General features: G+C 35.5%; 41 protein-coding genes, 1 tRNA gene and 1 other annotated feature (1 of these 43 only partly in view). Of the genes, 36 read left to right on the top strand and 6 right to left on the bottom strand.

Translation table 11 applies throughout. The features are described 5' to 3' along the window. Window positions 1-301: 301 nt before the first annotated feature. A complete protein-coding gene (yaaA, locus tag WKS98_RS04570; protein WP_498917289.1) occupies window positions 302-1,018 on the bottom strand; it encodes a peroxide stress protein YaaA in 717 nt (238 codons plus the stop codon). A 151-nt stretch (window positions 1,019-1,169) separates the two neighbouring features. On the opposite strand from yaaA, the gene WKS98_RS04565 reads away from it, so the two are divergent. From WKS98_RS04565 to WKS98_RS04550, 4 genes are read left to right on the top strand one after another with little or no spacing between them, the layout of a single operon-like run. Next, the gene (locus WKS98_RS04565) at window positions 1,170-1,394 is read left to right on the top strand and encodes a FeoA family protein (protein ID WP_498917287.1); all 225 of its coding nucleotides are present in this window, start codon (window positions 1,170-1,172) and stop codon (window positions 1,392-1,394) included. 9 nt (window positions 1,395-1,403) lie between these two features. Then, on the top strand, window positions 1,404-1,640 hold the full coding sequence (locus tag WKS98_RS04560; protein ID WP_498917286.1) for a FeoA family protein: 237 nt from the start codon (window positions 1,404-1,406) through the stop codon (window positions 1,638-1,640). Window positions 1,641-1,653: 13 nt separating this feature from the next. Next, complete coding sequence (gene feoB / locus WKS98_RS04555) at window positions 1,654-3,798, top strand: ferrous iron transport protein B (RefSeq protein WP_498917284.1); 2,145 nt, start codon at window positions 1,654-1,656, stop codon at window positions 3,796-3,798. Further along, window positions 3,788-3,958 (top strand): FeoB-associated Cys-rich membrane protein, encoded by a 171-nt coding sequence (locus WKS98_RS04550; RefSeq protein ID WP_498917282.1) that lies wholly within the window; start codon window positions 3,788-3,790, stop codon window positions 3,956-3,958. Before feoB ends, WKS98_RS04550 begins: the two co-directional genes overlap by 11 nt. A gap of 87 nt (window positions 3,959-4,045) precedes the next feature. On the opposite strand, the gene WKS98_RS04545 is transcribed toward WKS98_RS04550, so the two are convergent. After that, on the bottom strand, window positions 4,046-4,393 hold the full coding sequence (locus WKS98_RS04545; RefSeq protein WP_498917280.1) for a phage holin family protein: 348 nt from the start codon (window positions 4,391-4,393) through the stop codon (window positions 4,046-4,048). A gap of 141 nt (window positions 4,394-4,534) precedes the next feature. Here WKS98_RS04545 and WKS98_RS04540 point away from each other — a divergent pair, with 141 nt between their 5' ends. The 11 genes from WKS98_RS04540 (at window position 4,535) to WKS98_RS04490 (ending at window position 15,946) form a co-directional block, all read left to right on the top strand. Further along, window positions 4,535-5,209, top strand: coding sequence for a hypothetical protein (locus WKS98_RS04540; protein WP_498917278.1), 675 nt, complete (start codon window positions 4,535-4,537; stop codon window positions 5,207-5,209). Between the two features lie 368 nt (window positions 5,210-5,577). After that, window positions 5,578-6,144, top strand: a complete 567-nt coding sequence (locus WKS98_RS04535; protein ID WP_498917276.1) for a hypothetical protein — start codon at window positions 5,578-5,580, stop codon at window positions 6,142-6,144. Window positions 6,145-6,216: 72 nt separating this feature from the next. After that, window positions 6,217-7,446: a BaiN/RdsA family NAD(P)/FAD-dependent oxidoreductase gene (locus tag WKS98_RS04530; protein WP_498917274.1), complete on the top strand. Its 1,230-nt coding sequence runs from the start codon at window positions 6,217-6,219 to the stop codon at window positions 7,444-7,446. Further along, entirely contained in the window at window positions 7,439-8,731 is a 1,293-nt protein-coding gene (locus WKS98_RS04525; protein WP_498917272.1) for an NAD(P)H-dependent oxidoreductase, read from the top strand. The genes WKS98_RS04530 and WKS98_RS04525 overlap by 8 nt, the downstream gene beginning before the upstream one ends. A gap of 9 nt (window positions 8,732-8,740) precedes the next feature. Then, the gene (locus tag WKS98_RS04520; RefSeq protein ID WP_498917270.1) at window positions 8,741-9,205 is read left to right on the top strand and encodes a GAF domain-containing protein; all 465 of its coding nucleotides are present in this window, start codon (window positions 8,741-8,743) and stop codon (window positions 9,203-9,205) included. Window positions 9,206-9,234: 29 nt separating this feature from the next. Next, window positions 9,235-9,439 (top strand) — a binding site (T-box leader). Window positions 9,440-9,504: 65 nt separating this feature from the next. Beyond that, window positions 9,505-12,603, top strand: coding sequence for an isoleucine--tRNA ligase (gene ileS / locus WKS98_RS04515; protein ID WP_498917268.1), 3,099 nt, complete (start codon window positions 9,505-9,507; stop codon window positions 12,601-12,603). Window positions 12,604-12,917: 314 nt separating this feature from the next. Then, window positions 12,918-13,328 carry a DUF4418 family protein gene (locus tag WKS98_RS04510; RefSeq protein WP_498917267.1) on the top strand — a complete coding sequence of 137 codons (411 nt, stop codon included), beginning with the start codon at window positions 12,918-12,920 and terminating at the stop codon, window positions 13,326-13,328. Beyond that, entirely contained in the window at window positions 13,328-14,518 is a 1,191-nt protein-coding gene (locus tag WKS98_RS04505; RefSeq protein ID WP_498917266.1) for an ABC transporter permease, read from the top strand. The genes WKS98_RS04510 and WKS98_RS04505 overlap by 1 nt, the downstream gene beginning before the upstream one ends. Then, entirely contained in the window at window positions 14,518-15,174 is a 657-nt protein-coding gene (locus WKS98_RS04500; protein ID WP_498917264.1) for an ABC transporter ATP-binding protein, read from the top strand. The genes WKS98_RS04505 and WKS98_RS04500 overlap by 1 nt, the downstream gene beginning before the upstream one ends. A gap of 120 nt (window positions 15,175-15,294) precedes the next feature. Further along, on the top strand, window positions 15,295-15,474 hold the full coding sequence (locus tag WKS98_RS04495; RefSeq protein WP_498917263.1) for a type II toxin-antitoxin system HicA family toxin: 180 nt from the start codon (window positions 15,295-15,297) through the stop codon (window positions 15,472-15,474). Between the two features lie 31 nt (window positions 15,475-15,505). Then, window positions 15,506-15,946 carry a type II toxin-antitoxin system HicB family antitoxin gene (locus WKS98_RS04490; RefSeq protein ID WP_498917261.1) on the top strand — a complete coding sequence of 147 codons (441 nt, stop codon included), beginning with the start codon at window positions 15,506-15,508 and terminating at the stop codon, window positions 15,944-15,946. A 103-nt stretch (window positions 15,947-16,049) separates the two neighbouring features. Here WKS98_RS04490 and WKS98_RS04485 read toward each other — a convergent pair. Beyond that, window positions 16,050-16,136, bottom strand: a tRNA-Leu gene (locus WKS98_RS04485). A gap of 94 nt (window positions 16,137-16,230) precedes the next feature. On the opposite strand from WKS98_RS04485, the gene WKS98_RS04480 reads away from it, so the two are divergent. The 18 genes from WKS98_RS04480 to WKS98_RS04395 all read left to right on the top strand — a co-directional run bounded on the left by WKS98_RS04480 (window position 16,231) and on the right by WKS98_RS04395 (window position 41,861). Next, window positions 16,231-17,166 carry a cation diffusion facilitator family transporter gene (locus WKS98_RS04480; protein WP_498917259.1) on the top strand — a complete coding sequence of 312 codons (936 nt, stop codon included), beginning with the start codon at window positions 16,231-16,233 and terminating at the stop codon, window positions 17,164-17,166. Beyond that, window positions 17,147-18,175 (top strand): L-threonylcarbamoyladenylate synthase, encoded by a 1,029-nt coding sequence (locus WKS98_RS04475; RefSeq protein ID WP_498917257.1) that lies wholly within the window; start codon window positions 17,147-17,149, stop codon window positions 18,173-18,175. The genes WKS98_RS04480 and WKS98_RS04475 overlap by 20 nt, the downstream gene beginning before the upstream one ends. A 57-nt stretch (window positions 18,176-18,232) precedes the next feature. Continuing rightward, on the top strand, window positions 18,233-18,862 hold the full coding sequence (gene upp / locus WKS98_RS04470) for a uracil phosphoribosyltransferase (protein WP_498917256.1): 630 nt from the start codon (window positions 18,233-18,235) through the stop codon (window positions 18,860-18,862). Between the two features lie 163 nt (window positions 18,863-19,025). Next, the gene (locus WKS98_RS04465) at window positions 19,026-19,352 is read left to right on the top strand and encodes a hypothetical protein (protein ID WP_498917254.1); all 327 of its coding nucleotides are present in this window, start codon (window positions 19,026-19,028) and stop codon (window positions 19,350-19,352) included. A 1-nt stretch (window position 19,353) separates the two neighbouring features. Further along, window positions 19,354-21,318, top strand: a complete 1,965-nt coding sequence (locus tag WKS98_RS04460; RefSeq protein ID WP_498917252.1) for a V-type ATP synthase subunit I — start codon at window positions 19,354-19,356, stop codon at window positions 21,316-21,318. Window positions 21,319-21,328: 10 nt separating this feature from the next. After that, window positions 21,329-21,796: a V-type ATP synthase subunit K gene (locus WKS98_RS04455; RefSeq protein WP_498917250.1), complete on the top strand. Its 468-nt coding sequence runs from the start codon at window positions 21,329-21,331 to the stop codon at window positions 21,794-21,796. A gap of 25 nt (window positions 21,797-21,821) precedes the next feature. Then, on the top strand, window positions 21,822-22,376 hold the full coding sequence (locus tag WKS98_RS04450; RefSeq protein ID WP_498917248.1) for a V-type ATP synthase subunit E: 555 nt from the start codon (window positions 21,822-21,824) through the stop codon (window positions 22,374-22,376). A gap of 8 nt (window positions 22,377-22,384) precedes the next feature. After that, window positions 22,385-23,386, top strand: coding sequence for a V-type ATP synthase subunit C (locus WKS98_RS04445; protein WP_498917246.1), 1,002 nt, complete (start codon window positions 22,385-22,387; stop codon window positions 23,384-23,386). Further along, the gene (locus WKS98_RS04440; protein WP_498917244.1) at window positions 23,379-23,687 is read left to right on the top strand and encodes a V-type ATP synthase subunit F; all 309 of its coding nucleotides are present in this window, start codon (window positions 23,379-23,381) and stop codon (window positions 23,685-23,687) included. Before WKS98_RS04445 ends, WKS98_RS04440 begins: the two co-directional genes overlap by 8 nt. A 13-nt stretch (window positions 23,688-23,700) precedes the next feature. Continuing rightward, the gene (locus WKS98_RS04435) at window positions 23,701-25,473 is read left to right on the top strand and encodes a V-type ATP synthase subunit A (protein WP_498917242.1); all 1,773 of its coding nucleotides are present in this window, start codon (window positions 23,701-23,703) and stop codon (window positions 25,471-25,473) included. Further along, a complete protein-coding gene (locus tag WKS98_RS04430) occupies window positions 25,466-26,848 on the top strand; it encodes a V-type ATP synthase subunit B (protein WP_498917240.1) in 1,383 nt (460 codons plus the stop codon). The genes WKS98_RS04435 and WKS98_RS04430 overlap by 8 nt, the downstream gene beginning before the upstream one ends. After that, on the top strand, window positions 26,849-27,487 hold the full coding sequence (locus tag WKS98_RS04425; RefSeq protein WP_498917238.1) for a V-type ATP synthase subunit D: 639 nt from the start codon (window positions 26,849-26,851) through the stop codon (window positions 27,485-27,487). A gap of 63 nt (window positions 27,488-27,550) precedes the next feature. Beyond that, window positions 27,551-28,237, top strand: coding sequence for a 2,3-diphosphoglycerate-dependent phosphoglycerate mutase (gene gpmA / locus WKS98_RS04420; RefSeq protein ID WP_498917236.1), 687 nt, complete (start codon window positions 27,551-27,553; stop codon window positions 28,235-28,237). Between the two features lie 167 nt (window positions 28,238-28,404). Further along, a complete protein-coding gene (locus WKS98_RS04415; RefSeq protein WP_498917235.1) occupies window positions 28,405-28,755 on the top strand; it encodes a DUF6110 family protein in 351 nt (116 codons plus the stop codon). Between the two features lies 1 nt (window position 28,756). After that, window positions 28,757-30,829: a heavy metal translocating P-type ATPase gene (locus WKS98_RS04410; RefSeq protein WP_498917233.1), complete on the top strand. Its 2,073-nt coding sequence runs from the start codon at window positions 28,757-28,759 to the stop codon at window positions 30,827-30,829. Between the two features lie 108 nt (window positions 30,830-30,937). Further along, window positions 30,938-31,828 (top strand): Ppx/GppA phosphatase family protein, encoded by an 891-nt coding sequence (locus tag WKS98_RS04405; RefSeq protein ID WP_498917231.1) that lies wholly within the window; start codon window positions 30,938-30,940, stop codon window positions 31,826-31,828. Window positions 31,829-31,840: 12 nt separating this feature from the next. Further along, the gene (gene ppk1, locus WKS98_RS04400; RefSeq protein WP_498917229.1) at window positions 31,841-33,994 is read left to right on the top strand and encodes a polyphosphate kinase 1; all 2,154 of its coding nucleotides are present in this window, start codon (window positions 31,841-31,843) and stop codon (window positions 33,992-33,994) included. Window positions 33,995-34,289: 295 nt separating this feature from the next. After that, complete coding sequence (locus tag WKS98_RS04395) at window positions 34,290-41,861, top strand: cell wall-binding repeat-containing protein (protein WP_498917227.1); 7,572 nt, start codon at window positions 34,290-34,292, stop codon at window positions 41,859-41,861. 751 nt (window positions 41,862-42,612) lie between these two features. Here the strand turns inward: WKS98_RS04395 and ychF are convergent. The 3 genes from ychF to WKS98_RS04380 form a co-directional block, all read right to left on the bottom strand. Beyond that, the gene (ychF, locus tag WKS98_RS04390; protein WP_498917225.1) at window positions 42,613-43,704 is read right to left on the bottom strand and encodes a redox-regulated ATPase YchF; all 1,092 of its coding nucleotides are present in this window, start codon (window positions 43,702-43,704) and stop codon (window positions 42,613-42,615) included. A gap of 123 nt (window positions 43,705-43,827) precedes the next feature. After that, window positions 43,828-44,268, bottom strand: a complete 441-nt coding sequence (locus tag WKS98_RS04385; RefSeq protein WP_498917223.1) for a Fur family transcriptional regulator — start codon at window positions 44,266-44,268, stop codon at window positions 43,828-43,830. A gap of 123 nt (window positions 44,269-44,391) precedes the next feature. Then, a complete protein-coding gene (locus WKS98_RS04380; protein WP_498917221.1) occupies window positions 44,392-45,570 on the bottom strand; it encodes a DUF819 family protein in 1,179 nt (392 codons plus the stop codon). A gap of 154 nt (window positions 45,571-45,724) precedes the next feature. Between WKS98_RS04380 and uraA the strand changes: the two genes are divergently transcribed. The 3 genes from uraA to WKS98_RS04365 form a co-directional block, all read left to right on the top strand. Beyond that, entirely contained in the window at window positions 45,725-46,984 is a 1,260-nt protein-coding gene (gene uraA, locus WKS98_RS04375) for a uracil permease (protein WP_498917219.1), read from the top strand. Between the two features lie 90 nt (window positions 46,985-47,074). Next, window positions 47,075-47,209 (top strand): hypothetical protein, encoded by a 135-nt coding sequence (locus tag WKS98_RS04370; protein ID WP_498917218.1) that lies wholly within the window; start codon window positions 47,075-47,077, stop codon window positions 47,207-47,209. A gap of 48 nt (window positions 47,210-47,257) precedes the next feature. Next, window positions 47,258-48,986: the start of a phosphoribosylformylglycinamidine synthase gene (locus tag WKS98_RS04365; RefSeq protein WP_498917216.1), read on the top strand. The gene runs 3,179 nt beyond the window's last position; the window shows 1,729 of its 4,908 coding nt (coding positions 1-1,729); it begins with the start codon at window positions 47,258-47,260; its stop codon lies off the right edge, out of view.

Genomic DNA, 48,986 nt, shown 5'->3' with positions numbered 1-48,986 from the left:
TTTCGTACGGTTCCTTTCCCCCTTGAACCCCCTTTACCTCCCAACGACTTGGGGCAAGCCCCAAGACCCCGTTGTAAAGAGGAAGAAAATCTTGTTGGATTTTCTTCTGGTTTTGTATTTTGTTTTGGAGACTTTCTTTTTCTTTAATGATTTATTTCTAAGGTCTTACTTCTTTTTCAGAGATTCTTCGACTCCAATTTTTACTTCGTAAAAATTTTCGCTCAGAATGACATTCGGGAGACATATTCGCTATATTACAATGAAAACTTAATATAGTTGTCATCCTGATAGGAAAAAATCTCTAACTTCTAATAAACACAAACTTCCCTTTATCCGACAAGTCTTTATCGTACTTATATCCATCTACATTGAATAATTTTATTTCTTCCAATTCTGTTATTTTATTTTTGCAAATGTAATTTAGCATTAGCCCTCTTGCTTTTTTTGATGTGGTTGAGTGGGATTTTAATTTATCTTCTTTTCTTTCGAAAAATTCGAAGTCGTAAATTTTAAATTTATTTCTATCTAGCAGGCTTGAAAACTCGTTTGACGCCAGGTTTAAAATCACTTCGTCTTTATCAAAGGCCTTATTGTATTCCTCTTTCCAAAAGTTTTTTAGACTTTCGCCATTTATTTTTAATTTTGTATTAAAGTCTAGGCGATATGGTCGAACTAACTTTTCAGGGCATAGAGGACCGTAAAATGTAGACAAAATTTTTAAATGGTCATCCATATATTTTCTTTCGTCTTCATTTAAGCTTTCAACATCAAATGAACGAAAGGCAATGCCGTGATACATCTCTATTGCTCTAAAGCTTTCGCTCTTTTCAAAGTCTTCTATATACATCAAAACTTCTTTTAAAACTTTATCTGAAATTTTGAAGATCTCTTTTATGTCTTCAGGTTTTAGATTTTTTAATTCTTTAATTATTATTTTTTTCTTCCCATTGAATTTAGTTTTTTCTTCAATTGGTCTATTAAAAGTCATCTCTTTGCTTGGTGAAAAAATTATTTTCATGGTCCACCTCCGTACCCATTATAACAAAATTGAAAAATTTTTTTAAAAAATAAGGCAAAAGCATAGAAAAGTGAATTAGTTTGTGTTATGGTACTAATAGTCATTAAGGTTATCAATATCATAACGTTAAATTACAAGTTGAGGTGAGAGAATGAACTTATTAATGGCACCTTTGGAAAAGGAGCTAGAAATAATAAAGGTAAGAGATAAGTTTGCTGAACGCGAAGACAATGATAGACACTTAAGTAATCTTGGTTTTGTAGAAGGTGCAAAAATCATGGTGGTATCTGAACAAGGTGGCAATTTAATTGTGAAGGTAAAGGGCTCAAGAGTTGCCATCGGTAAAGATATAGCAAAAAAAATTATAGTTGGTTAGGAGGTACATATGACTTTAAGAGAGGCAAAGGTTGGTTCTTATTATGTGGTCAAAAAAATTGAAGGTAAGGGGCCGCTAAAGAGAAGAATCATGGACATGGGTATTACAAAGGGAACGAAACTTTATGTTAGAAAGGTTGCGCCTTTGGGAGATCCTGTTCAAATAAACATAAGAAATTATGAGCTTAGCATCAGACGTGAAGATGCAAATATGATTATTGTTGAAGAAACTGTGGATAATGATTAAGGAGAATTGAGAAATGGACATAACAATAGCATTAGCCGGTAACCCAAATAGTGGTAAGTCAACACTATTTAATGCCCTAACTGGTTCTCATCAATATGTGGGTAACTGGCCAGGGGTAACTGTAGAAAAGAAAACCGGTATCTACAAAAAGGATAAGGAAGTAAGTATAACTGACCTTCCAGGAATTTATTCTTTATCACCATACACTTTGGAAGAGGTTGTATCTAGAAATTACTTAATGAACGAAAAGGTAGATGTTATTATAGACGTAATTGATGCAACTAATATTGAACGTAACCTATACCTTGCAACACAACTTTCTGAACTAGGAATTCCTCTTGTTATAGCTTTGAACATGATGGACGTAGTTAGAAAAAATGGTGAAGTAATAGATTCAAAGGAAATCGAAAAGAAATTAAATTGTAAAGTTGTTGAGATATCAGCTTTAAAGGAAGAAAATATAGATAACCTGATTTCTACTGCAAAGTCTTATGCAGGAACAAAGCACTCTGAAATCAAGACATTTGATGAAGGTGTAGAAAAGTACTTAACTGAAATTGAAGAGATTGTAGCTTCAATTAAGGATCATCCTTCTAAGAGATGGATAGCTATAAAGCTATTTGAAGAAGATGGAAAAATTACTGAAGAAATTGCAATAACTCTTGATGAAAAAACAAAAGTTGATGAAGTTATTAAGAGAGCTAGCGAAGAGTTTGAAGACGATGGTGAAGGTATTATCACCGACGCAAGATATGAATATGTATCTGGCGTTACAAAGGACACTGTAAAGAAGAAAAAGAAAGGTCTTTCAAGAACTGACAAGATTGACAAAATTGTTACTAATAGATTTTTAGCAATACCAATTTTCATAGTTATCATGACAATTATATATTATATAGCAGTTGAACTTGTAGGTGGTCCTGTAAACGACTGGTGGGCCGATGAACTTCTTGGAGAAAAGATTCCAGATGCAGTTAATGGCTTTTTAGAAAATCAAGGTGCATCACCAATGATTTCATCCCTTGTAGGTAATGGTATAATCGGTGGTGTTGGTGCAGTACTAGGTTTCTTACCAGTAATCGCAACAATATTCTTCCTTGTATCTATCTTGGAAGATGTGGGATATATGGCGAGAATTGCATTTATCCTAGACAGAGTATTTAGAAAGTTTGGACTTTCAGGAAAATCATTTATTCCAATCCTTATAGGAACTGGATGCTCAATTCCAGGAATCATGGGAACTAGGACAATTGAAAATGATAACGATAGAAGAATGACCATAACAGTTGCTTCATTTATGCCATGTGGAGCGAAGACTGAAATCATAGCAATGTTTGGTGCGGTTTTAGGTGGAGTTTGGTGGTATGCACCTCTATGGTACTTTGCAGGAATACTTGCGGTAATCATTTCTGGTGTTATCTTAAAGAAGACAAGCAGATTCCAAGGTGACCCTGCACCATTTGTAATGGAACTTCCAGAGTACCATATGCCAAGTATGAAAAATGTATTTAAAGCAACAGGACATAGATGTAAGGCGTTTATTGTTAAGGCGGGAACACTTATCCTACTATCTGCACTTATAATTTGGTTATTCACCAACATTTCAGTTCATGGAGAGTTTATAAGCTTTGATGATAATGGAGCAGAATCAATTCTTGCGCTTATAGGTAGAAAGCTTTCATTTATGTTTGCACCACTTGGATTTGGAGACTGGATGGCAACAGTTGCAACATTCTTCGGTCTTGCTGCTAAGGAAGTTGTTGTAAGTACCTATGGAGTAGTTTCAGGAATAGGAGCTGAAGCTGGTGGAGATGCTATGAGAAAGGTAATCCTTGAAAACTTCAACACCGTTTCAATGTTCTCATTCATCCTATTTAACCAACTTACTCTACCATGCTTTGGAGCACTGGGAGCAATTAAAGAAGAAATGGGTTCATCAAAATGGTTTAGATTTGCCTTACTATATCAACTATTCTTCTCCTACACAATAGCTTTCATGGTTTATCAAATTGGTGCCTTTGCAGTTTTAAAAACAGGATTTAATATTGCGACTGCAATTGCATTTGTAATATTAGCGTTATATCTATACCTATTATTTAGACCGAACAAATATAAGGATAGTCAAGGAGTTTTAAACTATTCAGTTAGTGGAAATTAAAGAAAGAAGTGGTAGAATGATAGACTACATTATAATAGGGCTTGTAATATTATTAGCCATATTTGCAATAAGAAGAGTTGTAAAGAACAAAGGCACATGTGACTGCGGATGCGAATGCAGCAAAGGCTGCCACGGTTGCCATGTAAATGAAGATAAATAAAAAATTAGGCGTTCGTCGTATGATGAGCGCCTTTTAATTTGTAAAAATAATTAAAAAAGCTATTGAGTTACCCCCAATAGCTTAACTTTATTTATGAAGTTTTTCTCCCGGAATAAGTGCATCAACACCACCAAATATTACGCCACCAATAAGTGCGCCAAGTATTGATACAGTAAAACCAGAAATAAGTTTACCAGTAATAAAAAGTATTAGTGCAGTTACTAAAAATCCAGAACAGCCCTTAGCGCTCCTTGAAAGTCCAAAGGCAGAGTCTAAAATTTGTTGTACAACTGCAATTACAATTGCAATAAGTGCTAGGGTTTTAAAACCTCCACTGTACTTCATTCCTGGAACAAAAAATGCGGTAACCGCTACAACAGCCATTGACACTACAAGTCTTAATAATAAATCAATAACTAAATTTCTCTCTTTCATAATATTCTCCTTTCAATTTCCGTATAACAATTATACCCTCATAACAATTAATTAAAACAATTTGATATGGGATGAAATAAAAATTTTTTACAGGGGCTCTTTGATGGTAAAATAGAAATAAGAAAGAAAATGGGAGGAAGTATGAAAAAGAATTTTAAAATTATGATTGGACTAGGTCTTGTGCTAGGAGTTCTATTATTAGTTCTACAAAATGTTTTAAAAATAGATCCATCTACATTTATGGACTACTACTTGAAATTTGGTGTAGCACTAATTTTATTTATATTAATTGTAAACACAATTTATTTTGTAATTATGTCTGCAAAGATAAAGAAAAAACTTGTGCTTTTCCATGAGGGCAATTACGGTGAATTTAATAGTGCGATGGAAGAGATACTTAAAAAAGCAAAGGGTGAGAACTTAAAAAACATAATAAGGATTAACCTTTCAGCAGGATATGTAGAAGATAAAGAATATGAAAAGGCAAAAGAGACGCTGGAAAATATAAAGCCTTTAAAACTTAGGGACGAAAGAGTTAGACTTGTTTACTATATAAATCTATGCGTTTGCAATTTTAAACTAGAAAACTACGAGAAATTCAAAGAGTTGTATGGGGCAAATAAAAATTTATTTAAAAAGTATAAAGATGAAGAAGGCTACAGCGAGTCACTGGTGCAATTAGAAATAACCCACTATATAGTAGAAGAGGAATTTGACAAAGCAAAAGAGCTTCTAGAAGTGACGAGAGAAAAATACAAAGACACTAAATATAAAGATGATTATAATGAGCTTGAAAAAATAATAAACGAAAAATGATTTTTTTCACTCTGTAATTCTGAGCGGAAAAATTCCGTAGGAATTTTGGGGTCGAAGAATCTCTGAAGAGAGGTTAGAAGTGAGAAGTGAAAATAGAAGTGAGAAGTAAGAAGTTGGAAGTTAGGGAAGAGGAACAAAAAAGCTTAGCTTTTTTGAGGTCGCCTTCTGACACTTTCCTGTCGGAAAGTGAAACGAGATCGACATTTGACCTACAACGAAGACTTCGTCTTCTGTTAGGTCAAGAATACTTCGGCTCGCTACGCTCGCTCAGGATGACTGAATAGAAGTGGTAAGTTAGAAGTGAGAGGTAGGAGAAGAAAAAGCACACTCACTCCATCACGGTGGTATAATATACACGAGGTGATAATATGAAAAGACGTAGTATTTTTATTGTACTTATTGCCATGTTACTTTTTGTATCATGCCAAGGAATAGTTAATAACCAAAAGGAAATGACCGTAATGCCATATGAATTTAGCGAAGTTGATGGTGGGATATTTAAATCATTAAATCCTGATTCTGCGGTGGTAAGTTATAAGCTAGATGACAAAATCGGAAATATTAAAATAGAGTTTTGGTCTGTGAAGGACTCCAAGTTAAATAAGGAAGATGTGCTTGAAATGGGCGAACTTATTAATAAGGAAGGTATTATTGCAGTAAGTATGCACCAATCAAACCTTGATGTTTCTGTAACAGACACGAAGGGAGAAGGATTTACAAGCGCATATAAAATGGAAAATCCCTACACAGAGCTTGAAGGTGGTTTTATAACTGAAGGCGCAGAGGAAGATGAAATAAAACTTTCTAAACCTATTGCGATTTTTAAACAATATGAAAGTAATTCTACAATAACTTTTCAAGATTTTAATGAAGAAAGTATCGTAAAGCAAGTTAAAAATGGGAATTTTGTAGTTGTTACATTTGAAAACAAATAAAGGCAGCCATGGAGGCTGTCTTTTGCTTTATAAACGACTTCTTTTAGTTTATACTTTAATGTAGGAGGAGTTATGGCGAAAATTGGAATTATAGGAGGGGGAGCCTCCGGAGTTTTTGCATCTATTCAACTTGCAAGACTTGGTCATGAAGTTCATATATTTGAACGAAATGACAAGCTTTTAAAAAAGATTTATGCAACGGGCAATGGAAGATGCAACTTTACAAATTCAAATATTAGTATAGAAAACTTTCATGGACAAAATGAAAAGTTTCCCATGTCAATTATAAATAATTTTACTTACGACGACTGTATAATGTTTTTCAATGGCCTCGGTGTAAAGGAGATTGAACTGGAAGATGGAAAGGTATATCCCATGAGTCTTCAGGCAAAGACCATTGCACAGGCATTAATACAGGAGGCGGAAAATCAAAATGTGGTTGTGCATTTAAATTCTTATATAAAGAAAATAGATTTTAAGAAAAATGTAAGAATTTTAAAGTATGATAACAGTGGATATACTTTTGATTATTTAATCGTTGCAGCTGGGGGCAGGGCCATGGCAAAGTCAGGCTCCGATGGAAATGGTTATAGCCTTCTGGAAGACTTGGGACATAGTATTACGAAGACTTACCCTGGCATTGTGCAGCTTAATACTAAGGAGAGTCTATACAAGACCATTCAAGGTACGAAGGTTTTAGGTGATGTTTACTTAGTAAAGGATGGAAAGAAGATATTAAAACAATCTTCGGATATTTTATTTACTGACTATGGAATTTCTGGACCTGGAATATTACAGATATCGGGACGGGCAATTGAGGAATTAAAAAATGGAAATAAAGTATTTGTATCCCTTGATTTGTTGTCCCATATGGAGATGGAAGAGCTTTTTAATTTTTTAATTTCATCCATAAGCCAAAATGGATACAAGAGTCCAAGGGATTTATTAAGCTGTATTCTTCATGATAATATTTCTGATTTAATCATTAGAGATTTGGAAATTTATAAAAATCATGTTAATGAACTTACTAATGAGGAAGTAAAATCAATTTGCCATAAGTGTAAGGATTTACGTCTGGAAGTGACTGGATATAAGTCTGAAAAGGACGGACAGATAACTTGTGGTGGTGTGGATACTAAAGAGATTGACCCAAAGACTCTAAAATCAAAAATATATGATAAACTTTACTTAATTGGTGAAATAATTGATGTGGATGGTGACTGTGGTGGTTACAATCTGCACTGGGCTTGGGCATCGGCATATGCATGTGCCCAGGGAATAGACGAGGTGGAAAATGTTTAAAATGACAAGAAAGCTACAGGAGCTTACGGACCGAGGAGAAGAATTAAAGATTGCTCTTGTAGGAAGCGGCAAGATGGGTACAGGACTGGTTAATCAAATCAGTAGAATAAAGGGAATGAAGACTTCAATTATAGTTGAAGAAAAACCAGAGAAGGCAAAGCACGCCTACCTTTCTTCCGGAGTTAAAGAAGAGGACATTATCTTTACAAATAAAAAATCACAGGCAGAACTTGCCATGAAGAAGGGACAGTTTGTAATAACTGAAAATTACGAACTATCCTATGGGCTGGATAAGATTCAGGGAGTTGTTGATGCAACTGGTAACCCTCCTTTTGGTGCAAAGCTTGCACTAGAATCAATCGAGAATTACAAAAATATAATTATGCTCAACGTGGAATGTGACGCAGTTGTTGGACCGATTATATATGACAGGGCAAAGAAAAATAAAGTTGTGTACACTGGTTCTGCAGGAGATGAGCCAGGAGCCATAATGGAACTTGCAAACTTTGCAGTGGGAGCGGGCTTTAAGTTACTTGCTGTAGGTAAGGGAAAGAACAATCCTTTAAACTACTATGCAACGGAAGATGACCTTAGAGAAGAGGCTTTGAGAAAAGGACTTTATCCAAAGATGTTAACTGCCTTTGTAGATGGAACAAACACAATGATAGAGCTTACTTCAATTGCAAATGCCCTTGGATTTACTCCAGACATCCCGGGATGCCATGGACTAACCACAGACATAAAGAGCATGGCAAAGCAGTTTGCTCTAAAAGAACAAGGTGGTATTTTAAATAGCTACCGCATTGTGGACTTTTGCTTTGGCATTGCGCCGGGAGTGTTTGCAGTTGTGACCCATGATACAACCGAAGTGCATGACCTAATGGGCTACTTATCCATGGGAGAAGGTCCAAACTATGTGCTATATAGACCATATCATTTAACAAGCCTTGAAACGCCGATTACGATTTATAACGCAATCGTTGAAAAGGATCCGACAATAGTTCCTGAAAAGGGACAGGTTTCAGACACCATTACACTGGCAAAGAGGGACCTTAAGAAAGGGCAAACCTTAGAGGGGATTGGTGGCAAGGATGTATATGGACAAATTATTAGTCATATTGATCAGAGAAAGAAAAATCTACTACCTATTGGCCTTATAACAAAGAAGACAAAGTTAAAGGTGGATGTTAAGAAGGATGAGCCTATAACCTATGATATGGTTGAACTTGAAGAAGACCAAGTTATTATAAAACTTAGGAAAAAACAGGATGAACTGGGACTATAGGAGATGAAAATGGAAAAATACGATAAAATTTTAGAAAATTTTGTAGATGAATTGCAAAAGAGAAAGACCATAGACGAAAAACTTATGTGGGTTTCAGAAATACTTTTTAGTAGTATGGAAAATGTTATATGGGCAGGCTTTTATCTAATGAATAGAGATGGCGATTTAATTCTTGCGCCATATGTGGGAGAGCCAGCTTGCATAAAAATACCTGTAGGTGCAGGTGTTTGTGGAACTGCTGCACTGCTTATGGAAACAAAAAAGGTTTATGATGTTTCAAAATTTCCAGGACATATTGTATGTGACGATTCTGCAAAATCAGAGCTTGTAGTGCCTCTAATAAAAAATGACGTGTGCTATGGTGTAATCGACATTGACTCAGATCTTATAAACAACTTCACAGTTGAAGACCAAGACTTTGTGGAACAAATTAGGACACTTCTTGTAAATTCAATAGACTTTACAGATAAATAACTTGACAATTATTAGTACTAATTATAAAATATAATGCATTGAAGACTGAAGAGTACGTTCTTTCGTGGAGGCTATAGAGAGATTCGGGTTGGTGGAACGAATTGCCAAAGTGTTAGATGGATCAACTTGGAGTCGGATATTCGATATGTAGAGTATCCCGTTAAACGCGTTAAGTTTTTGAGTGGTGAAAACAATTCACAATTTGGGTGGTACCGCGGAAATTTCGTCCCTAGTTTTGACTAGGGATTTTTTTATTTTCTAATCAACCAAATTGTAATATAGAATGAAAGGAATATAGAATGGCAAAATTTAAAGACCTTTCCAATAAGCCGGTAAGAGAAAGAGAGATTGCTACTGCAGAGTATTGGAAAGAAATTGACTTATTACATGAAACTGTAAAGCAAAGACCAAAGGATAAAAACTATGTATTCTTTGACGGACCTCCTACAGCAAATGGAAAACCAGGAATACATCATGTTATATCTAGAACTTTAAAAGATATGAACTGTAGATATAAGACTATGAGGGGCTACAGAGTTAAGAAAAAAGCAGGATGGGATACACATGGACTTCCTGTTGAGATTGAAGTTGAAAAGAAATTAAACTTAAAAAGCAAAAAAGAAATAGAAGAGTATGGTGTTGAAGCCTTTAACAAAGAATGTAAAAATTCTGTTTTCACATATGAAAAGGCATGGAGAGAGATGTCTCATAGAATGGCCTTTATGGCGGACATGGACCACCCATACATCACTTTAAATAACAACTACATCGAAACCGTATGGTGGTTACTTGACAATATGTTCAAGAAGGGCCTTGTATATGAAGGCGCAAAAATACTTCCATACTGTCCAAGATGTGGAACAGGCCTTGCATCACACGAAGTTGCTCAAGGTTATAAGAATATAAAGACTGAAACAATCACTGTGGCATTTAAGAGAGTTGACCATGATGAATACTTTTTAGCATGGACAACTACACCATGGACCCTACCTTCAAACGTAGCACTTACAGTTGGCCCAGACATTGACTATATATTAGCTGAGTCAAATGGAAATAAGTTCTATGTAGCAAAGGCATTGGCAGATAGCGTTCTTGGAGAAGGCTACGAAGTTATAAAGGAACTTAAGGGCAAGGACATGGAGTACATGGAGTATGAACAACTACTTCCATTTATTAAACCTGACAAGAAGGCTTTCTTTGTAACAGTGGCAGACTATGTATCCATTAGCGACGGTACTGGAATTGTACACACTGCACCCGCTTTCGGGGAGGATGACTATCAAACAGGTAGAAGATATAACCTTCCACTTATAAACCCTATTAATGAAGAAGGGAAGTTTGACGAAACTCCTTGGAAGGGTATGTTTGTAATGGACGCTGACCCTGAAGTTATTAAATACCTTAGAGAACAGGGCAAGGTGTTCAAAAAACAAAAGGTTGAACATAACTATCCACATTGCTGGAGATGTGGAACACCACTAATTTATTATTCAAAACCATCATGGTACATTGAAGTTACAAAACTTAAAGATAAATTTATAGATGAAAACAACAAAGTAAACTGGTTCCCAGAATTCGTTGGTGAAAAGAGATTTGGAAACTGGCTTGAAAACCTAAATGACTGGGCAATTTCAAGATCACGTTACTGGGGAACACCATTCCCTGTATGGAAGTGTCCAAATGGCCACACCACATCTGTAGGTTCAAGAAAGGAACTTAAGGAAAGAGCAATCGAAGACATCTCTGAAGATATAGAACTACACAGACCATATGTTGATGATGTTCACCTAAGATGTGAAGAGTGTGGAGAGGTAATGACAAGGGAAAAAGACGTTATTGACGTTTGGTTTGACTCTGGAGCAATGCCTTTTGCACAACATCACTATCCATTTGAAAATAAGGAGAACTTCTTTGAAGAACTTTTCCCTGCAGACTTTATCAACGAAGGTATTGACCAAACAAGAGGATGGTTCTATTCACTACTTGCAATATCAGTGTTAACTACAGGCAAGGCGCCTTATAAAAATGTACTTGTAAACGACCTTATCTTAGACAAAGAGGGCAAGAAGATGTCTAAGTCAAGAGGAAACACATTGGACCCAATAGAGCTATTCGATGAATATGGCGCAGATGTTGTGAGATTCTATTCACTATATGTATCTCCACCATGGGTACCAACAAGATTTGACGTGGACGGACTTAGAGAAGTTGAAAGTAAATTCTTTAGATCATTTAAAAACACCTACAACTTCTTCAAGCTATATGCAAACACAGACGACATTGACCCTAGAGAGTTCAATATAGAACCAAAGGATAGACCAGAAATAGATAGATGGATTCTTTCAAGATATAATAACCTTATTAAAGAATACAAGGCAGATATGGATATATTTGAAGTAACAAAGGTTGTAAGAAAAATATCCGACTTCGTAATAGAAGACCTTTCAAACTGGTATATCAGAAGAAACAGAAGAAGATTCTGGAAGACAGAGGTTGATGACGACAAAAAGGCAGTATACAATACCACATACGAAATCTTACTTGGACTTACAAAGTTAATCGCTCCAATAACACCTTTTATGGCAGAAGAAATGTATAGAAACCTTACAGATAAAGAGTCTGTACATCTTGACTTCATACCAGAGGAAGACGAGTCACTTATCGATATGAAACTTGAAGAGAAGATGGATATTGTAAGAGAACTTGTAACTCTAGGAAGAGCTTCAAGAGAAGAAGTAAATATAAAAGTAAGACAACCATTAAAGGAAATTGTGGTAGATGCAAAATATAAAGAGATTATTGAGGACTTAGTTCCACTTATAAAAGAAGAACTTAATATAAAAGACGTGGAATTTAGAAAAGATCTTTCAGAGTTTATGAACTATGAATTAAAACCTGACTTTAAAGTGGCAGGAAGAATTCTTGGAGGAAAGATTAAAGACTTCCAAAAGTTCCTACAAGAAGTGGACGCTAAGGAATTTGTTTCAAAACTAAACGAAACTATTCAAAAAGTTAAGCTTAAAGATGAAGATACGGAAATTAAGAGAGAGTACGTTGAAGTTAGAGTCTCAGCAAAAGAGGGCTTTGACGTAACAATGGACAACAATCTATTCGTAATCTTAGACACTACCATAACTCCAGAGCTAAAGGCAGAAGGATATGCAAGAGAGTTCATATCAAAAGTTCAACAGATGAGAAAGTCAAACGACTACGACATCTTAGACAACATCATCATAGAGTACACACCAACAGCAGAAGTTGAAAGTGCTGTTGAAAAGTTTAGAGAATTTATTAAAGATGAAACTCTAGCAGTGGAAATAAAAGTAAACAATGACTTAAATGAAGAGACAGTTGACTTAAATGGTGAAGAAATAAAAATAAAATTAATAAAGAAATAATTTTTTTCCCTTACTGTGAAAGCAGTAGGGGATTTTTTTCTATTAATGCTAATGAATGATCAATCTTGAAATAGTAATAATATGTTGATATAATACAATAGAAATGAGATTATTTGAAAATTAAATATATAGGGGCGAAAATTGATGGCAAAATAATTATACATATCTAATCAGCAAAAATAGAAGGGTATTTTAAAAAAGGATAGAGCCTTATGAATTAAATCAAGAGCTAGTTTCCCATTAATAATTAGTATACTTTCAAAAGTAGAAATAAAATATAAACCTAAAAAGGAATGATAAAAATGAAAAACAACATGAAAAAAAATTCAAGTAAAATTTATAATATTTTGGCAATAGTTGCATCAGTAGTACTTATTATTGGACTAAAGACTTTTGCAACACCATGCGATGGTATGATAGAGACTGCTAAGGGAATGGAAGTTCCTATGAAGTGCCATTGGACAGATGTAACGTTACTTTACTTAGGAATTGCCACAGCAGTTGTTGCCGTTGCAAATATAATTAAAAACTCAAAGTCTACACTTGAACTTTTAGGCATGGGAGTTTTATCGATTGCCATAACCATTGACAATGTAGGTATTGGAGTATGTAAAATGGAAGGTATGGCATGCCACACAATGAAGACATTCACTATTGTAATTGGCGTGGTGTACATAGTTCTTGGAATTTTACAATTACTTATTAAGAACGAGGTAGAATTATAGTGTTTAAACTGGCATTAAAAAATGTATTCAGAAGGAAAAATCAAGTTTTACTGGCAATCTTTGTGACCCTTCTTTCCACTTTAGTTTTTACCGTTGTGTATAACATCTATAGAGAAATTGACGACGGTTTAAAGCTTAATGAAGAGAGAATGGGTGCGGATGTGGTTATCTATCCAGCTGAAGCAGAGAGCAATCCACAGGACTTTCTATACAGTGGCGTCGCTGAAATGAAGTACATTGAAGAAGACAAGCTAATGGAAAGACTACCTAAGGATAAAATAGAAAAAGTAACAAACGAATTTTTTATAAGAACCCTGCCTGGGGCCGCATGTTGCAGTACGGATAAAATTTATAGAATTGTTGGAGTAGATGGTGAGTCTGACTTTTTAATAAAGCCATGGCTTGAAAATGAAAAAATAGAAAAAATTGAAGATGGTATGATGGTACTGGGCCAAAACGTAGGAAATGAATTTGGCAGAAAGGCATTTCTTTTAAATAATGTCTTTGATGTAAAGGGAAGGCTTTATAGAACAGGAAGTGGATTTGACGAATCCATCTTTATGGACATAGACACCGTAAGAATGCTAGGTAAAAATACATTTTCTTCCGACTATTTCGACGAAAAAGATCCAGGAAAATTAATAACCACTTCATTTATAAAACTAAAGGATGGAGTGGATGTAAATAAATTTATAGACAGCTTAAAAATTGAAGACTTAAAAGCTGGCGTAATTCACGTTTCACAAGTTAGGGATATGGTAAAAGAACAAGCAAACACATTTCTACAACTCTTTTTAATATTTGCGATTTTAGTGTTCTTAACAACTGCAATTGCCGTATCCACCCTATATAATATGATGGCAAAAGAGCGAAAGACGGAAATAGGATATCTTCGCTCCATCGGACTTAGCAAGAAGAAAGTGCTACAAGAGAGCTTCCTAGAAGTTTTAATTCAATCGGGAACAGCTGGACTTATTGGAGCAATTCTCGGTGGACTCTCAACGGTATTTATAACAGAGAGAATTAGAAAACTTATGGCACTCCCACTGGGCATGGACGTGAGACAAATAATTATTTCCATGTTGCTAAGTCTAGTATTTGCCATACTGATTTCACTACTTGCAACCATAAGACCAATAATGAAGAACTCATCCATTGAACCGAGCCAAGCTATTACAGGGGGGATATAATGTTGGAATTACAAAATATAACAAAGACATTTACAACTGGAGAAGCTGTAACCCCAATAAAAAATATCGACCTGAAGATAGAAAGAGGTAAAATAACAACAATATCAGGGGAGTCGGGAACGGGTAAGTCCACGCTATTAATGATAATAGGAGGGCTTTTAAAACCAACAGAAGGAAAAGTTCTAGTAGAGGATAAAGATATTTGGAACTTAAACGATGAAGAGATATCAAATCTTCGTTCAAAGACCTATGGATATCTATTTCAATCCTCAGTAATGATAAAGGCACTTACAATTGCTGAAAATATAGAATTTGCAGCAAAAGTATCAGGAAGAAAAATCACTCAAAGTGAAATAGAAGAACTTCTAGACACAATCGGCATAAAAGATAAAAAGAATAGCCTTCCACATACACTTAGTGGAGGACAACGAAGAAGGGCAATGCTTGCAATAAACCACGCAAGAAACCCTGAAATAATTATTGCTGACGAGCCAACCAATGACTTGGACAAACACTGGAAGGAAAAGACCTTAGATTTTTTTAAACAGTGGAGGGATATGGGCAAGACGATAATACTTGCAAGCCATGACCCGGAAGTAGAAGCCTTAGGAGAAATAAAATACAAGATAGTTGATAGTGAATTGAAATTAAAATAAAAGGCAGGAGATGAAATATTCTCCTGTTTTTGTTTTATTTTGCGAAAAGACAAATCCTCCATTGACTTACGTGTAAACACGTATTAAAATATAATTGTCAGGAGGTAGGTATACATGCCGATGACACAAGCTGAAATGGTCAAACTTCTTAAAAAGCATGGCTTTAAAGAAGTAGAGGGGGGCAAGGGATCCCATATTAAATTAAAGAAGCCAGGACTCAAAAGACCAATTATTGTTCCACACGGTGAACTTAAAAAAGGAACCGAAAATGGAATACTTAAGGATGCAGGGCTGAAATAGCCCTCAATCTTAAGTAAAAAGGAGGTATAAAATGATAATTAGTTATCCAGCTCTATTTTATTATATTCCCGATGAAGAATACTATTATATTTCTTTTCCAAATTTAGGTGGAGGAGGAACACAGGGAGAAAATATTGAAGATGCCATGTTAATGGCAAGTGACTATCTTGGGTTGATGGTTTCAGATCTATTGGAAAGTGGAGAAGAGATTCCTAAAAGGAGTAAGATTAGTGAAATATCTCTTTCTAAAAATAATCCATTTAAAGATGATAAAGACTTTGAATTCAATTATGATGAAGAAAATTCTTTTATTTCCATGGTATATGTTGAATTAGAAGATTATTTGGGAAGCAATGAACTTGTGAAAAAGACTTTGTCCATACCTAAGTGGTCTAATGACTTAGGAAAAAGATTAAATTTAAATTTTTCAAAAGTTTTAACAGAGGCAATTGAAAAAATAGCAATTAATTAATTAATCATAGTTTTGAAAAACATAGACATCCGTAGAGGTGTCTTTTTTATTGCTTTAAAAAATCAAAATAAAAAAGTGCATTTCCATATACGAAAACGCACTTTGGTGCCGGAGGCGGGGGTCGAACCCGCACGATGTTGCCACCACGGGATTTTGAGTCCCGCGCGTCTGCCAATTCCGCCACTCCGGCAGGTCAATCACTTAACTATATTAACATATTTTCAAATGCCCTTCAAGATTTTTTCGTGATATAATATTAATATTAAGATTTTTGAGAGGAATATATGAAAAGTTTAGAAAATATTTTTATAAATTCTAATGACGACTTAGAAGATCCTGATGTAAGGAATGGATATATTAGAAAGTCTGGCTACATAGGAGTGATTTTTAATTTAATACTCTTTGGAATAAAGCTTGCTGTGGGACTATTTGCAAATTCCATCGCCGTTATATCAGACGCTTTTAATAACTTGGTGGACTCTCTTTCTTCCATTGTAACCATTGTTGGTGGTTACTTGGCTGGAAAGCCCGCCGATGAAGAGCATCCCTTTGGGCATGGAAGGTATGAATACATTGCATCCTTTTTAGTTGCAATACTTATACTCTTAACGGGAGGTTTTTTATTTAAATCTTCTTTGGAAAAAATTATCGAACCAAAGGCGCTAAACACTTCGTTAATTTCAGTAGCTTTGCTTGTAGTGTCCCTTTTCTTAAAAGTATTTTTATATATCTACAACAAGGTTGTAGGTGAAAAGATAAACTCCCTTGGCATGATAGGAGTTGCGGAAGATGCGGTTAATGATGTTATTTCATCCATAGGAATACTTGCTTCAATATTGATATTTATTATATTTGATATTAACATAGATGGATATGCGGGAATTTTGGTTTCGATTATTATATTTAAGTCGGGAATTGAAATATTAAAACATTCCACATTTTATATTTTAGGAAAGGCACTTCCGAAGAACACTCAAGAAAAGATTATGAAAATTGCTGAAAATGGAAATCATGTACTTGGTGCCCACGACTTAGAGCTACATGACTATGGTGAAGGAAAGGTTGTTGGTTCAATTCATGTGGAATTTCCTAGTGATTTAATTTTCAAAGAGGTTCATGCAATTGCCGATGGCTTGGAAAAAGAAATTTTAAAAAAGACAGGAATAGAGATTGTAATTCATATGGATCCGGTGAACGTAGATGAAGACAGAAATAATTAATGAAAATAATAAAAATGTAGTGGGAGAGGCAGTAAAGTTTATAACGCAAAATGAACTTGTTGCCATACCTACAGAGACAGTGTATGGCCTGGGAGGAAATGGACTTAGTGATGAAGCTTGTAAAAAAATTTTTGAAGCGAAGAATAGACCATCGGACAATCCGCTTATTCTTCATATTTCTGAAATTTTGGAACTAGACAGACTTGTTGAAGAAGTTCCTGCAAAAGTTAAAAAGGCTCTTGAGTACTATTGGCCAGGTCCACTTACAATTATTTTAAAAAAATCAGATATTATTCCACATACCGTTACTTGTGGAGGAGATACTGTTGCCATTAGAATGCCTAATAAGGAAATCACAAGGCGTATTATAAGGGAAGCGAAGGTTCCTATAGCGGCGCCTTCTGCAAATCTTTCTGGAAGGCCATCGCCAACCACTGCCCTTGATGTTTACGAAGACATGAAGGAGAAAATTCCTTTAATTGTAGATGGAGGAGCTTGTAATGTTGGAATAGAGTCTACGGTGCTTGACTGCACCTGTGAACCAAATTTAATTTTAAGACCTGGTTTTTATTCTAAGGAGGATTTGGAAATTCATTTTGGATCTGTAGAATATGACAAGTCTATATTAAAGGATGGTGAAATTCCAAAATCTCCTGGACAAAAGTACAAACATTATGCTCCAAGTGGTAGCATGGAAGTAATATTGGGTAATAGATATAAAGTGAGAGATTTTTTTAATCAAAGGGCTAGTGACTTAAAAGATAAAAAAACTGCACTAATAACATTTGAAGATAATAACGACTTGGCTAATTCATTTTATAAATTTTATTCTCTAGGAAGTAGGGATAACCTACTGGAGATGGCTTCGCTAATTTTTCGCATACTTAGACAATGTGATGATGATGGAATAGAAAATATTTTATGCGAAGGCGTGGAAGAGAAAAATTTAGGAATAGGGATAATGAATAGACTAAAAAAATCTTGTGCAGGCAATGTAAAGATAATTTAGCTTTTACAAAGGACCTTATTTAGTGTTATTATATTATTATAAATAGGAGGTAAGGATATGGATAATGTAACAATTTTTAATCATCCAGTTATAACTCACAAACTTACAATACTTAGAGATGTTAATACTGGATCAAAACAATTCAGAGACTTGGTTTCTGAAATTTCTATGCTTATGGCATATGAAGTAACAAGAGATTTTTCCATGGAAGAAATTGATGTAGAAACTCCTTTGGTAAAGACAAAGGGAAAAGTTCTTTCAGGTAAAAAGGTTGCTTTAGTTCCAGTACTTAGAGCAGGTCTTGGAATGGTTGATGGTATGCTTAGTATCATTCCAGCTGCAAAGGTTGGCCATATTGGTCTTTACAGAGACCCTGAAACATTGGAACCTGTTGAATATTACTGCAAGTTACCTACAGATATATCAGACAGAACAGTTCTTGTTCTAGATCCAATGCTTGCAACTGGTGGTTCAGCAGCGGCAGCAATTCAATATTTAAAAAACAAGGGAGCAAAGAGCATTAAACTTGTAAATATAATTGCGGCACCTGAAGGACTAAAAGCAATTCACGAACTTCATCCAGATGTTCATATTTATATTGCTGGTCTTGATGAAAAACTTAATGATCATGGATATATCCTACCTGGTCTAGGAGATGCTGGAGATAGATTATTCGGCACAAAATAATACTAGATTTATTGATTAAAAGTTAGGAATATGTTATTATAATTCTATGGTTTAGTTTAGCGCTTTAAAGTCTCAACAACTGATGGTTGAGGGGTTGTGTTGACTAAACCAAAGATTATGCATATTGTGAAATCGTTATCTAATATACAGGGGAGGTGAATGTATGACTTCAAATATGGTTGAAAAGATTAGCGAAGCAGAATCTGGTGCTGACCAAATAGTAACGGATGCTAAGAAAAAAGCAGAGGAGATTCTTGAGCAAATCAAAACCGTAGGCAAGAAAGAGTACGACAGCATTATAGAAGAAGGAGAAAACTTAAGAAGGGAAATGTTAGATAAGGCTCAAAAAGAAGGTGAAGAGAAAGAAGCACCTATTTTAGAAGCCTCCCGAGAAAAGGTTAAGAAAATACAAAGCATGGAGGACTCAAAAATCCAAAGTGTTTCAAATTCAATTGTAGAGAGGATTGTATCAGAATATGTCAATGGTTAAAATGAGTAAGTTTAACTTACTTGCCTTTGATTATGATAGAAGTCGACTTCTAAAAGAATTACAGGAATTTGAGTATGTTCATTTCAATAATCTAAATGACGAAAAGGTTCAAAGTGTTGAAGAGGTTTCAGGAAACGAACTGTTAGAAAGAGTAGTTCCAGACACTGAACTTCTACAGGCACAAGAGGAATTGCAAAGAGTTAGTTGGGCAATAGAGCTTCTTTCAAAGTATGAAGAAAAGAAACCTAAACTACAAGCTATGAAAGAAGGAGTTCAAAATTATTCCTATGAAGAAATTGTTGAAAAGGGAAATAATTTTGATTTCAAACCAATTTACTCAAAACTACAGAATTCTCAAAAGATTATTGATGATGCAAAACAGGATATTCAAAACTCAAAGCAAAGGGTTGAAGATTTAAGACACTGGGATGGCTTAAATATTCCTGTAAAAGATCTTTACAATATTAAAAGAAGTTTTATCCAAACTGGAACGATACCAAACAAGTCCATTGAAGAGCTAAAGATGGAGTTAAGTTCCTTTGAAGATGTATCTCTAGATGAAATGTCTCAAGAAAAAGATGTTTACTACGTAATCTTTGCAGGTCTTAGGGAAAATAAAAGACGAGACATGGAAGTTTTGAGAAGACATGGATTTGCCCCGGTTACAATTGGAGCAAACAATATTGTAAGCGAAGAGATTTCTGAATTATCAAAGGTAATACAAGAAAAAGAAAAAGAAATAAAAGTGGAAGAGGAAGTTTTAAAGGGAGAACTTGATAAGCTCGAAGACCTAAAGGTCTACTATGAACACGTTGAGAATCAAAGACTTATTGAAGAAGTACCTGAAAACTTCAGAACAAGTAAGAAGGTAAACTTAATTCAAGGCTATGTGCCTACAAGACTTTTAAACGAGTTCGAAGGCAAATTAAAACAAATCCTTGGCGAAAGATATTCTTTGGACGCCGAAGATGCCAAGAAGGATGACCCTAATGTGCCAATTATACTTGAAAATGGCAAATTTACCGGTGCCTTCCAAGGCCTTACAGAGATGTACTCCCTTCCAAAATATAGCGAAGTTGATCCAACTCCACTATTTGCACCATTCTATGCATTCTTTGCAGGGATGATGGTAGGTGACTTTGGTTATGGACTGCTATTATTTATTCTATGTGTAGTGGGACTTAAGTTCTTTAACTTAAGAGCGGACTTTAAAAGAAATGTTAAGTTCTTTATGTTTTTAAGTATCCCGACAATGCTTTGGGGACTAATATATGGTTCGTGCTTCGGGATAGCTTTGCCATATAGACCACTACTTGATCAAACTGAAGACTCCATGTTAATAATTTTAATATCACTTGTACTTGGAGGTATTCATATTTTCTTTGCACTGGGAATAAAGGCCTATATGATGATTAAAGACAAAGACCTTAAAGGTGCAATATTCGATGTGGGATTCTTGTATGTAGTGCTTATAAGTATTATTTTATTTGCAGCATCAGGACCACTTAAGCTTTCACCAACAGTAAAAAATGTCGCTAAATGGGTTATGATAGCAGGCATGGCAGGAATATTTTTAACAGCGGGCAGAGCTTCCAAAAACTGGGGAGTAAGGCTTGCCGTTGGACTAAACGAAGTCTACGGTCTAACAGGCTATATAGGAGACTTTGTATCCTACCTAAGACTTATGGCCCTTGGACTAGCGGGAGGATTTATCGCTTTAGCCATAAACATTATAGTGAAGATGCTATTTGGTGGAGGAATCGTAGGAATAATTGGAGGAGTTATAATATTTGTAGTCTTCCAACTATTTAACTTATTCTTATCATATCTAAGTGCATATGTGCATTCAGCAAGACTTATATATGTAGAGATGTTTAACAAATTTTATGAAGGCGGAGGAAAAGCCTTTAAAGGTTTAATCAATAAACCAAAATATTTTGATTTAGAAAAAAACGAAAACAAATAGGAGGAATAGAATGAAGGAGTTTTTTATTGAAAACGGAGGACTTATACTAACTGCATTAGGAGCTGCCTTGGCAGTATTCTTATCAGGTGCAGGATCTGCAAAGGGTGTTGGAATAGCAGGGGAAGCCGCTGCAGGAATTGTTATAGAGGAGCCAGAAAAATTTGGTAAATCACTAGTTATCCAACTTTTACCAGGTACACAAGGACTTTATGGATTCGTAATTGGACTTTTAATTCTTTTCAAGATTGAAGCAGGTATTCCACTAGAACATGGTTTCTACTATGTTGCAGCTTCACTACCAGTAGGCATTGGCGGTCTTATTTCAGCACAATCACAAGGTAGAGTATCAGTAGCAGGTATGAATATTCTTGCAAAGAATGAAGAACAACAAGTAAAAGGTATAGTTTACGCGGTAATGGTTGAGTTATACGCAATATTAGGTTTCGCATTCTCATTCTTAATGCTAACAAGAATATAGTTCTTGGGCTAAAGGATGTGATTAGATGTCAAATTTAGATAATATATTAAATCAAATTTTAAAAGATGCAAAGTTTGAATCTGACCAAATTATTCAAGAAGCTGAAGAGAAAAAAAATAAAGAAATAGAAAAAATTATTGTCGATGCAAAAAATGAAAAATCAGCCATAATTCAAAAGGCTGAGACAGAATCACAAAATCTTATTGAAAAAATTGTAAACTCCGCAACCCTTAGAGCAAGAGACGAAGAGCTTTCTGCTAAACAAACAGTGGTTGATAGAGTTATAGAAAAGACTAAAGCGGGCTTAGAAAAAATTGACGAAGAAACCTATGTGTCAATTTTAAAGAGTGCTTTAAAAGATGCTAATCTTTCAGAAGACGCTACAGTTTCAGTACAGGAAAACATGGTGGACGCCTATAACAAACTAGACCTTCCATACAAGTTGTCTGGAGATTATGTAAAAAGCGGATTCAAGTTTTATGATGGCAAGTCAATTATAAACAATGACTTTTCAAAGATTGTAGATTCAAAAAGACAGGATTTAGAAAGCTTTATTGTTCAGAACTTATTTGAAGAATAGGAGGTATTATGGATAGACAAGATTTTATCCAAGCTTCAGTAACTACTAGAGTTTATGAAAAAGACCTTCTTAATGAAAACTTCTTTGATAGAATGGCAGAATCGGAGAACCTGGAAAGTGCCATAAGACTTTTAAATGACACTTCTTACCATGAGTACTTTGCAAAGTTAGACAGACCAGAAGATTATGAAGTAGCTTTAAAAGAAGCCCTTCAAGATATTTATAACAAATACAACAAGATGCTTAAGAGATCTAAAGTAATAAAGTTATTGACTTTAAAATATGAATATCACAATCTAAAGGTTATGTTAAAAGAAAAGATAAGCGGTATTGACTACGATAATATGTTTATTGACGTTGGAAGCTTTGACTATGAAGAACTTAGAAAGGACTTTGAGTCAGGGGACAGAGCGAAGATAGACACCAGATACTCAGGAGTTGTAAATAGAGTTTATGATAGTTATCTTGAGGAAAAAGATCCTCAAAACATAGACATATATGTTGATGTGGCATATTTTGAAAACCTGAAACAACTTGCAGAAGAGATTGATTCAGAACTTTTAATTCAATACGCCGAAGACTTAATCGACTTTACAAATGTCAGAACGCTTTTAAGAGTTCAAAGACAAAATGTGGACTTACAATTCTTAGAAAAAATTATTATTCCAGGTGGAACTATAGGCGTAGAAAAATTCAAAGAAAATCTATTTAACAAGATAGATGAGAGCAGTTCATTTATTAAATCTGCAAGAATTTACTACTACCTAAGGGACAGCATTAAGGAATATAACAATACACAGAGTCTATCCGCCTTTGAAAAGAGCATGGATGACTATATAGTAAGTCTTACTAAAGAAGCAAAGAAGATAAACTATGGACCGGAAGTTCCTTTTGCATATCTAATGGCAAAGGAGAATGAGATTAGAAATCTTAGAATACTATTAGTGTCTAAGCTTAATAATCTACCGAAGAATTTCATAAAAGAAAGGTTACGTGAGACATATGCATAAAGTAGCCGTAGTTGGAGATAGAGATTCTGTCTTAGGTTTTAGAGCTTTGGGAGTAAATGTTTTTACAACAATTGAAGCAGACGAAACAAGAAGAATCGTGGATAAGTTGGCAAAGGATGGCTATGGTGTTATTTTTATAACCGAACAACTTGCCAATTTGATACCAGAAACTATTGAAAGATATAATAACGAAGTTGTGCCGGCGGTTATATTGATTCCATCCAACCAAGGAACGTTAGGAATTGGTATGGACAGAATTAATAAGAATGTTGAAAAAGCCGTTGGATCTAATATTTTATAAAGGAGAGCTTATATTGAAAGAAGGAAAAATAATTAAAGTATCCGGACCTTTAGTTGTTGCCGAAGGTATGGATAATGCCAATGTTTATGACGTTGTAGAAGTTTCAGAAGATAAGCTCATCGGAGAAATCATCGAGATGAGAGGCGACAAGGCCTCTATCCAAGTATATGAGGAGACTACAGGAATTGGACCTGGGGACAAGGTTGTAACAACAGGTTCACCTTTGTCAATAGAATTGGGCCCTGGCCTTATTGAACAGATGTTTGACGGTATACAAAGACCTCTTCAAGCACTACAAGATGCAGCGGGAGATTTCCTTTTAAGAGGTGTTTCTGTAAAGGCGTTAGACAGAGAAAAGAAATGGGATTTTGTTCCAAAGGTTAAAGTAGGAGACAAAGTTTCACCAGGATTTGTAATAGGCACTGTAGATGAAACTCCAATAGTAGAACACAAGATAATGGTTCCGATGGGTGTTGAAGGAACAGTTAAAGATATAAAATCGGGTTCTTTTACTGTTACAGACACAGTTTGCATAGTTGAAACAGCAAATGGTGACAAAGAACTTACAATGATGCAAAAGTGGCCAGTAAGAACAGGTCGTCCATATGTTAAGAAGCTTGACCCTACAGAGCCTCTTGTAACAGGACAAAGGGTTATAGATACCTTCTTCCCAGTTACAAAAGGTGGAGCTGCAGCAATACCAGGACCTTTCGGTTCAGGTAAGACAGTAGTACAACATCAGCTTGCTAAATGGGCAGACGCTGAAATAGTTGTGTATGTAGGTTGTGGAGAACGTGGAAACGAGATGACCGACGTACTTGGTGAATTCCCTGAAATCATCGATCCAAAGACTGGCGAATCACTAATGAAAAGAACCGTTCTTATTGCAAACACTTCAAATATGCCGGTAGCAGCCAGAGAAGCATCTATTTACACAGGTATAACAATTTCTGAATACTTCAGAGATATGGGATATTCTGTAGCCATGATGGCGGACTCAACATCAAGATGGGCGGAAGCACTTCGTGAAATGTCCGGTAGACTTGAAGAAATGCCTGGTGACGAAGGATATCCAGCATACTTGGCATCAAGAATTGCAGACTACTATGAAAGAGCTGGTAAAGTTATCTGTAAAGGTGAAGACGAAAGAGTTGGAGCACTTACAGTAATCGGTGCCGTATCACCTCCAGGAGGAGATATTTCAGAACCGGTATCACAAGCAACCCTTAGAATTGTAAAGGTGTTCTGGGGACTTGACTATGCACTATCATACAAGAGACACTTCCCAGCAATTAACTGGTTGAATTCATATTCACTATATCAACCAAAAGTTGATAAGTATTTAGACGAAAACATTGACCCTGAGTTTTCAAAACTAAGAATGAAGGCAATGGCACTTCTACAAGAAGAGTCTGGACTTTTGGAAATTGTAAGACTTGTTGGTAGAGATTCACTTTCTGAAACTGACCAACTTAAACTTGAAGTAACAAAGTCAATTAGAGAAGACTTCTTACAACAAAATGCCTTCCATGAAGTAGACACATATTGCTCACTTAAGAAACAATACAAGATGCTTAAAATAGTTCTTGAATTCTATGACCTAGGACTTGATGCACTTGACAAAGGCGCATACATGTCAGAAATAGAAACCATGGACGTAAGAGAAAGAATTGCCAGAGCAAAGAATATTCATGAAGATGAATTAGACAAATTTGAAGACATTAAAAAGGAAATGGAAGAAGAGTTTTCTAAACTAGTAGCTAAAGGAGGGACTATAAATGCTTAAAGAATACAAATCAGTTTCTGAAGTTGTAGGACCTCTAATGGCAATAGAAGGGGTTGAAGGAGTTAAGTTTGAAGAGCTTGTAGATATTGAACTTCAAAATGGTGAAAAGAGAAGAGGTCGTGTTATTGAAATTAACGGAGACCAAGCCATGGTTCAAATCTTCGAAGGATCTTCAGGAATTAACTTAAAGGAAACTACAGTAAGATTTTTAGGGAAACCACTGGAACTAGGTGTTTCAGAAGACATGATTGGTAGAGTTTTCGACGGACTTGGTAATCCTATGGACAATGGTCCAAAGCTTATCCCAGAAAAGTCCATCGACATTAACGGTACACCAATTAACCCAGTAGCAAGGGACTATCCATCTGAGTTTATCCAAACAGGTATCTCAACAATAGACGGACTTAACACCCTTGTAAGGGGACAAAAGTTACCAATATTCTCTGCGTCAGGTCTTCCACATAACAACGTTGCAGCGCAAATTGCAAGACAGGCAAAGGTATTAGGTGGAAAGGACAAATTCGCCGTAGTATTTGCTGCCATGGGTATAACTTTCGAAGAAGCTCAATTCTTTATTGATGACTTTACAGAAACAGGGGCAATCGACAGAGCGGTACTATTTATAAACCTTGCAAACGACCCTGCCATCGAAAGACTTGCAACACCAAAGATGGCACTTACTTGTGCAGAGTACTTGGCATTTGAAAAGGACATGCACGTTCTAGTTATATTAACAGATATGACTAACTACGCAGAAGCCCTTCGTGAAGTATCTGCAGCAAGAAAGGAAGTTCCTGGTAGAAGAGGTTATCCTGGTTATCTATATACAGATCTTTCAACAATATATGAAAGAGCTGGAAGAATTAAAGGAAGAAAGGGTTCAATAACACAAATTCCAATTCTTACCATGCCAGAAGAAGATATTACTCACCCAATCCCTGACCTTACCGGATATATTACAGAGGGACAAATCATCCTATCAAGAGATTTATACAAATCAGGTATTGAACCACCAATATTTGTAATCCCTTCACTATCACGTCTAAAGGATAAGGGTATTGGAAAGGAAAAGACAAGAGAAGACCACGCAGATACAATGAACCAAATCTATGCAGGTTATGCTTCCGGTAGAGAAGCGAGAGACCTTGCAGTTATCCTTGGTGAAACTGCCCTATCAAATGCAGATAAGGCCTTTGCAAAATTTGCGGAAGAGTTTGAAAAAGAATATGTAAATCAAGGTTATTACAACAACAGAACCATCACAGAGACACTTGACCTAGGATGGAAACTGTTAAGAATAATACCTAGAACAGAACTTAAGAGAATTAGAGATGAATATTTAGATAAATACCTGGATGCTCAAGGGGATGATTAGATGGCAAGACTGAATGTTAACCCTACAAGAATGAAATTGTCAGAGTTAAAAACTAGACTTGAAACATCTACAAGGGGACATAAACTTTTAAAAGATAAACAAGACGAGCTTATGCGTCAGTTTATTAGCCTTATCAGAAAAAACAAACAACTTAGGGAAGATGTTGAAGAAGAACTAAATAGATCCTTTGGAGATTTCTTATTGGCATCAGCCATAATGAGTCCCGAGTTTTTGGAAGAGGCAGTTTCTTTTCCAAAGCAAAGTATTGCGGTGGAAATAGAAGAAAAAAATATTATGTCCGTAAATATTCCCGTAATGGAATTTAAAAAGAGCGAGTCAGAAAACTCTACGGGCATCTACCCATATGGTTATGCTCAAACTTCTGCAGAGCTTGATAGTGCCATTGACGGTCTCAATAGTATAATGGATAAGCTATTGGAACTTGCAGAAGTTGAAAAAGCATGTCAACTTATGGCAGATGAATTGGAAAAGACAAGAAGAAGAGTTAACGCCCTTGAATATAGAACAATTCCTGACTTACAGGAAACTATAAAGTACATCAGATCAAAGCTTGATGAAAACGAAAGGGCAACCATAACCAGACTTATGAAGGTTAAAGATATAATCAAAGATAGATAAAGGGGTGTAATACCCCTTTTTTTATGATATTATTTAATTAATATAATAAGTAGAGGTGTGTAAATGAAAAAATTAGTATTGGTAAGACATGGACAAAGCGAATGGAATTTGCAAAATAGATTTACAGGCTGGGTTGACGTGGACTTATCAGAAAAGGGGTATAGTGAAGCAAAAGAATCGGGAGAGCTTTTAAGAGAAGCAGGTTTTGAGTTTGATTTAGCTTACACTTCCGTATTAAAAAGAGCGATAAAAACATGTAACATAATTCTTGAAGAGATAGATCAACTTTGGGTTCCGGTTAAAAAATCGTGGAGACTTAACGAAAGACATTATGGTGCACTACAAGGCCTTAACAAAGCTGAGACTGCAGAAAAATATGGTGACGAACAAGTGCATATTTGGAGAAGATCATATGATACACTTCCTCCACTACTAGATGAAAACGACGAAGGTTATCAAGGCAAGGATAGAAAGTATCACGACCTACCAAAGGGCACAGTACCATTTGGAGAAAACTTAAAAGTTACACTTGAAAGAGTTATTCCATATTGGGAAGATGAAATAGCACCAAAGCTACTTGACGATAAACAAGTACTAATTGCGGCTCATGGAAACTCACTAAGAGCACTTGTAAAACATATTGAAAAAATTTCTGATGACGAGATAATGGGTCTTGAAATTCCAACAGGTCACCCAATGGTTCTAGAACTTGATGACGATTTAAATTTAATAAAGAGATACTATTTATAAACTTTGTAAAGAGTAAGAATGTAAATGAAAATATAATTCATTAAAGACAGGCTATTACTTGGCCTGTTTTAATTTGGAAAGAAAAATGATAGCTTTAACTACATTGTAAAATTAGAGAAATAAGGCTATAATGTGATATATAGATAAGTATTAATAGGAGGTAAAATATGAAAATAAAGAAAAAAGCATTAAGCACAGGTATTGGTTTAGTGGTAGGAGCTGTTGGAGGTAAAGTTTTAACTTCAAAAGTTGCTAAAAAAGCTGCTGTTGCAACAGTTCAACAAGGTTTAAAAGCTAAGAAGGCTGTAGATAAGACAGTAGAAAATATTAAAGTTTCAACTGAAGACATAGTAGCAGAAGCTAAAGTTAAAAATGAAATGGAAGAAAAGATGGAAGCTGAAGCTAAAGCTAAGTTAGACATTGAAGAAGTTTCAAAAGAAGATCTTATAAACGATTTAAAAGCAGAAATAATAAGTGAATTAAAGAAAGACTTAAAAGAAGAAACAGAAGAGGAATAGGATGAAAGCATCCATAAAAGCAAGAACAATTGGTAGAACTAGATTTTCATATGAAGACTATCTAAAGGAATCCAATATTAACAAATTAAAATACAAAATTGAAGAACTAGATGGAGTAAAATCTTGTGAAATTTCTTATATTACTAATTCTATAATTGTAAAGTACGATGAAAAATATATAGGAAGTATTGCAAGGTTTATTCTTGATTTTGAACTTAATACGCTGGATGACTTTGAGATAGACGATGCGGACTTTGTTGAGCAAGAAGAAAGGACCGTATTTCATATAGTAAGAGACGCGGCATATAGAAGAATTCTATTTGGACATATTATGCCAATGCCTCTTAGACCGTTTTTTACAGTAATACGTGCAATTCCATTTATAAAAGAGGGACTAAAGGCCATAAAGGCAAGAAAATTAAATGTTGACCTACTAGATGCAACAGCTATTTCAGTTTCACTTTTAACAGGAGAATTTGGTGATGCTGCAAGCATAATGGCACTTTTATCTTTAGGAGAAGAGCTTGAAGAATATACCCTAAAGAAATCTAGAGTTAATTTAAAATCTTCCCTTGCTCTCAACATAGACAAAGTATTTGTAAAAGATGGGGAAGAAAGAGTTCTAAAAGATTTAAAAGATGTAGAAATTGGAGACCTTGTTTATATCTCAATGGGAAGCAAAGTTCCCGTTGATGGTGAAGTTGTAGATGGATTTGGTATGGTTAACGAAGCTTCATTTACAGGGGAAGCCATTGCAATAGAAAAGAAACATGAGTCAACAGTTTTTGCAGGAACAGTTCTTGAAGAGGGAGAGCTCTTAGTCAAAGCAACTAAAAAATATGATGAATCCCGATTAAATCATATTATGAATTTAATTGAGGACAGCGAGAAAAACAAATCACTTTCTCAAATAAAGGCTGAGTCAATGGCGGATTCACTAGTTAAATATTCTTTTATAGGCGCAGGTTTAACATATTTATTGACAAATAATTTCATAAAAGCAAAGTCATTCTTAATGGTTGACTATTCATGCGCATTAAAATTGACCATTCCAATAGCTTATATGAAAGCAATAAGTCAAGCAGGTGAAGAGCAAGTCTTAGTTAAGGGAGGAAAATATTTTGAAAGCCTAGCACAGGCAGACACAATTATTTTTGACAAAACTGGAACTTTGACAAAGTCTGAACCTGAAGTTAAGAAAGTTATTTCCTTTGGCATTGATGAAATGGAAGCTTTGAGAATTGCAGCTTGCCTTGAAGAGCATTTTCCACATTCAATAGCAAGGGCAGTTGTTAGAAAAGCCAAAGAGAAGAACTTAAAGCACGAAGAGATGCATTCAAAACCTGAATACATTATGGCCCATGGAATAAAATCCACCATTGAAGATAAGGTTGCCTTAATCGGTAGTGAACACTTTATATTGGAAGATGAAAACATTCCAATTACATCTGAACAGTCAGAGCTAATTGATTCTTTAAAAGAAGAGTATTCGCTACTTTTCATGGCATACGACATTAGTTTAATGGCTGTATTATGTATTGACGACCCACTTAGGGAAGACTCAAGACAAACCATAGACTCACTTAGAGAACTTGGCTTTGGACATATAGCAATGCTTACAGGCGATAACGAAAACGCCGCAAGGGCAGTTAGCGAAAAACTTGGTTTAGATTATTATAAATCACAAGTTTTACCTGAAGACAAAAAAGATTATATACAAAAGATGAAGGACGAAGGCAAAAAAGTTATTATGATTGGCGATGGAGTGAATGACTCCATAGCTTTATCAACGGCTGACGTTGGAATATCCATGTCTAAGGGCGCAGACCTTGCTAAAGAGATTTCAGACGTATCAATTAAAGCAGATTCTTTGAAAGAGCTAATAGATGTAATAAAACTTTCACGACAAGTAAGTGACAGGGTAAAAAATGATTATCGAGGAATAATTGCAATAAATTCACTCTTAATATTTCTTGGATTAGGTTCATTTATTACAAATACTCAATCAGCTCTGCTTCACAATATGTCAACCGTAGCAATTGCAAGCAAGAACATGAAACAATATAATATTTAATAATCGATAAAAGACTATGAACTACGCATAGTCTTTTTCTTTATAAAAATTTAACACCATTTAAAGAAAGTTTTAACAAAATGGGTATATCTTATACAGAGGTGAACTATGAAATACGGAATAATAGATATTGGCTCAAACACAATAAGATTAAATCTTTACTTAGTAGATGAAGATAAAAATATAATTTCATTGGCAAATAAAAAATATGTGGCAGGTATTGCGTCATATGTAAACAAGGGGTACTTAACAAAAAAGGGTGCAGATAAAATTGTAGACATATTGATTAAGCTAAACAAACTATGCAAAACATTTGGCGTAGAAAAGGTATATCCATTTGCAACAGCCTCCATAAGAAATATAAAAAATAAAGACGAAGTGCTTGAATACGTAAGCAAAAAATCGGGCATGGATATAGACCTAGTGTCTGGGGAGGAAGAAGCAACTTTAGGATACCTTGGAGTAAAACAGGATTATGACATAGATAATGGCTACATCATAGACATCGGCGGTGGGTCAACGGAAGTTACACTTATGGAAGATGGGGAAATAAAATATTCAAACTCCCTACCAATAGGTTCGCTATCACTTCAAAAGACCTATTGCGAAAAGATAATTCCAATATCTAGCGAAGCGAAGAAAATGGAAAAAGAGGTTAAGAAATTACTAAAAAAGTCGTCCATACCAAAGGTAAAAAAACCACAGGCCTATGGTATAGGAGGTACCATAAGAGTTTGTGGCAATGTATGTATGGAAGTTTATGAACTACCAAGTCCCATGGAGCTTGAAAGAGAACTTCTCGACTCACTATATAAAAAGATAATTGAAGAAAAGAAAAACGTCTTAACAAAAGTATTACAAGTTAACCCTGCTAGAATTCATACAATCACCCCGGGGATGATTATTCTAAAAGAGTTGTTAGACTATTTAAATATAAAAACCATCTACATCAGTAAGAAGGGTGCAAGGGAAGGATATTTAACAAAAGTTTTGAAATAAGGAGGCGTGGCTATGGGCAATGAAAATAACTTTTCGAAAGATAAGACGGACATTTTTAATTATTCTAAAAACAGAGAGATTTCATGGCTTGGATTTAACCAAAGAGTATTGAGAGAGGCGTTGGACGAAAACAATCCACTATACGAAAGACTAAAATTTATAAGTATATTCAACAGTAACTTAGACGAGTTTTACAATGTTCGAGTAGGTTCTCTTAACGACCTTACTCTTCTTAAAAATCCTCCAATAGACAACAAGACCGGCATGACACCACAGGAACAACTTAATGCCATTTACGAAAACACCAGATACCTTTTAAAAGAAAATGACGAAATCTACCACAAAGTTATGGCAGAACTTGAAAAGTACGGCATAAAATCATATAGATTTGACGAGCTGGATCAAGAGCAAAAATCTTTTGTAAACGATATTTACGAAGAGCAAATAAAACCCATACTGGCACCACAAATAATAGACCAATTTCATCCATTTCCATTTATAGAAAACAAAAGTATCTACATTATCTGCGAACTAAGCTATAAAGACAAGTTTAGCCTAGGACTACTTCCGGTGCCATACTCACTACCGGACTACTATTTTCTAAGCGACAAGACCTGGATTAGGACAGAGCTTATAATAAAAGAAAAAGTTGGTGAAATATTTTCGAATTATAATGTGAAAAAAGTCTATATAATGAACCTTCACAGAAATATGGACCTAAACTATGAAGACCATTTGGAAGATCAAGTGGATGACTACAAAATCCAAATGAAAAAGCTTTTGAAAAAGAGGACTAGGCTTCAAGTTGTAAGGGTAAACACCGACAGTGAGCTAGACGATAAAACAAAGAGCTTTTTAAAAAAACATCTTGATATAAAGGACTACCAATTCTTCACAAGAAGCTCACCATTTAAAATGGGATATGTATTTGCTTTAGAATCAGGTTTAAAAACAAAATGTGACCCAAGTATCTTCTATAATTCATTCACACCAAAAATTGGTGAGATGATTGACCCAAACAGGTCACTATTTGAACAGATAGAAGAAAAAGATAGACTATTAATCTATCCATATGAAGACATAGGAAGCTTCTTACAACTATTAGAAGAAGCGGCGGAAAATCCCGAAGTAATTTCAATAAAGATAACCATCTACAGACTTGCGAAAAACTCAAAAGTAGTTAAAAATCTTTTGAAGGCAAGGGAAAATGGAAAAGATGTTACAGTTATGATGGAACTTCGTGCAAGATTTGATGAAGAGTCAAACATAAACTACTCACAAGTTCTATACGACGAAGGCTGCACCATACTTTATGGTACAGAAGATTACAAAGTCCACTCCAAAGTGTGCCTAATAACCTACAAAGACAAAGGCGGAAACATAAAATACATCAGCCAAATAGGCACAGGTAACTACAACGAGTCCACATCAAAGCAGTACTCAGACATGTCCCTTATGACCGCAGACAAAGAAATAGGAAACGACTGTTATAACTTCTTTAACCATATTAACTTGGAAAATGTAAATAATAACTATACACATCTTTTGGCAGCGCCATATTCATTAAAAGTAACACTTCTACAAAAAATAGAAGAGCAGATACAAAAATGTAAGGACGGCAAACTGTTTTTCAAATTCAATTCGCTAACAGATAAAGATATAATAAGGAAACTAGAGGAAGCCTCCAGTAACGATGTGCAAGTTAGACTAATAATAAGAGGAATATCATGCCTTAGACCAAGAGTTCCAGGCTACACCGACAATATCGAAATCAGAAGCATTGTAGGACGTTACCTTGAACATCCAAGAGTATATATATTTGGCGACAATGAAGACATCTACATCGGGTCGGCAGACCTTATGACTAGAAACCTAGATAGAAGAGTTGAAGTTATAGTTCCAATATATGACGAAGATATAAAGAAAAAAATCGTTGAGTACATGGACATACAGTGGCAGGACAACACCAAGGCAAGAATAATGAATAGAGATGGAATTTACGAAAAAATTCCTGTAGAAGAAGGAGATGTGTTTATAAACTCCCAAGAAAAAATGATGGAACTTGCAACCCTAAGAGAAAATAAAATTGTAGAAAAACAAGAAGAAGCAAAGAAAGAAAAACTATCCTTTATGGAAAAAATAAAAAGATTTTTTGGAAAGAAATAACGACTCGCAAGGGTCGTTTTTTTCTCCGTAATAAAAAAATGTATCTCCAACCTAATACTACTAGACTCTTTTTACTTTCTCCAAGCAAGTGTCAGAATGTAAACTTAGTTTTTATGTAAGTCCAATTTTTAATCTAACAAAACATCAGTAAAATCAAGAAAATTTTGATAATCTTTATTATTAAAATATTATAAAAAATGAAACTTTATTTAATTGATTTAGCCTAGATTACATAGTATACTTAAAGTGTAATGAAATTTAGAGATTAACAATAAATAAAATTAAGGAGGAGACAATGAATAGTAAAACGAACTATTTGAAAAGAACGTTTAGCTTCTTGCTAGCACTTGCTATGATTATTACGGCAGTACCAGCAAGAGTGTTCGCAGAAGAACCATCTGGCAATGCGGATGCTACATCAAGCGCGACGTACTACACTAAACCCAACTGGGAAGCTAGAATTAAAGACAAGAGCCGTTGGAAGGTGGAGGACTCTCAAACCTTAGTTAGAGTTTCTACATCTGACCCAGTTGAAATGAACGATATCGACTACGATGGTATGTATATCAATGCCAACGGCAGATATGTAATCAGACTAATTTACAAGGAAAAGACACAAGCTGTGTCTGCAGTTTGGCATAGGGCCTTAATTAATTTCGGTGATCTTGACCAATATATAGACTTTGGCAACTCCTATGTATTTGGAAGAGACGGCAAGACTAAATATACCTTTGACCCTGTTACAGGAATAAAGGGAAGAGGTTTTGATTTGAGAAGTGCAGTAGGCGACAGAACCAACAACAGAAAGAACTTGCCTATTAATTTGGTTTTAAAAGACGGAGTTACACTTGAAACTCTGCCTAAGAAAAACTACATCATTCAAATGAGACTTACTAATTCAGATTACAAGAGAGTATATTCCTATGCACCTCTAAAATCATCTATGGACTACTCAACTTATACGAAGACCACATCAGTTTCTCTTGAAGATAATTTAAATAATTTATTTATTAAGGGCGGTTTACAAGCAGACTCTAACAATGCGACAAACCAAGAATTCTTTATGTCCGAGTTTATTGCCAACCCTGACCAATATAAAGATGAAAAAAATCTTGGTATCATAAGAACACAATACATGGGTCAAAGAGCAGGTTCTGCGGCAACACCAACAGTAGGAGACGAACCTATAGCCTTTACCCAAGTTTTTGATGCCAATCTTTTACATTATTTAAAAGAAGATGACAAAGGCTATGTAGGATATGTAAATGTTCTAACAGATGTTAGGGATGTTTCACCTTACTCTCATAATTTTGGTTTTACGAAAAATGATATTAATAGAATTAAAGTTGATGACGACACAGAACTTGCCTATGTAGTTATAGCACCTGCAGGCTTTAAAAAGAAAAATGATGTAAAGGTGGTTGGTATACCTCAACACGACCAATACACCATGCTTTCAGGTATCTACATTACAGCTATCGACTATGTAGTAGATAAGTCTGAATTTGAAAACACATTCAGCAGCAAGTACACAAGAAAGCTTGACTACTCAACTATGTCAGGTTGGACCAACCCTAACGACAATGGCTGGCCTGTATATGAAAGAAAATTTGACAATGACTATGTAGTCCAAGAAGGAGACTCCTTTATGGTTGATGCAGGAGCTCAAGCCGAGGGCAAGCAAATTATGATCCAAGTAGGTGGCGAACAAGCAATACTTAGACGTCCACAAGGTTACTACAACGGATATAATTCAGGCAAAGCTGCCTTGGATAACTTTGAAGAAATTGCCAAGGGTGTTTTCCAATTCACCATCGGAGAAGGTACAACTGTAAAGAGTGGCAAATCTTTAAAAATCTATATGCCATACACTAAATTAACTGATGCTCCGAAAAAACTTAACTTCCTTGAAATCCACAACGGAACTAAGATAAATGAAGGAGCGGCAACCCTTACTCTTCAAAAGGACAGAAATATTAATATGCACCTTTATAAGCAAGGTAAGAAAGGTCACTTTGTATTAAGATATACACTTGCAAATGGAACTGAAAGCTCATTAAAGTTTGAACCTAAACTAACTTGGTCTTATGAAGACAAAGATGAAGTTTTAACAGGAGCTGCTAACAAAGCTACATTACCATCAGGTGGTAACTTCTATATAGACACGACGAAGTTAGAGCCCGGTACGGACATAATTGTTGAATCCTATGATAAGGATGGCAATGAAATTGCATCTGAAAAATCATGGTTTAAATACATTTCACTAGAGAAATCACCAGAAACAGTTAAGCTATTAACTTGGACTGACCACTCAGACAAGAGATCTGTACTTTCAATTAACAAGTCACTATACACACCATACCAAGTGTTATTTACAAATGACTATGTAGATGGTGTAGATGACTTCTACAAAGATCCGAGAGTATTACCGGCAGATAATGCTAAGTTTAATACAGATACAACAAAAATTGTGGGCTATACAAAGTACGACAGTGGTAAGGTAAGAACACTTTACGAAGGACCACAAAAACTATTCGGCAAAGTAGAAGCAGACGGAAACGAATATGACGACAAAGGTAATTTAGCTAAGCCTGATGTAAGAAAAGATGTAACTATTGCCAAGAAAGACTTGTTCGATGCACAATTTGCAGAAGACAGTAAGACTTATAAGGCATTTGAATATACATTTGATTTAGAAAAAATGCTTCCTTATCACTCAGATGATAAGACTGAAACAAAACTTACTTTATTAAAAGACATGAAATTTGTTTCAACAGCATCAGACGGCTCATCTTTACCATCTGACCTAATTGAAACAAGAGTTAGAGCAAGAGTTTTATTTGATGCAAACACTGGAAGCTTAACAGAAGACAGCAAACAGGTAGACAAAGTTGTTAAGATAGTTCCGGACAACGTTAAATTCTACGGCGAAGAAGGCTACGCAGCTAACGGCTTTGAAGGAGCAAATGCCGACACAAATACTGGTGACAAGTTCCCAGAAGCACCTAAATTAGAAGGAAAGAACTTCCTAGGTTGGGTAACTGAAGAAGGTAAACAAGCTTTAGGAAACAAGGCAGTTGTAGAAGTTGCAGAATTTAACAAGCTAGATAAAGAGAAAGTATTTACAAATACAACACCTGTTGAAAAACACTTGGTAGTATATGCCATCTACTCAAAAGATACAGTAGTAACATTCGATGCAAACGGAGGAGCATTCGAAGGTGGCAAAGATGAGTTAACTGTAAAAGCTGATGCTGGCAGTGTAACAAAACCTACTGCTCCAACAAAAGAAGGCTACAATTTCTTAGGATGGGCAGATAAAAAAGATGCAACAACAGCAAATGTGACAGACTTTAGCAATGTAGATGCATCAAAAACTGTATATGCAGTTTGGGAACAAGCTGCCGATAAGAAATTAGACTTAAAAGATCCTGAAAATCCTGTTCCTGTATTAGACAAGACAGACCTAACTGAAAAAGAAAAAGATGCAGTTAAGGAAGCTGTTATAAAAGCAAACCCAGACGCAGGTCTAACAAAAGATATGATTACAGTAGCAAGCGACGGTAAGGTTACTGTTACAACTGCAGATGGCAAAACTGGAGAGCTTACACCTGATAAAACAGTTAAGCAAAAAGAAGTAATAAATAACATTAACCCACCGAAAAAACCAATTGAGGTTAAAAATCTAAATGGCTTAACAGATGATGAAAAGAACAAGGTTAAAGATGCAATAATTGAAGCTAACCCAGATCTTAACTTAAAGCCTGAAGAAGTTACAGTTGACGAAAAGGGTAATGTAACAATTGACCAAGGTGGTAAGACAGGAACAGTTCCTGCTGAAAAAACAGTTGTAGAAGAAAGTAAGATTATTAATCTTAATAAACCTATACCTGTTGAAGTTAAGGACATCAACAACTTAACACCGACTGAGAAAGAAGCTGTTAAAGAAGCTGTTATTGCAAAGAATAATGGTTTAACAAAAGAACAAATAACTGTTGACGGCAACGGAAATGTAACAGTAACAGATGGAGACAAGACTGGAACATTAGAAGGTAAAGATACAGTTAAGTTATTTAATAGATTTGGTAAAAAGCTAAATGACCCAAAAGAATTAACTGAAGTTTCAGACAAAACAAAGCTAACACAAGCTGAAAAAGAGGCGGTTAGAGAAGCAGTTAAAGCAGCTAACCCTGATTTGAACTTTAAAGACGAAGAAATTCAAGTTGCTGACAATGGTAAAGTTACAGTTCCAATGGGAACAGATGGTTCTGGAAATCCTATAACAGAAACTATTGAACCTGAAAAAACTGTAAAAGAAGACGACAAAACAAAAACTATTAGCTTAAAGGCACCAAAAGTTACAGTAGTTAAAGACCCTACTTCATTGACAGATGATGAAAAAGCAACAGTTAAGGAAGCTGTTATAAAAGCTAATCCAGACATAAAAACTGGCTATGATATCACAGTAGCAAATGATGGTTCTGTATCAGTAGAAAAAGATGGAAAAGTAGGAATGCTTGCACAAGCAGATACAGTAGTTAAAAAACTTGATGCACCTAAAATTGTTTCAGATGAAGATGGAAGTGTAAAAGTTGGTCCAAAGGACAACAGAACAAGTGAAATTGAAGTAACTTATAAAGATCCTCAAGGAAAAGAACAAAAAATCATAGCTAAAAAAGAAAATGGCGAATGGAAATTAGTTCCGGAAGTTGAAGGAGTAAAAGTTGACAAAAAAACCGGCGTAATTTCAATCCCGGGAGATAAGATTCAAAACGGATCGGATGTAAAAGCAGTAGCAAAAGACGGTGACAACAAGTCTGACGATAGCGAAGTAACTTCTAAAGACAACAAAGCACCTAACCATCCGGAAGTAAAATTAAACGATAACAACAGCGTAACAGTAACACCGCCTAAAGATAAAGATACTAAGACAGTGAAAGTAACTATCACAAATCCTGACGGAACTCAAAAAGAGTTTGTGGTAGAAAAAGACGGCGACAACTGGAAGCTACCGGCAAATGCTCCTGAAGGCACAAAAGTTGTAGATGGAAAAATAACTATTCCTGCAGACAAGATTAAACCGGGCGCAAAAGTAAGTGCATCAGCAACAGACGTTAACGATAACACATCATCCACAGTTGGAGTAACAACAAAATCACAAACAGATGATGTAGATCCGATAGTACCTAAAAAGGTTGGAGTAGCTGATCCGAACAGCTTAACAGAAAATGAACAAAAAGATGTTAAGAAAGCTATTGAAGATGCTAACAAAACTAATTTCCCAACAGGAACAAAAGTTGATGTTGGAAAAGATGGTACAGCAACTATAACTTATCCAGACGGTTCAACAGACACAATAGAAGGCTCAAAATTAGTAGAAAAAGTTGATAAGACAGAGCTTCAAAAAGAAGTAGACAAAAATAAGAATGATGCAATAAAAAATTCTGATAAGTATAAGAATGCAGATCAAACTAAGAAGGATGCTTATGATTCAGCTTTAGACAAAGCTAAAAAAGTTTTAGAAGATCCTCACGCAACACAAGAAGATGTTGATGAAGCTCTTCAACAACTAAAAGAAGCTGAAGCAGCCTTAAAAGGAAATGCATCTGATGAATTAAATGATCCTTCAAGAGTTGCGGTAAAAGATCCTTCAAACTTAACAGACGCAGAAAAAGCTGCAATCAAAAAAGCAGTTAAAGATGCAAATCCAGGTTTAAAAGATAATCAAATCGCAGTAGACAAAGAAGGTAATGTAACAGTTACAAAAGAAGGCGAAGAACCAAAGACAATTGGTAAAGACAAAACTGTATCTACAGATATAAAAACACCAGAACTTACAGAAGTAGCAAACCCTGCTAGCTTAACAGACGATGAAAAAGCAGCAGTTAAAAGAGCAGTAGAAGATGCTAACAAAGATGGTAGTGGCAATAGCACATTACCAGAAGGAGCAACAATCACTGTAGGTAATGATGGAACCGTAACTGTAAAAGATAAAGATGGAAAAGAAACAATAATTCCAGCATCAGATACAGTTAAAGAAAAAGCTACACCAGGATCAGTAGTAGCACCAGCAGAACCAGTTAAAGTAAAAGACCCATCTAACTTAACTGATAAAGAAAAAGAAGCTGTTAAGCAAGCTGTTAAAGATGCAAATCCAAAATTACCAGCAGATGCAACAATTGATGTAGCAGACGATGGTACAGTAACAGTAAAAGATAAAGATGGCAATGAAATTGGTAAATTAAAACCAGAAAAAACTGTTAAGCCAGCGGTAAACGCTCCAGCAGAACCAGTTAAAGTAAAAGACCCATCTAACTTAACACCAGACGAAAAAGAAGCTGTTAAGCAAGCTGTTAAAGATGCAAATCCAAAATTACCAGCAGATGCAACAATTGAAGTAGGTAATGACGGAACAGTAACTGTAACAGATAAAGATGGCAAACCAATTGGAACAATTCCAGCAGATAAAACTGTTAAATCAGTTTTAAACGCTCCAACTAAACCAGTTGAAGTAGCTGACCCATCTAACTTAACACCAGACGAAAAGAAGGCTGTTGAAGACGCAGTTAAGAAAGCAAATCTAGACTTACCAGCAGATGCAAAAGTAACTGTAGGTAATGACGGAACCGTAACTGTAACAGATAAAGATGGACAACTAATTGGTAAATTAACACCAAAACAAACTGTTAAGAAGATAGTAAACAAAAAACCGCTTAAAGATGAAATAGATAAAGGACCTACAACAAAAGCTGGCGTTAAGTATACAAATGCATCGGAAAGTAAGAAAAAAGCATATGACAAAGCATTAGATGAAGCTAAGAAAGTACTTGATAATCCAAATGCAACTCAAGATGAAGTTAATGCAGCTACAAAAGCATTAAAAGCGGCAGAAGAAGCATTAGACGGAACAACTTCTGGTGGAACATCAACTCCAACAACTCCAACAAAACCTAGCGAAACTACAGAGGATTCTCCAAAGAGAACAACTGATAGAACTATGGGTAAGGACAGAGTTGAAACTGCAATTGAAATTTCTAAGAAGTACTTTGGACAAGCAGACACAGTAATTGTAGTAGATAAGAAAGATTTCCCTGACGCAATGACTGCATCAGTATTATCTAAGCTATTAAAAGCACCTATCCTACTAACAGATACTAACAAGCTTGACCCTAGAGTTGCAGCAGAAATTAAGAGACTTGGAGCAAGAGATGTAATAATCGTAGGTGGAAACAAATCAGTATCAGAAGCAGTTAAGAAAGAATTAGCTAAATTTGATAAAGATAATGTAGAAAGAATCTACGGTAAAGACAGATACGAAACTTCAGCACAAGTTGCAAGAAGAGTAGTAGGAATAACAGGAAAACTTGGACATGCAGTAGTAGCATCAGGCGAAATATTCGCAGACGCACTAACAGTAGCACCATACGCATCAAGAGAAGGCTATCCAATACTACTAGTTAAATACAATAGCTTACCACCAACAGTAAACAAAGCTATAAAAGACCTTTCAATAACAAAGGTAACAATAGCAGGTGGATATTCAACAGTATCTAAACCATTAGAAAAATCACTACCAACAGTAGTAGAAAGACTAAGCGGACCAACAAGATACGAAACAGCTATTGATATAGCAACAAAGAAGTTTAATACAAACAAAATATTCTTAGCAAATGGAAAACAATGGATGGACGCATTAGTAATAGGACCAGTAGGCGGTATCTTAGATATGCCAATCCTATTGACGTCAGCAAACAGCGCACCAAAATCACTAAAAGACTATATCGCTAAAGCAAATATCGAAAAGATAACTGCAATTGGTGGTAGAAGTATGGTAAGTGATAGAGTTCTTAATGAACTAAGTAAGTAAGTTAAAAGAAAAGAACTTGGGAGAAATCCTGAGTTCTTTTTTTGGTTGTGGGAAATGAGAAGTTTGATGCGTGATGGGGACTAGCGAGATTTTCTAAAAGAAAATCTCGAGATGTTTCGACTCGCTACGCTCGCTCAACATGACAAAACATGGTTTTCATTTCTATTATGATAGGCGAGGTCGCCTTCTGACATTTTCCTGTTGGAAAGTGAAACGAGATTGACATTTGACCTACAACGAAGACTTCGTCTTCTGTTAGGTCAAGAATTCTTCGACTTCAAATTTTACTTCGTAAAAATTTTCGCTCAGGATGATAACACGGGGAATAACATTTCTAAGAAGAAAATGTACGAGATACATTAAGTGCCGCAAGGCACAACAAGGAAAGCCTTAGCTTTCCTACTGCTTTATATAAGGGGTCTTGGGGATATCCCCAAGTCGTTGGGAGGTAAAGGGGGTTTCCAAGGGGGAAAGGAACGTACGAAACGGTTCCTTTTTCACCCTTGGGGATTATTTTAATAAAAGTTTTTATAAAAAACTTGGTCACAGCTCCTGTCCCTGGAATTAGGAATGATATTGTTAGTATAATAAGGATTAGGTAAGTTTGTTAAACCTAGACTAATATTAAGAGGTTTGGTGTGAACTTTCTACAAGAAAGTTCACGAGATTGCCATAAAATACTTTCTTGTTTGTAAACATAAGTAAGTGTCTTATGGCAATAAAAAAAGGCAGTTGCCCGCCTTTATACATATTAAACATTGAAACGGAAGTGGACCACATCGCCATCTTGCATTATATAGTCCTTTCCTTCTAGACGTACAAGTCCTTTTTCTCTTGCTCCATTCATGCTACCTTGTTCTACAAGGTCGTCATAGGAAACTATTTCTGCTCGGATGAATCCTCTTGATATGTCGGTGTGGATTTTTCCTGCTGCATCTACTGCCTTTGTGCCTTTCTTTATTGTCCAGGCTCTTGTTTCCACTTCTCCTGTTGTTAAGAAGGACATTAGCCCAAGTAGGTCATAGGATGCTTTTATTAAACTGTCAACGCCTGATTCTTTTATGCCCAGCGCTTCGATGAATTCATCTTTTTCGTCAGCGTCTAGTTCTGATATCTCCTGTTCAATTTTTACAGAGATTGGAACTACTTTTGCGTTTTCTGTATTTGCAAATTCTTCGATTTGTTTTACGTATTCGTTTGCTTCTGGGTCAGCAACTTCGTCTTCTGCAATATTTGCAACATATATTATTGGCTTATCTGAAAGTAAGTTGAAGCCTCTTAATAATTTTTTCTCTTCATCGCTTAGGTCTAGTACTCTTGCTGATTTACCTTCTTCTAGAACTTTTAAAAGTTTTTCTAGTAAGTCAACTTCTGGTTTTAATTCTTTGTTTCCCTTTAATGCTCTTGATGACTTGTCTAGTCTTTTTTCTACCATTTCCATGTCGGAAAAGATTAGTTCAAGGTTAATTGTTTCGATATCTCTAATTGGGTCGATGTCGCCGTCAACGTGAACTATGTTGTCGTCTTTGAAGCATCTCAACACTTCCACTATTGCATCAACTTCTCTAATGTTTGCAAGGAACTTATTTCCAAGTCCTTCGCCCTTTGATGCGCCTTTAACTAGTCCTGCAATGTCATAGAACTCTATGCTTGCTGGTATTATCTTGTGGCTTCCTGAGATGTCGCTTAATTTTTGTAATCTTTCATCGGGAACGTCAACCATTCCCACGTTTGGATCTATTGTACAAAAAGGATAGTTTGCAGATTCTGCTCCAGCCTTTGTTATTGCGTTAAACATTGTACTCTTACCTACATTTGGTAGACCTACAATTCCTAATTTCATATTATCGTCCTTCCTTTGCTTAAAAATCATACTGATTTTATCATAGTTAAGCCATATTGTAAATGTAAGTGGCCTTTGGTCTTAAATAAAAAAGGAATACCGAGGTATCCTTTTAAAATTTGTTTAGTTATTGTTTTTTTGCTTTGATTTTAAACAATTTGGACAGATGCCTTCTACAATAAAACTCTTGTTCAAAATTCTGTAGTCGTTTAAATCTTTTGTATTAAATGATTCTATATTGTAGTCAAAGTCAAAAAGCTCTCCACATTCCACACAGGTAAAGTGACCATGGGGTTTTAAAATAATATCGAATCTTGTTTCCATTCCATTAATTCTAAGTTCGTTAACTAGTCCTGACTCTTTAAAGGTTGCCAGAGTGTTATACACAGTGGTCTTGGATAGTGTTGGTATGCTAGGAGCTAGTGATGTATAGATGTCATCTGCCGTTGGATGTGTTCTATGTTCATCTAAGTATTCTAAAATTTTAATTCTTTGATATGTTGGCCTAATGCCTGAATCTATTAATCTTGTCTTTATTTCTTTAAACAAGTTATTATTTTGCATTGTTTTCGCTCCTTTCTGTAAAGATAGTTTAATTATAACATTATTAATGAAAATAGTCACAAATTTTGCAATTTTTTATAAATAAAAAAACCGCTACAAGGTTAAACCTTATAGCGGAAATTTTTAAGCTAATAGAGCTAATAGTTGTGATAGTCCTATTCCAAAGAAGGTTCCACAGATAACTCCTATTAGAGCCATTAGTACTGCTACTGGAACTAGGGATTGTGAGTATGCCGCTGCAAGTACAGGGGCTGATGCAACTCCACCTATGTTTGCAAGGGATGCAACACCACAGGTGAATAGATCTAGCTTGAATAGTTTGCTGATTAGTGTCATCAATAGACCGTGAACTATTAGAACTACGAAACCTGTAAGTATATATGCAGGTGCTTCTGTAAGTTCTTTAAAGTTTGCTGTTGCTGCGATTAAACCTATTAGCATGTAAAGCATTACATTTGATAGTTCTGGTGAGCCAGGTATTTTAGCAAGTGGTGTCATTGCGAAAATTACACCAAGTACTGTTGTTAAGATAATTGCCCAACCTGTTTGTCCCATAAATGCAAGGCCAGGAAGTTCAACCATCTTTGCTCCAAATACATTTGTCACTGCTGTAACTGCAAGGGAGATACTTAACAAGAAGAACATATCTTGGAAAGTGATTTCCTTACTGATTTTTGAGAACTTTAAAGTCAAATGTTCGTTGATGCTGTCTATCTTGGATGTGTCTGCCTTAGTCCACTTGTTGAACTTGTCTTGGAATGGAACTAAGAATAGTAAGAACATTATCCAAATAGAGTAGTCGATTGAGTCGATAAGAAGGGTGTAACCCATGCCGGAGCCTTCAAGGCCAATTGCCTGTTGCACCGCCACCATGTTTTGTGTTCCTCCAACCCAACTACCTGCTAGGGCACCAAGGGTCATGTTTGCATTGTCTGCAAGTTTGCCTTTGAAAATCATAAAACCTACTACAAATCCAATCATAATGGTTATACTTGCAGTGAAGAATGAAATAATCATCCTTGGTCCTAGTTTTGCAATATCCCTAAGGTCTGCTCTTAAAAGCATTAAAAATATCATTGCAGGAAGTATTGCATCCTTAATTACGTTTCTTGCAGTTGAAACACTTTCTGATGACATGTCCCATACTTTAAATGTGGACATAAGCATTGATCCGAAATAAATAACAACTAGGGCTGGAACGTATTTGAAGAAACCGTTATCACCATGTTTCTTTTCAAGCCAAATTACTATTCCGGACGCAAACATCAAAAGTGCAATAAACTGAAGTCCGTCTGTAATCATCAAATCATCTCCTTTTTATTTGATTGTACTTTTATTATATAACAAAAACGATTGATTAGTAAAAATTTTTTTAAATTTTTTGGAAAAATAAAAATAAATTACTGGAAAAAATTTTGGATTGTAGTATAATAAACAGAGATTATAAGGAGGTATTATGTCTAAGAAAATTTATTCTGTAAACGAAAAAGTTCCAGGATCAATGCTCTTCCCACTTAGCTTGCAACACACATTTGCAATGTTCGGTGCGTCAGTGCTTGTTCCAATTGTACTTAAGTTTGACCCATCCATAGTTTTACTTATGAATGGTATCGGAACGCTATTATTTATTTTGATAACTAAAGGAAAAGCTCCTGCCTACTTAGGATCATCATTTGCCTTTTTAGGCCCGGCAGGAATCGTAATTTCCCAACTTGGACCAGAGTATGCACAAGGGGGCTTTATAGCCATCGGACTTTTAGGTTGTATACTGGCCTACATTATTTATAAATTTGGAACGGACTGGATTGGAATAGTTCTTCCACCGGCGGCCATGGGTTCTGTAGTAGCGCTAATTGGTTTTGAACTTGCAGGAAGTACGGTTAATGGTGGTAAGATTGGTGCAGAGATTATGACTGAAAATGTATCACCACAACATATTACTGTTTTTCTAGTAACCCTTGGTATAGCCATTATCGGTTCAGTTTGCTTTAGAAAGTTCTTTGCAACTATACCAATTCTAATTGCAATTATCGTAGGATATATAACTGCTTTTGCCTTCGACATGGTGGACTTTACACCGGTACTTGAAGCAAAGTTGTTTACACTTCCAGCTTTTAGAGCTCCGGCATTTGATAGTAGGGCAATTCTTACAATGCTTCCAGTAATACTTGTAATAGCTTCGGAACATATTTCACACCAAGTTGTTACATCAAATATTATTGGACAAGATTTATTAAAAGACCCTGGTCTTCACAGATCCATTTTTGCAGACAACTTCTCCACAGCTCTATCAGGACTAATTGGTGGGGTTCCTACTACAACCTATGGAGAAAACATCGGTGTAATGGCAGTAACAGGAGTTTATTCTGTGTATGTAATTGCAGGTGCAGCGGTAATTTCCATTTTGATGGCATTTATTGGACCACTTTCTGCGCTTATTTCAACAATTCCTGGAGACGTTATTGGTGGAGTAACCTTCTTACTTTACGGAATGATTGGTTCATCAGGAATCAGACTACTTGTTGATGACAGAGTAGACTACTCTAAGTCAAAGAACTTAATTTTAACATCTGTAATATTTGTAACAGGACTTTCAGGTGTAAAGTTAAATCTTGGAGGAGTTCAACTTTCAGGAATGGTTCTTTCATCACTTGTGGCAGTATTATTAAGTTTAATATTCTATATATTTGACAGACTAGGACTAATGAACGAATAGATTTGAGGAAAGCTTCTTAGCTTTCCTTTTCTAATTCATTTATTCTTTTAAAAATCTTTGATATAATAAGATGGGTAAAGGGGGACAACTATGAAAAACTTTAAAAAGACAAAACATATTAAGCTTAATACTTTTAAAAACTTTTCATTACATATTGTTCCGCCAAAAAATGGAATAGAAATAAATGCAAATGATTGTAGGGGATTACTATGCTCATTTGTATAAGAGAGAGAATCCTTTTGGGTTCTCTATTTTATTAATGGGGAGGACATGTTGAAGATACTTATTGTGGGCAGTGGCGGCAGAGAGTTTGCCATAGGAGATAAGATATTACAGGCTGATAAAAATAGAAAGCTATATTTTGCTCCGGGAAATGGTGGAACTAAACAGCTTGGAGAAAATATTGCAGTAGCAGCTGAAGATATCCACGGGCTACTTGAGTTTGCAAAGAAAGAAAACATTGACTACACAGTGGTTGGGCCAGAAGCGCCGCTTTGTGAAGGGATAGTTGACCTATTTGAAAAGGAAGGGCTTTCAATATTTGGACCAAGGGCAGCAGGTGCAATGTTTGAAAAGTCAAAGGCATTTACGAAGGAATTTTTAGTTAAGTACGATATTAAGACTGCTGATTACCTTGAGACCACCGACGTAAAAAAAGCCAGCGAGTTTTCAAGGGAGTTAATTGAAAAAAATGGCAAATCTGTATTAAAAGCAGATGGACTTGCGGCGGGTAAGGGCGTTAAAATCGTTACAGATGCCAAGGAATCAGACCAGTTTATTAAAGATGTTTTAGAAGATGGCATCTTTGACGAAAAGAAAATTGTAGTTGAAGAGTTTATTGAAGGCTTTGAAATGAGTTTAATCACCTTGACAGACTCGAAGAACATGGTGCTATTTCCAACTTCAAGGGATCATAAAAAGGTGTTTGAAAACGAAAAGGGACCAAATACTGGAGGCATGGGAACCTATGCTCCAAACTTAGAAGCGGAAAGCTTTATGCCAAAGATTGAAGATGAAATTTTAGAAAAGATTTTACATGGCCTTCAAAGTGAGGGCATAGACTATAGGGGGGCACTGTTCATTGGCCTTATGATAAATCAAGAAGGCATATATGTTCTTGAATTTAATGCAAGATTTGGTGACCCAGAAACCCAAGTAATCCTTCCTCTTATAGACAATGACTTACTTCAGTTACTTCAAAGCACTTCAAAGGGAGAGCTACAAAAAGTCACTCTACAAAAAAATGACAACAAGGCAATTTGTCTTGTAATGACTTCGGGAGGTTACCCTGGAAGTTACGACAAGGGTTTGGAAATAGAACTTGAAGACGGCATAAAATCAAAAATATGTCATGCGGGAACTAAGGAAGAAGATGGAAAGCTCTACACATCCGGTGGAAGAGTACTAAATATTATTGCTACGGGCAAATGCTTTGACGAAGTTCAAAGGCAAGCTTATGAAGACGCAAAGAAAGTGAGTTTTAAAGATATGCACTATAGAAATGATATTGGGCCAAAGGTAAAAAGGGTTTATGTGTCTAAGAAGGACAGATTTAATTATGCTGCAAAGGAACTAAAGGACGAAATTAAAAATGCACTAGGAATTGACGCAAAAAATGTTGAAGTTTATAGCCGTTATGATTTAGAAATAGAAGACAGTGATTTAGAAAAAATCAAAGACAGTATTCTTTCTGAAAAAGTTGTAGACCATATCTACACTGGAGAAGATGCACTTAAATTACAAAGTGAAATGAAAAGTGCCATTGCAGTTTCATATCTTCCAGGACAATTTGACCAAAGAAGACAGGCTCTTATAGACACTGCCTACTTAGTACTGGGCAAGGAAATAAATGCGACCACTTCAAAGGTATATAGCTTCGAAGGAATTAACGAAGGTGAACTTAAGAAGATAGAGGAGTTTTTAGTAAACCCAGTGGACTCAGAGGTTGTTCCACTACTGGGCATACCTACAACCCTTGCAAGTGAAAACAAAATAAATAGAG

It is taken from the genome of Lagierella sp. ICN-221743 (assembly GCF_037890055.1).
Classification (GTDB): Bacteria; Bacillota; Clostridia; order Tissierellales; family Peptoniphilaceae; genus Mediannikoviicoccus.
This window is presented reverse-complemented; position numbering and strand designations above follow the sequence as displayed.

What these genes read in the sequence shown, in the direction of transcription:
- WKS98_RS04480 (WP_498917259.1), top strand. Translation starts at nt 16,231, where the DNA reads ATGAAAAGTTTAGAAAATATTTTTATAAATTCTAATGACGACTTAGAA.
- WKS98_RS04455 (WP_498917250.1), top strand. Translation starts at nt 21,329, where the DNA reads ATGAAGGAGTTTTTTATTGAAAACGGAGGACTTATACTAACTGCATTA.
- WKS98_RS04475 (WP_498917257.1), top strand. Translation starts at nt 17,147, where the DNA reads ATGAAGACAGAAATAATTAATGAAAATAATAAAAATGTAGTGGGAGAG.
- WKS98_RS04425 (WP_498917238.1), top strand. Translation starts at nt 26,849, where the DNA reads ATGGCAAGACTGAATGTTAACCCTACAAGAATGAAATTGTCAGAGTTA.
- ychF (WP_498917225.1), bottom strand. Translation starts at nt 43,704, where the DNA reads ATGAAATTAGGAATTGTAGGTCTACCAAATGTAGGTAAGAGTACAATG.
- WKS98_RS04370 (WP_498917218.1), top strand. Translation starts at nt 47,075, where the DNA reads ATGAAAAACTTTAAAAAGACAAAACATATTAAGCTTAATACTTTTAAA.
- WKS98_RS04535 (WP_498917276.1), top strand. Translation starts at nt 5,578, where the DNA reads ATGAAAAGACGTAGTATTTTTATTGTACTTATTGCCATGTTACTTTTT.
- WKS98_RS04490 (WP_498917261.1), top strand. Translation starts at nt 15,506, where the DNA reads ATGATAATTAGTTATCCAGCTCTATTTTATTATATTCCCGATGAAGAA.
- WKS98_RS04545 (WP_498917280.1), bottom strand. Translation starts at nt 4,393, where the DNA reads ATGAAAGAGAGAAATTTAGTTATTGATTTATTATTAAGACTTGTAGTG.
- WKS98_RS04560 (WP_498917286.1), top strand. Translation starts at nt 1,404, where the DNA reads ATGACTTTAAGAGAGGCAAAGGTTGGTTCTTATTATGTGGTCAAAAAA.
- WKS98_RS04410 (WP_498917233.1), top strand. Translation starts at nt 28,757, where the DNA reads ATGAAAGCATCCATAAAAGCAAGAACAATTGGTAGAACTAGATTTTCA.
- WKS98_RS04415 (WP_498917235.1), top strand. Translation starts at nt 28,405, where the DNA reads ATGAAAATAAAGAAAAAAGCATTAAGCACAGGTATTGGTTTAGTGGTA.
- WKS98_RS04520 (WP_498917270.1), top strand. Translation starts at nt 8,741, where the DNA reads ATGGAAAAATACGATAAAATTTTAGAAAATTTTGTAGATGAATTGCAA.
- WKS98_RS04450 (WP_498917248.1), top strand. Translation starts at nt 21,822, where the DNA reads ATGTCAAATTTAGATAATATATTAAATCAAATTTTAAAAGATGCAAAG.
- ileS (WP_498917268.1), top strand. Translation starts at nt 9,505, where the DNA reads ATGGCAAAATTTAAAGACCTTTCCAATAAGCCGGTAAGAGAAAGAGAG.
- WKS98_RS04495 (WP_498917263.1), top strand. Translation starts at nt 15,295, where the DNA reads ATGACACAAGCTGAAATGGTCAAACTTCTTAAAAAGCATGGCTTTAAA.
- ppk1 (WP_498917229.1), top strand. Translation starts at nt 31,841, where the DNA reads ATGGGCAATGAAAATAACTTTTCGAAAGATAAGACGGACATTTTTAAT.
- WKS98_RS04440 (WP_498917244.1), top strand. Translation starts at nt 23,379, where the DNA reads ATGCATAAAGTAGCCGTAGTTGGAGATAGAGATTCTGTCTTAGGTTTT.
- WKS98_RS04525 (WP_498917272.1), top strand. Translation starts at nt 7,439, where the DNA reads ATGTTTAAAATGACAAGAAAGCTACAGGAGCTTACGGACCGAGGAGAA.
- yaaA (WP_498917289.1), bottom strand. Translation starts at nt 1,018, where the DNA reads ATGAAAATAATTTTTTCACCAAGCAAAGAGATGACTTTTAATAGACCA.
- upp (WP_498917256.1), top strand. Translation starts at nt 18,233, where the DNA reads ATGGATAATGTAACAATTTTTAATCATCCAGTTATAACTCACAAACTT.
- WKS98_RS04530 (WP_498917274.1), top strand. Translation starts at nt 6,217, where the DNA reads ATGGCGAAAATTGGAATTATAGGAGGGGGAGCCTCCGGAGTTTTTGCA.
- WKS98_RS04460 (WP_498917252.1), top strand. Translation starts at nt 19,354, where the DNA reads ATGAGTAAGTTTAACTTACTTGCCTTTGATTATGATAGAAGTCGACTT.
- uraA (WP_498917219.1), top strand. Translation starts at nt 45,725, where the DNA reads ATGTCTAAGAAAATTTATTCTGTAAACGAAAAAGTTCCAGGATCAATG.
- WKS98_RS04565 (WP_498917287.1), top strand. Translation starts at nt 1,170, where the DNA reads ATGAACTTATTAATGGCACCTTTGGAAAAGGAGCTAGAAATAATAAAG.
- WKS98_RS04465 (WP_498917254.1), top strand. Translation starts at nt 19,026, where the DNA reads ATGACTTCAAATATGGTTGAAAAGATTAGCGAAGCAGAATCTGGTGCT.
- WKS98_RS04405 (WP_498917231.1), top strand. Translation starts at nt 30,938, where the DNA reads ATGAAATACGGAATAATAGATATTGGCTCAAACACAATAAGATTAAAT.
- WKS98_RS04500 (WP_498917264.1), top strand. Translation starts at nt 14,518, where the DNA reads ATGTTGGAATTACAAAATATAACAAAGACATTTACAACTGGAGAAGCT.
- gpmA (WP_498917236.1), top strand. Translation starts at nt 27,551, where the DNA reads ATGAAAAAATTAGTATTGGTAAGACATGGACAAAGCGAATGGAATTTG.
- WKS98_RS04445 (WP_498917246.1), top strand. Translation starts at nt 22,385, where the DNA reads ATGGATAGACAAGATTTTATCCAAGCTTCAGTAACTACTAGAGTTTAT.
- WKS98_RS04540 (WP_498917278.1), top strand. Translation starts at nt 4,535, where the DNA reads ATGAAAAAGAATTTTAAAATTATGATTGGACTAGGTCTTGTGCTAGGA.
- WKS98_RS04395 (WP_498917227.1), top strand. Translation starts at nt 34,290, where the DNA reads ATGAATAGTAAAACGAACTATTTGAAAAGAACGTTTAGCTTCTTGCTA.
- WKS98_RS04385 (WP_498917223.1), bottom strand. Translation starts at nt 44,268, where the DNA reads ATGCAAAATAATAACTTGTTTAAAGAAATAAAGACAAGATTAATAGAT.
- WKS98_RS04510 (WP_498917267.1), top strand. Translation starts at nt 12,918, where the DNA reads ATGAAAAAAAATTCAAGTAAAATTTATAATATTTTGGCAATAGTTGCA.
- WKS98_RS04430 (WP_498917240.1), top strand. Translation starts at nt 25,466, where the DNA reads ATGCTTAAAGAATACAAATCAGTTTCTGAAGTTGTAGGACCTCTAATG.
- feoB (WP_498917284.1), top strand. Translation starts at nt 1,654, where the DNA reads ATGGACATAACAATAGCATTAGCCGGTAACCCAAATAGTGGTAAGTCA.
- WKS98_RS04380 (WP_498917221.1), bottom strand. Translation starts at nt 45,570, where the DNA reads ATGATTACAGACGGACTTCAGTTTATTGCACTTTTGATGTTTGCGTCC.